General features: G+C 68.0%; 52 protein-coding genes (1 of these 52 cut by a window edge). 21 read left to right on the top strand and 31 right to left on the bottom strand.

Annotated features, from left to right (window positions below; translation table 11 throughout):
• A protein-coding gene (locus LWW96_RS05770) for a DUF2189 domain-containing protein (protein ID WP_291484918.1) crosses the window boundary here: on the bottom strand, positions 1-511 show its 5' portion. It extends 350 nt beyond the left edge of the window; the window shows 511 of its 861 coding nt (coding positions 1-511); it begins with the start codon at positions 509-511; its stop codon lies beyond the left edge, outside the window.
• Positions 512-663: 152 nt separating this feature from the next.
• Entirely contained in the window at positions 664-1,416 is a 753-nt protein-coding gene (locus tag LWW96_RS05765) for an HAD-IA family hydrolase (RefSeq protein ID WP_291484916.1), read from the bottom strand.
• Between the two features lie 142 nt (positions 1,417-1,558).
• On the opposite strand from LWW96_RS05765, the gene LWW96_RS05760 reads away from it, so the two are divergent.
• The 6 genes from LWW96_RS05760 (at position 1,559) to LWW96_RS05735 (ending at position 10,070) form a co-directional block, all read left to right on the top strand.
• Complete coding sequence (locus LWW96_RS05760) at positions 1,559-1,960, top strand: DUF2946 family protein (RefSeq protein WP_291484914.1); 402 nt, start codon at positions 1,559-1,561, stop codon at positions 1,958-1,960.
• A gap of 99 nt (positions 1,961-2,059) precedes the next feature.
• Positions 2,060-4,324, top strand: a complete 2,265-nt coding sequence (locus LWW96_RS05755; RefSeq protein WP_291484912.1) for a TonB-dependent receptor — start codon at positions 2,060-2,062, stop codon at positions 4,322-4,324.
• Between the two features lie 183 nt (positions 4,325-4,507).
• Complete coding sequence (gene hemH / locus LWW96_RS05750) at positions 4,508-5,617, top strand: ferrochelatase (protein WP_291484910.1); 1,110 nt, start codon at positions 4,508-4,510, stop codon at positions 5,615-5,617.
• Between the two features lie 363 nt (positions 5,618-5,980).
• Positions 5,981-8,467, top strand: coding sequence for an AAA family ATPase (locus LWW96_RS05745; RefSeq protein WP_291484908.1), 2,487 nt, complete (start codon positions 5,981-5,983; stop codon positions 8,465-8,467).
• A 171-nt stretch (positions 8,468-8,638) separates the two neighbouring features.
• Positions 8,639-9,250 (top strand): LysE family translocator, encoded by a 612-nt coding sequence (locus tag LWW96_RS05740; RefSeq protein ID WP_291484906.1) that lies wholly within the window; start codon positions 8,639-8,641, stop codon positions 9,248-9,250.
• Positions 9,251-9,254: 4 nt separating this feature from the next.
• Positions 9,255-10,070: an AraC family transcriptional regulator gene (locus tag LWW96_RS05735; protein WP_291484905.1), complete on the top strand. Its 816-nt coding sequence runs from the start codon at positions 9,255-9,257 to the stop codon at positions 10,068-10,070.
• Between the two features lie 58 nt (positions 10,071-10,128).
• On the opposite strand, the gene LWW96_RS05730 is transcribed toward LWW96_RS05735, so the two are convergent.
• The 7 genes from LWW96_RS05730 to LWW96_RS05700 form a co-directional block, all read right to left on the bottom strand.
• The gene (locus LWW96_RS05730) at positions 10,129-11,100 is read right to left on the bottom strand and encodes a tripartite tricarboxylate transporter substrate binding protein (protein ID WP_291484903.1); all 972 of its coding nucleotides are present in this window, start codon (positions 11,098-11,100) and stop codon (positions 10,129-10,131) included.
• Positions 11,101-11,114: 14 nt separating this feature from the next.
• Positions 11,115-12,269 carry a porin gene (locus LWW96_RS05725; RefSeq protein ID WP_291484900.1) on the bottom strand — a complete coding sequence of 385 codons (1,155 nt, stop codon included), beginning with the start codon at positions 12,267-12,269 and terminating at the stop codon, positions 11,115-11,117.
• A 119-nt stretch (positions 12,270-12,388) separates the two neighbouring features.
• Positions 12,389-14,089 (bottom strand): dihydroxy-acid dehydratase, encoded by a 1,701-nt coding sequence (gene ilvD, locus LWW96_RS05720; RefSeq protein WP_291484898.1) that lies wholly within the window; start codon positions 14,087-14,089, stop codon positions 12,389-12,391.
• On the bottom strand, positions 14,086-14,547 hold the full coding sequence (locus LWW96_RS05715; protein ID WP_291484896.1) for a DUF126 domain-containing protein: 462 nt from the start codon (positions 14,545-14,547) through the stop codon (positions 14,086-14,088). Before LWW96_RS05715 ends, ilvD begins: the two co-directional genes overlap by 4 nt.
• Positions 14,544-15,839 (bottom strand): aconitase X catalytic domain-containing protein, encoded by a 1,296-nt coding sequence (locus LWW96_RS05710; protein WP_291484894.1) that lies wholly within the window; start codon positions 15,837-15,839, stop codon positions 14,544-14,546. Before LWW96_RS05710 ends, LWW96_RS05715 begins: the two co-directional genes overlap by 4 nt.
• A gap of 54 nt (positions 15,840-15,893) precedes the next feature.
• The gene (locus tag LWW96_RS05705; protein WP_291484892.1) at positions 15,894-16,736 is read right to left on the bottom strand and encodes an IclR family transcriptional regulator; all 843 of its coding nucleotides are present in this window, start codon (positions 16,734-16,736) and stop codon (positions 15,894-15,896) included.
• An 80-nt stretch (positions 16,737-16,816) separates the two neighbouring features.
• Complete coding sequence (locus LWW96_RS05700; RefSeq protein ID WP_291484890.1) at positions 16,817-18,271, bottom strand: FAD-dependent oxidoreductase; 1,455 nt, start codon at positions 18,269-18,271, stop codon at positions 16,817-16,819.
• 152 nt (positions 18,272-18,423) lie between these two features.
• Here LWW96_RS05700 and LWW96_RS05695 point away from each other — a divergent pair, with 152 nt between their 5' ends.
• Positions 18,424-19,422: a tripartite tricarboxylate transporter substrate binding protein gene (locus LWW96_RS05695; protein WP_291484888.1), complete on the top strand. Its 999-nt coding sequence runs from the start codon at positions 18,424-18,426 to the stop codon at positions 19,420-19,422.
• A 98-nt stretch (positions 19,423-19,520) separates the two neighbouring features.
• Entirely contained in the window at positions 19,521-20,468 is a 948-nt protein-coding gene (locus LWW96_RS05690) for a tripartite tricarboxylate transporter substrate binding protein (RefSeq protein WP_291484886.1), read from the top strand.
• A 37-nt stretch (positions 20,469-20,505) separates the two neighbouring features.
• On the opposite strand, the gene LWW96_RS05685 is transcribed toward LWW96_RS05690, so the two are convergent.
• The 4 genes from LWW96_RS05685 to LWW96_RS05670 all read right to left on the bottom strand — a co-directional run bounded on the left by LWW96_RS05685 (position 20,506) and on the right by LWW96_RS05670 (position 23,269).
• Entirely contained in the window at positions 20,506-21,330 is an 825-nt protein-coding gene (locus LWW96_RS05685; protein WP_291484884.1) for an alpha/beta hydrolase, read from the bottom strand.
• Positions 21,331-21,369: 39 nt separating this feature from the next.
• Complete coding sequence (locus tag LWW96_RS05680) at positions 21,370-21,810, bottom strand: hypothetical protein (protein WP_291484883.1); 441 nt, start codon at positions 21,808-21,810, stop codon at positions 21,370-21,372.
• A 32-nt stretch (positions 21,811-21,842) separates the two neighbouring features.
• A complete protein-coding gene (locus LWW96_RS05675) occupies positions 21,843-22,427 on the bottom strand; it encodes a hypothetical protein (RefSeq protein WP_291484881.1) in 585 nt (194 codons plus the stop codon).
• 143 nt (positions 22,428-22,570) lie between these two features.
• Positions 22,571-23,269 (bottom strand): class I SAM-dependent methyltransferase, encoded by a 699-nt coding sequence (locus tag LWW96_RS05670; protein ID WP_291484879.1) that lies wholly within the window; start codon positions 23,267-23,269, stop codon positions 22,571-22,573.
• Positions 23,270-23,402: 133 nt separating this feature from the next.
• Between LWW96_RS05670 and LWW96_RS05665 the strand changes: the two genes are divergently transcribed.
• The 3 genes from LWW96_RS05665 (at position 23,403) to LWW96_RS05655 (ending at position 26,970) form a co-directional block, all read left to right on the top strand.
• Positions 23,403-24,314, top strand: a complete 912-nt coding sequence (locus LWW96_RS05665) for a LysR family transcriptional regulator (RefSeq protein WP_291484876.1) — start codon at positions 23,403-23,405, stop codon at positions 24,312-24,314.
• Positions 24,315-24,470: 156 nt separating this feature from the next.
• The gene (locus tag LWW96_RS05660) at positions 24,471-24,686 is read left to right on the top strand and encodes a hypothetical protein (RefSeq protein ID WP_291484874.1); all 216 of its coding nucleotides are present in this window, start codon (positions 24,471-24,473) and stop codon (positions 24,684-24,686) included.
• 109 nt (positions 24,687-24,795) lie between these two features.
• On the top strand, positions 24,796-26,970 hold the full coding sequence (locus LWW96_RS05655) for a CHAT domain-containing protein (RefSeq protein ID WP_291484873.1): 2,175 nt from the start codon (positions 24,796-24,798) through the stop codon (positions 26,968-26,970).
• Positions 26,971-27,145: 175 nt separating this feature from the next.
• On the opposite strand, the gene LWW96_RS05650 is transcribed toward LWW96_RS05655, so the two are convergent.
• The gene (locus tag LWW96_RS05650; protein WP_291484871.1) at positions 27,146-28,021 is read right to left on the bottom strand and encodes an alpha/beta hydrolase; all 876 of its coding nucleotides are present in this window, start codon (positions 28,019-28,021) and stop codon (positions 27,146-27,148) included.
• Between the two features lie 149 nt (positions 28,022-28,170).
• On the opposite strand from LWW96_RS05650, the gene LWW96_RS05645 reads away from it, so the two are divergent.
• A complete protein-coding gene (locus tag LWW96_RS05645; protein ID WP_291484869.1) occupies positions 28,171-28,596 on the top strand; it encodes a DUF1810 domain-containing protein in 426 nt (141 codons plus the stop codon).
• 287 nt (positions 28,597-28,883) lie between these two features.
• On the opposite strand, the gene LWW96_RS05640 is transcribed toward LWW96_RS05645, so the two are convergent.
• On the bottom strand, positions 28,884-29,651 hold the full coding sequence (locus LWW96_RS05640; protein WP_291484867.1) for a coniferyl-alcohol dehydrogenase: 768 nt from the start codon (positions 29,649-29,651) through the stop codon (positions 28,884-28,886).
• Positions 29,652-29,857: 206 nt separating this feature from the next.
• The gene (locus LWW96_RS05635) at positions 29,858-31,333 is read right to left on the bottom strand and encodes a benzaldehyde dehydrogenase (protein ID WP_291484865.1); all 1,476 of its coding nucleotides are present in this window, start codon (positions 31,331-31,333) and stop codon (positions 29,858-29,860) included.
• Between the two features lie 251 nt (positions 31,334-31,584).
• Between LWW96_RS05635 and LWW96_RS05630 the strand changes: the two genes are divergently transcribed.
• From LWW96_RS05630 to map, 6 genes are all read left to right on the top strand, one after another.
• Positions 31,585-33,480 (top strand): sigma-54-dependent Fis family transcriptional regulator, encoded by a 1,896-nt coding sequence (locus tag LWW96_RS05630; RefSeq protein ID WP_291484863.1) that lies wholly within the window; start codon positions 31,585-31,587, stop codon positions 33,478-33,480.
• A 91-nt stretch (positions 33,481-33,571) separates the two neighbouring features.
• Complete coding sequence (locus LWW96_RS05625) at positions 33,572-34,612, top strand: DMT family transporter (RefSeq protein WP_291484861.1); 1,041 nt, start codon at positions 33,572-33,574, stop codon at positions 34,610-34,612.
• Positions 34,613-34,833: 221 nt separating this feature from the next.
• Positions 34,834-35,001: a hypothetical protein gene (locus LWW96_RS05620; RefSeq protein ID WP_291484859.1), complete on the top strand. Its 168-nt coding sequence runs from the start codon at positions 34,834-34,836 to the stop codon at positions 34,999-35,001.
• 69 nt (positions 35,002-35,070) lie between these two features.
• The gene (locus tag LWW96_RS05615; RefSeq protein ID WP_291484858.1) at positions 35,071-35,403 is read left to right on the top strand and encodes a BON domain-containing protein; all 333 of its coding nucleotides are present in this window, start codon (positions 35,071-35,073) and stop codon (positions 35,401-35,403) included.
• A 153-nt stretch (positions 35,404-35,556) separates the two neighbouring features.
• A complete protein-coding gene (locus tag LWW96_RS05610) occupies positions 35,557-35,835 on the top strand; it encodes a ParD-like family protein (protein WP_291484855.1) in 279 nt (92 codons plus the stop codon).
• Positions 35,835-36,635 carry a type I methionyl aminopeptidase gene (gene map / locus LWW96_RS05605; RefSeq protein WP_291484853.1) on the top strand — a complete coding sequence of 267 codons (801 nt, stop codon included), beginning with the start codon at positions 35,835-35,837 and terminating at the stop codon, positions 36,633-36,635. The genes LWW96_RS05610 and map overlap by 1 nt, the downstream gene beginning before the upstream one ends.
• Before the next feature lie 125 nt (positions 36,636-36,760).
• On the opposite strand, the gene LWW96_RS05600 is transcribed toward map, so the two are convergent.
• Entirely contained in the window at positions 36,761-37,552 is a 792-nt protein-coding gene (locus LWW96_RS05600; RefSeq protein WP_291484851.1) for an SDR family NAD(P)-dependent oxidoreductase, read from the bottom strand.
• 204 nt (positions 37,553-37,756) lie between these two features.
• Here LWW96_RS05600 and LWW96_RS05595 point away from each other — a divergent pair, with 204 nt between their 5' ends.
• The 3 genes from LWW96_RS05595 to LWW96_RS05585 all read left to right on the top strand — a co-directional run bounded on the left by LWW96_RS05595 (position 37,757) and on the right by LWW96_RS05585 (position 39,538).
• Entirely contained in the window at positions 37,757-38,614 is an 858-nt protein-coding gene (locus tag LWW96_RS05595) for a CPBP family intramembrane glutamic endopeptidase (RefSeq protein WP_291484850.1), read from the top strand.
• A 107-nt stretch (positions 38,615-38,721) separates the two neighbouring features.
• Positions 38,722-39,240: a hypothetical protein gene (locus LWW96_RS05590; RefSeq protein WP_291484848.1), complete on the top strand. Its 519-nt coding sequence runs from the start codon at positions 38,722-38,724 to the stop codon at positions 39,238-39,240.
• A complete protein-coding gene (locus LWW96_RS05585) occupies positions 39,227-39,538 on the top strand; it encodes a hypothetical protein (RefSeq protein WP_291484846.1) in 312 nt (103 codons plus the stop codon). The genes LWW96_RS05590 and LWW96_RS05585 overlap by 14 nt, the downstream gene beginning before the upstream one ends.
• Positions 39,539-39,551: 13 nt before the next feature.
• Here the strand turns inward: LWW96_RS05585 and LWW96_RS05580 are convergent, their stop codons facing one another.
• The 14 genes from LWW96_RS05580 to LWW96_RS05515 all read right to left on the bottom strand — a co-directional run bounded on the left by LWW96_RS05580 (position 39,552) and on the right by LWW96_RS05515 (position 56,375).
• The gene (locus LWW96_RS05580; RefSeq protein WP_291484844.1) at positions 39,552-40,442 is read right to left on the bottom strand and encodes an alpha/beta hydrolase; all 891 of its coding nucleotides are present in this window, start codon (positions 40,440-40,442) and stop codon (positions 39,552-39,554) included.
• A gap of 55 nt (positions 40,443-40,497) precedes the next feature.
• Entirely contained in the window at positions 40,498-41,616 is a 1,119-nt protein-coding gene (locus LWW96_RS05575; protein WP_291484988.1) for an ABC transporter substrate-binding protein, read from the bottom strand.
• Positions 41,617-41,762: 146 nt separating this feature from the next.
• On the bottom strand, positions 41,763-43,907 hold the full coding sequence (locus LWW96_RS05570; protein ID WP_291484842.1) for a D-(-)-3-hydroxybutyrate oligomer hydrolase: 2,145 nt from the start codon (positions 43,905-43,907) through the stop codon (positions 41,763-41,765).
• Positions 43,908-44,036: 129 nt separating this feature from the next.
• The gene (locus LWW96_RS05565; RefSeq protein ID WP_291484840.1) at positions 44,037-45,110 is read right to left on the bottom strand and encodes a branched-chain amino acid ABC transporter permease; all 1,074 of its coding nucleotides are present in this window, start codon (positions 45,108-45,110) and stop codon (positions 44,037-44,039) included.
• Between the two features lie 16 nt (positions 45,111-45,126).
• Entirely contained in the window at positions 45,127-46,113 is a 987-nt protein-coding gene (locus LWW96_RS05560; RefSeq protein ID WP_291484839.1) for a branched-chain amino acid ABC transporter permease, read from the bottom strand.
• Positions 46,114-46,204: 91 nt separating this feature from the next.
• Complete coding sequence (locus LWW96_RS05555) at positions 46,205-46,954, bottom strand: ABC transporter ATP-binding protein (protein ID WP_291484837.1); 750 nt, start codon at positions 46,952-46,954, stop codon at positions 46,205-46,207.
• Positions 46,951-47,724: an ABC transporter ATP-binding protein gene (locus LWW96_RS05550; RefSeq protein WP_291484835.1), complete on the bottom strand. Its 774-nt coding sequence runs from the start codon at positions 47,722-47,724 to the stop codon at positions 46,951-46,953. Before LWW96_RS05550 ends, LWW96_RS05555 begins: the two co-directional genes overlap by 4 nt.
• A 66-nt stretch (positions 47,725-47,790) precedes the next feature.
• Positions 47,791-49,272 carry a PHB depolymerase family esterase gene (locus tag LWW96_RS05545; RefSeq protein WP_291484833.1) on the bottom strand — a complete coding sequence of 494 codons (1,482 nt, stop codon included), beginning with the start codon at positions 49,270-49,272 and terminating at the stop codon, positions 47,791-47,793.
• A gap of 174 nt (positions 49,273-49,446) precedes the next feature.
• Entirely contained in the window at positions 49,447-50,643 is a 1,197-nt protein-coding gene (locus LWW96_RS05540) for a substrate-binding domain-containing protein (RefSeq protein ID WP_291484831.1), read from the bottom strand.
• A gap of 151 nt (positions 50,644-50,794) precedes the next feature.
• Positions 50,795-52,306, bottom strand: coding sequence for a sigma 54-interacting transcriptional regulator (locus tag LWW96_RS05535; RefSeq protein ID WP_291484829.1), 1,512 nt, complete (start codon positions 52,304-52,306; stop codon positions 50,795-50,797).
• Positions 52,307-52,390: 84 nt separating this feature from the next.
• Positions 52,391-53,080: a DUF2325 domain-containing protein gene (locus LWW96_RS05530; protein WP_291484828.1), complete on the bottom strand. Its 690-nt coding sequence runs from the start codon at positions 53,078-53,080 to the stop codon at positions 52,391-52,393.
• Between the two features lie 217 nt (positions 53,081-53,297).
• Positions 53,298-54,803, bottom strand: coding sequence for a tripartite tricarboxylate transporter permease (locus LWW96_RS05525; protein ID WP_291484826.1), 1,506 nt, complete (start codon positions 54,801-54,803; stop codon positions 53,298-53,300).
• 2 nt (positions 54,804-54,805) lie between these two features.
• Positions 54,806-55,333 carry a tripartite tricarboxylate transporter TctB family protein gene (locus LWW96_RS05520; protein ID WP_291484824.1) on the bottom strand — a complete coding sequence of 176 codons (528 nt, stop codon included), beginning with the start codon at positions 55,331-55,333 and terminating at the stop codon, positions 54,806-54,808.
• An 82-nt stretch (positions 55,334-55,415) separates the two neighbouring features.
• Positions 55,416-56,375 (bottom strand): tripartite tricarboxylate transporter substrate-binding protein, encoded by a 960-nt coding sequence (locus LWW96_RS05515; protein ID WP_291484823.1) that lies wholly within the window; start codon positions 56,373-56,375, stop codon positions 55,416-55,418.
• Positions 56,376-56,405: the final 30 nt, after the last annotated feature.

Raw genomic sequence — 56,405 nt, 5'->3', positions numbered from 1 at the left:
CAAACAGCCAGCCCTCGCGGGCCATGACCACATGGCGCAGGAAATCGACCGGCGTCTCGATCGGCACCGGCGCCAGCAGCGTGATGAGCGCCGCCGACGTCAGGACCCAGCCCGTGCCGGCCAGCGCGAGCAAGAGCCCGAACCGCACCATGCACCAGGCGTCACCGCCCCCGTTGTTGCCGCGGCTGTTCTGCCACTGGGACCAGGTCCTGAGCACCACGCCCAGGTTGGCCGGCTCGCCGCGCTCCAGGGCGCGGCTGAGCGCATACAGCCCCGTGGCCAGCACCGGCGCCACCACCAGAAAGCCCGACAGCGCCCCGGCCAGCAGCCAGAAGCGGTGGTGCGCCACGCTCAGCATGGCGCCGCCCGCCAGGGTCACCACCAGCCCATGGGCAAAACTGATCCAGCCCGCGCGGGCCATGTCGCGCCACGCCAGGATCAGCCAGATCATGGGCTGCACCATGCGGATGGTGCGGACGGTGGGCAGGGGTGGGGGCGGTTTACGTGGCATGGCGGGGGCCGCGCGAGCGACGGGGGAGTGTGGCGTCAACAATTGACGGGATCAAGCGCCAAGGCGCCTGCACGAAACCAAATCTTGACCTGGAACAAGCAATGCCGCAATGCACTGGAGACACGCGACCCAGAAGCTGTTCAAGCCCGGCGCTACGACAACAGCTGGCGCAGCGCCGTGAGGCTGCCCACGGTGGCATGCGGCGGCGCCTCGTAAGGCCAGGCGTGTTCGGCGGGGTTGATCCACACGGCCTGCAATCCAGCCTCCATGGCACCGCGCGCGTCCAGCGTGGCATCGTCGCCCACATGCAGCACCTCGTGCGGCTGCACCTGCAGCGCCTGGGCCGCCGCGTGGAAGATGCGCGCGTCCGGCTTGGCCACGCCCAGCACCGCGGCGCTGAAGCTGTGCCGGAAATAGTGGCCGATGCCGACCACGTGAACATCCGCATTGCCGTTGGACACCGCGGCCACAGGGTAGCGCGACGCCAGAAAGGCCAGCGTGTCGTGCGCGTCATCGAACAGCTGGACCCGCTGGCGCTCGGCAAAGAACCGGTCGAACGCCGGCTCCGCCAGGCCCGGGTCGTCGCCCGCCTGGCTCAGCGCCGCGCGGATGGACTCGCGCCGCAGCGCGCTCAGATCGTGCTGCAGGTCGGGCCGCAGGCCGACCATCTGGTCCCGGATGGCGCGCAGCGCCGCCGTGTCGCCAAACAGCGCTGCGGTGGCGGGCGCGTGCTGCTGCAGCCACTGCAGCAGCACCTCCTCGGCCCGCGCAATGGTCGGCCAGATGGGCCAGAGTGTGTCGTCCAGGTCCAGCGTGATGGCGCGGATGCGGGAGACGTCCAGTTGCGGGGCGGGTAGCGCGGCAGGCGGCGCGGGCGGCACGAGGTCGGTGCGGGGGAGGGACATGGTGCGATGAGAATACCCCAGCCTCACGGCGCGGGCTCTTGTGGGGGCTTCGGGTTCCCAGGGTCCCGGAGGCGCGCCTGACCGCCGGCACTCTTGATGCAACTCAAGGACCGGGGCTGTCGTTGTACTGAGAATGCGCAGCGTGACCTCCCGCCCCTTCCGCTCACGCACCAGCAGGCGCCTGCCCGCTGTGGCGTTGGTGCTGCTGGCACTGTTTGCCCAGCTTTGGCTGGCGCAGGTGAGCACGGCACATCTGGGGCAGATGCTGCAGCAGCAGGCGCTGTGGCGTGACGTCTGCACCACGCAGGCCACGCCGGCATCCCAAGAACAGCCCGATGCCCCGCCAGCCCATGCCATGGGCGGCATGCACTGCCCTGTTTGCAGTGCAGTGGCGATCAGCCTGACGCCCACCCGCATGCCAGCGGCCGTGGCGCCGCCGGCCACGGACGCGTTCTACCGCGTCCGGGTCGCGTCGGCAGATCTGCCGGAGCCGCGGCATACCAACCTGCGCCCCCCGCCGCAGGCGCCTCCGGCCGCGGCCTGAGCCGCACCCTTCCCCTCTCCCCTCGTTTTTCCGGCAGTCAACGCCGCCTTCGGCCGCGCCTGCCGGATGGGCCTGCGCCCACCATTTTTGTTGCACGCCATGATCACGCATCCCCGTTTGCGCGCCGGACACTGCCGCCCCTTTCCCGCGGCCCTGCACCCCCTGTGCGCACTGCTCGCCGCCCTGCCCCTCGCGGGCTTTGCCCAACAGGAACCCTCACTCCAAACCATTACCGTCACGGGCTCGAAGGCCGCGGTGGAACCCACGGGCTCCAGCCAGGTCGACGCCAGCACCATCGAGTCCGGCCGCACGGCCAGTAGCGACACCGCTGCGCTGTTGCGCGCGGTGCCGGGCATCAGCCTGATGGGCGCGGGCGGCGTCTCCAGCCTGCCCAGCGTGCACGGCCTGGCCGATGACCGGCTGCGCATTCAGGTGGACGGCATGGACCTCATTTCCGCGTGTGGCAACCACATGAACCCGCCGCTGTCGTACATCGACCCCACGCGCGTGGGCAGCGTGCGCGTGTTCGCGGGCATCACCCCCGTCAGCGTGGGCGGCGACAGCATTGGCGCCACCATCCAGGTCGATTCGCCCGCGCCCGAATTCGCCGCGCCCGGCGAAGGCCGGCGCCTCCAGGGCCAGGCAGGCACCTTCTACCGGAGCAACGGCCACGGCACGGGCGCGAACCTCTCTGCGTCGTATGCCACCGAGCAGATGCACCTGCGCTACGACGGGTCCACGGCCCAGTCGGACAACTACCACGCGGCGCGCGCCTTCAAGCCCGCCGGCAGCGCGGCCAGCGACAAGCCCGATCAATGGCTGGGCGGCGACGAGGTGGGCTCGTCCAGCTACCAGACGCGCAACCATGCGATCGGGCTGGCCCTGCGCGGCGACGCCCATCTGGTGGAACTGAAGCTCGGCCTGCAGGACATCCCGTACCAGAACTACCCGAACCAGCGCATGGACATGACACGCAACGGCAGCCACCAGTTCAACCTGCGCTACCAGGGCCGGTACGGCTGGGGCCAGCTGCAGGCGCGCGCCTACCACGAGAAAACCCGGCACAGCATGAATTTCGGCCAGGACAAGCAGTACTGGTATGGCACGGCCAACAACGTGCCCGGCATGCCCATGGACACCGAGGGCAAGACCACCGGCGCACAGGTCCAGGGCGACATCACCCTGAGCACGCGTGACGCCCTGCGCGTGGGACTGGAGGCGCAGCGCTATGGCCTGAATGACTGGTGGGCGCCGTCGGGCGGCGGCATGGGGCCGGACACCTTCTGGAACATCCGCGACGGCCAACGCAACCGCCTGGACGCCTGGGGCGAGTGGGAGGCGCGCTGGAGCCCCCAGTGGCTCTCGCAGGTCGGCCTGCGCAGCAGCCGGGTGCACAGCAACAGCGGCGCCGTGCAGGGCTACAACAGCAGCTACGCGGCCGAGGCCAACGCCTTCAACCAGCGCGACCGCGAGCGCAACGACCACCACATCGACTTCACCGCCCTGGCGCGCTACACCCCCGGCGCCCACGCCAGCTACGAATTCGGCTTTGCACACAAGACCCGCTCGCCCAATCTGTACGAGCGCTACACCTGGTCCACCGGCGGCATGGCCATGCGCATGATCAACCTGGCCGGCGACGGCAACGGCTATGTGGGCAACCCCGACCTGAAGCCCGAAGTGGCCAACACCCTGAGCGCCACCGCCGACTGGCACGACGCCACGGGCGAACGCTGGGGCGTCAAGTTCACCCCCTACCTGAGCTACGTGAACGACTACATCGACGCCCGGCGCTGCAGCGGCGGCAGCGGTGCCATGGCCGCCTGCACCAGCGCCAACCTCACCGCCACGCAGGGCTTTGTGTACCTGCAGTTTGCCAACCAGGATGCGCGCCTGCACGGCTTTGACCTGTCGGGATTTGCCGACCTGGGCACCACCGCGAACTGGGGGCGGTTCACGCTCAGCGGCATGCTGAGCTCCGTGCAGGGCAAAAACCGCACCACGGGCGACAACCTGTACAACACCATGCCGCAGCATGCGCGCCTGGCCCTCACGCAGCGCCTGGGCCGCTGGACGGGCACCGCCGAGCTGCTGATGGTGAGCGCCAAGACCCGCGTCTCGGCCGTGCGCAACGAACTGCCCACCGCCGGCTACGGCCTCATGAACCTGCGCGCCAGCTATGAATGGAAGCAGGTGCGGCTGGACGTGGGCGTGGACAACCTGTTCGACCGCTTCTACCGCCACCCGCTGGGCGGCGCCTACGTGGGCCAGGGCCGCACGATGGCGGGCACCGCCGTGCCCTGGGGCGTGGGCGTGCCGGGCATGGGCCGCTCGCTCAGCGCGGGGCTGACCGTGAAGTTCTGATCCTTTCCCGGGCTGGGCGGCGGTGCCCGTGATCTACCGCCGCGTGATTCCATCGTTGACAGCCTCCAGCGCCCCGCCCACGGGCGCCGGAGGCTCTTTTTTGCCCTGCCGCCTGTCCCCGCGTCCCCAGGCCTTGCAGCCCCGCGACGTGCGCACGGGCCTTGCCTTGCGTGAGAATGCGGTATGCCGTTTCAAACCGAACCGCCCTACACCCACGGCCAGGCCGACCGCACCGCCGTGCTGCTGTGCAACCTGGGCACGCCCGACGAGCCCACGGCCCCGGCCGTGCGCCGCTACCTGGCGCAGTTTCTGGGCGACCCGCGCGTGGTCGAGATCCCCAAGCTCCTGTGGTGGCCCATCCTGCACGGCATCATCTTGCGCACCCGGCCGGCCAAGTCGGCCGCCAAGTACGCCAGCATCTGGACCGCCGAGGGCTCGCCGCTGGCCCACTGGTCGGCCCGGCAGGCCACACTGCTGCGCGGCTGGCTGGGCGAGGCCGGCCACAACGTGCTGGTGCGGCACGCCATGCGCTACGGCAACCCGTCCATCGCCAGCCAGCTCGATGCGCTGAAGGCCGAGGGCGCCACGCGCATCCTGATCCTGCCGCTGTACCCGCAGTACTCGGGCACCACCACCGCCAGCGTGTTCGACGCGGTGTATGCCTGGGCCGCACGCACGCGCAATGTGCCCGAGCTGCGTTTCGTCAACCGCTACCACGATGCGCCCGGCTACATCGATGCCCTGGCCCGCACCATCGAAGCCCACTGGAAGACCCACGGCCAGCCCGACCAGCTGGTGATGAGCTTTCATGGCGTGCCCGAGCGCACCCTGCACCTGGGCGACCCCTACCACTGCGAGGCCCGCAAGACCGGCCGCCTGCTGGCCGAGCGCCTGGGCCTGCGCGAAGACCGCTATCGCATCACCTTCCAGTCGCGCTTTGGCAAGGCCAAGTGGCTGGAGCCCTACACCCAGCCCACCGTCGAGGCACTGGGCCAGGCGGGCACGCGGCGCGTGGACGTGGTATGCCCCGGCTTTACCAGCGACTGCCTGGAGACGCTGGAGGAAATCAACATGGAAGTGCGCGAGGCCTTCCTGCACGCGGGCGGACAGGAGTTTCACTACATCCCCTGCCTGAACGACAACAGCCACTGGATCACCGCGCTCAGCCGCATCGCGCAGCAGCACCTGGCCGGGTGGCCCACCGAGGCGCCCACCGCGGCCGCGCTGGCCGATGCGCGCAGCTACGCGCTGGCGGGCGGCGCTCCACAAGGCGCCTGCCCCGCGGCCCGTTGACAATGGGTCGATTACTATACTTTTGATAGCTGCCCGCGCTTTATCCATAAGCGCTAGCGGCCATTTTTATCCAAAAAATTGTCCCTCTCAAACCAGGAAACCAATCCGCCCAACCACAGCGGCCTTGCGGTCTTACCCCCTCTCCCCTCGCGGGAGAGGGTTGGGGAGAGGGGGCAGCCCCCCGCATTGCGCCCCGGCCATCCCGTGCCGCCCCCCTCTCCCCGGCCCTCTCCCACAAGGGGAGAGGGAGTGAGCTCCCGCTGAGATAGACAGGCCCCTGGCCGGCCACTTTTCATTCAATTCATATTCCGCGATGGCAGCCCCTCTCTGATCTGAAGCCCTGCCGCACGCCACCACCCACCGATGCCCGCCTTTGCCCTTGCCCCCCACCAGTTGCGCCTGACCATCGACCCCGCCACCCTGGGCTTTGCCACCACCGCCGAGCTGGCGGGCGAGCCCCTGCCCTGGATCGGCCAGGAGCGCGCCCAGGCCGCCGCGCAGTTCGGCCTTGGCCTGCAGCAGCCCGACTACCACCTCTTCGTGCTGGGCGAGGTGGGCAGCGGCCGCGCGTCGCTGATGCGCCAGGCCATGCACGAGGCCGCGGTCCAGCGCCCCGTGCCGCCCGACCTGTGCTACCTGCACAACTTTGACCACCCCGAGCGCCCGCGCGCCCTGCGCCTGCCCGCAGGCCAGGGCCGCCTGCTGCGCCAGGGCATGGCCGACGTGGCGCGCACGCTGCAAGCCGACATCCCAAAGCGCCTGGCCAGCCCCGACTTCAAGGCCGAGGCGGGGCGCATCCAGCAGCAGTGGCAGGCGCAGGAATCGGCCGGCTTTGCGCAACTCGACCAGTTCGCGCAGGCGCGGCAGTTCCGCCTCTCGCGCGAGGGCGGGCAAATGGTCTTCACCCTCACCGGCCCCCGCGGCCAGCCGCTGACCGAGGCCGAGGCCCGGGCCCTGCCGCCCGAGCGCCGCGCTGAGATCGACCTGGCCGAGCAGGCCCTGCGTGCCGAGATCGGCCGCTTCCTGGACACCATGCGCCCGCTCGAACGCGCCCGCGACGAGGCCCTGGCCGCGTTGCGCCGGCGCACCGTCAAGCCCCTGGTGGAACAAGGCCTGCAGGACATCCGCCTGGGCCTGCGCAAGCAGATCAAGGACGGCGCCAAGCTCTCGCAGTGGCTCGACCGCGTGGAGCGCGCGCTGCTGGAGCACATCGACCTGTTCGAGCCCCTGCACGACGAACCCGACAGCGACGCCGAGGCCGACCGCAAGGACGCGCTGGACGACCTGATCGCCCGCTGCCAGGTGAACCTGGTGGTGGACAACGACGGCCGCACGGCCGCCCCCGTGGTGGTGGAAGACCACCCCACCGCGCGCGCCCTGTTCGGCAGCATCGAGCACGGGATGGACTCGGACGGCGTGCAGGCCGACCACACCGCCATCCTGGCCGGCAGCCTGCTCAAGGCGCACGGCGGCTTCATCCTGCTGCACCTGCAGGACCTGGCCGCGGAAGAAGGCCTGTGGCCGCGCCTGCGCCGCTTCCTGCGCTGCGGCCGCCTGCAGATCGAAGAAGCCGGCGGCGGCGCGCCTGCCGGCCACGCCCCCGGCGCGCCCGCCGCGCTGCTGCCCGAGCCGGTGGACGTGGACGTGAAAATCGTGCTGATCGGTTCGGTCGAGGAGTACTACGCCCTGCAGGAGGCCGACCCCGACGCCGCCCGCCGCTTTCGCGCCAAGGTGGATTTTGTAGAGCGCTTTGCGGCCACCGCCGGCACGCGCCAGGCCACGGCCATCTTTGTGGCGCAGACCTGCCACAAGCGCGGCCTGCCCCACTTCAGCGCCGCCGCGGTGGCGCTGCTGCTGGAGCAATCCCACCGCGAGGCCGACGACCAGGGCCGCCAGAGCGCCCTCTTCGCCCACACCGAGGCGCTGGTGATCGAAAGCGCGGCGCTGTGCCAGCAGCGCGCGGGCACCCTGGTGGAAGCCAGCGACGTGCAAGCCGCCCTGCACGCGCGCCGCCTGCGCCACAACTACCCCGAAGAGCAGCTGCACGAATCCATCACCGAAGGCGAGCGCCTGATCACGCTGAGCGGCAGCGTGGCCGGCCAGATCAACGCCATGACGCAGATCGACCTGGGCGACTACCGCTTCGGCTTCCCCGTGCGCATCACCGCACGCACCTTCGCCGGACAGGAGGGCCTGCTGAACATCGAGCGCGAGGTGGACATGTCCGGCCCCATCCACGACAAGGGCGTGCTCATCCTGCACAGCTACCTCACGGCCCTGTTCAGCCACGTGGCGCCGCTGGCGCTGAACGCCTCCATCGTGTTCGAGCAGGAGTACAGCGGCGTGGAGGGCGATTCGGCCTCGTGCGCCGAGCTGTACGCGCTGCTGTCCAGCCTGTCGGGCCTGCCCCTGCGCCAGGGCATTGCCGTCACCGGCGCATTGAACCAGCACGGCGAAGTGCTGCCCGTGGGCGGCATCAACGAGAAGATCGAGGGCTGGTTCCAGGCCTGCCAGACCGCGGGGCTGGACGGCACGCAAGGCGTGCTGATCCCCGCCCGCAACCAGCGCCACCTGATGCTCGGCCGCAGCGTGCAGGACGCCGTGGAGCGCGGGCTGTTCCACGTCTACACCATGGGGCACGTGAGCGAGGGCATTGCGCTGCTGACGGGCGAAGCGTCCGGGATGAGCCCGGCAGAGCTGCAGCAGGCACAGGCCGACGAGCTGGCCCACCGCGCGGCCGTGGCGGAAGACACCGTGCTGCAGCGCGCCGAGCAAACCCTGCGTGCCTACCGCCGGGCGTGCCAGAGCGCAGGGCACACGCGCAGGAGCCGCGGCGTGCGGGGCCGGTGAGAACACACGGGCAACGCCGCGACGGTTTTGCAGCGGCGGCCATTGCCCAGGAGGTGCCCCCGGCCCGCCCAACGCCGGCCGCAGAACGCCCCTGCCGCGCAATTCTGTTCAATACATCCGCCGGCCGGCTGCCCATACTGAACCCGTTTCGCAACGGTGTTTCAGGAAGGTATGTCCGTGTCGGCTCTTGTCTTTGGAATGGGCGTTTTCGCCGTGGTCGGGGCCATCACCCCGGGTCCCGTCAACATCCTTGCCGTGCGCCACGGCGCGCAGGGCAAGCCCGGCGTGGCCATGGCCTATGTGCTGGGTGCCAGCGTGAGCTATGCACTGGTCGTGTGGCTCATGGGCAAGGGGGGCGAGCAGTTGCTGGGCAACCAGCCGCTCATGCTGGCGATGAAATGGGCCGGGGCCGGCTACCTGATGTACCTGGCCTGGCGCATTGCCACCGCGCCCCCGGCCCCATTGCAGGCGGCGGCCACACTGGAAGGGGACACAGCTGCCCGGGCCTTTGCCGATGGCGGCATGGCGCAGTCCCTCAACCCGAAAGCGTGGATGGTCGCCTTGTCCGGCGTGGGGCTGTTCGTCCTGCCCCAGACCGATGTGCCAGCCGCGCTGGCGATGTTTTGCGGCGTGTCGCTGCTGGCCTGCAGCTTTGGCGTGGGCTGCTGGACTGTCGCCGGGCGTGTCCTGACGCGCTGGCTGGCAGTGCCGGCACGGCAGAAGTTCTTCAACCGGGCCATGGGCCTGCTGCTCGCGTACAGCGTCGTCCCGATGGTGCAATGATCTGATGCCATCCGACAGCCAGCACCGCATCCACCGCCACCCGGCTGCGCCGTGGGCGGAGCTTCGCGTCAGCGTCAACACCCGCGACTGCTACCGAGCCCACGCGCATGCCGAATTTTCCGTGGGCATCGTCGACACCGGCTGCGCGACCTTCCACCATCCCGGCGGGCCCCAGCAGGTCCAGGCCGGCTCCGTGGTGCTGATTGAGCCCGACGTGGTTCACTCCTGCAACCCCCTGCCCGGAAACATCTGGTCCTATCGCATGCTGTTCATCAACGCCGACTGGCTGCGCCATGCGGTCGCGCAGGTCCGGGGGATGGCGGCACCGCCGGACGGACTGGAATGGATCTCCCGCAGCCTCAGGGACCCGGCCATCACGCGGTGCGTGGACCTGTTGTGCCGCCCCGTGACGTCGGAGGCTGCGGCCCACGCACTGGCCGCAGACCTGCCCCGCTGGGTTGCCAGCCAGTCCCGCCCCGGCCACCCCAGGGACTGGGCCCATGTGCCCGAAGAACTGGTACCCGCCATGGCGGCAATGCAGGCGGGTTACGAGAAGCGCGTCACCGTGCAAGAACTCGCCGAAGCCTGTGGCATGAGCAGTTCCCGGTTCATCCGGCGTTTCCAGACGGCGTGCGGCATGACGCCCGGCAGCTACCTGCAGAACCTGCGCGTCAACGGCGCACGGCGGCTGCTGTCCCAAGGCATGGCGCTGGCCGATGCAGCCCAGTCCATGGGCTTTTCAGACCAGGCGCACCTCCAGCGCGCGTTCAAGGCCCACCACGCCATGACGCCTGGCAACTACCGGAGCGTGCCTTCCTGACGGGCCGCCGCCGTGGCCCTTCGGCTCGTGCGGCGGTAGCGGGGCGCCGCAAGCGCCCCTACTCGAACTTCACGTTGTGCTCGCGCACCGTGGCGCCGAACGCGTCGTACTGCGTGCGGAAGAACTCGGCGAATTTCGCGGGGCTCATGCCGTAGCCCTCAAAGCCCTGCTGCACCAGTTGCGCATGCACCTCCGGGCGCTTCAGCGTCTTCTGCAGCTCCTGCGACAGCTTGTCGGTAATGGCTTTGGGCAATCCCGGCGGCCCGAAGAAACCCGCCCAGGGCGTGATCGTGAGCTTGCCCAGCCCCAGTTCGCCGCCCGTGGGCACGTCGGGCAGCAGGGCGCTGCGCTCGGGCAACAGCGCCGCCAGTGCGCGGATGCGGCCCTCCTTCACAAAGCTGGGGGCCAGCGTGCCGGTGGTGAACATCATGTGGATCTGCCCGCCCAGCAGGTCGGTCATGGCCTGCATGTCGCCCTTGTAGCGCGCGTTGACGACCTTGCGCTGCTCGCCCAGCAGTTGCAGCATCGCCAGCTCCGAAGCACTGTTGCTGGAGGCGGAGTTATACGCGCCGGGCTTGGCAGCCACCAAGGCCAGCAGCTCGCCCACGCTCTTCGCGGGCAGGCTCGCCGGCACCACCAGGAACATCGAGAACTGCCCTGCCGAGCTGATGGGCGTGAAGGCCTGAAACGGGTCGTACGGCGGCGTCGGGCGCAGGGTGGGAGCGGCCACCATGGCCGTGTTGGTGCCCATCAGCAGCGTATAGCCGTCCGGCTTGGCGGACGACACGGCCTGCGCGGCCAGCACGCCGTCGGCGCCGGGGCGGTTTTCCACCACCACCTGCTGCCCCAGCTGCTTGGACAAGCCCTCCGCGATGATGCGCGTGAGGGCATCCGCCCCACCGCCGGGCGCAAAGCCCACGATCAGGCGCACCGGCTTGGCGGGGTAGGTCTCGGCACTCCAGGCTGCGGCGCCGGGCAGCAGGGCCAGTGCGGCACCGGCCGCCAGGGCGCCCAGGTTTCTGCGTTGCATGGTCGTCTCCCAGATCAGAAGGTGTGCCGCACACCAAGCTCCCAGCCCGACGAGCTGCGCCCGGCCGCGGGTGCCGCCCCGCCGCTCACGACATAGCGCGCCTCGCCGCGGTTCGAGATGCGTGCGTAGGTGCCGTACAGCGCGGTCCGCTTGGAAAGGTTGTGCACATAGCCCACGCCCCACTGGCGTGCATCGTCGCCACTGCGCGCCTGGCCGCCAGGCGTGCGCACGCTGGTGTCGCTGCGGTCGTCCAGGTAGGCGTAGCTCAGGCGGATGCGGCCCACCTCGAACGCGGGGATGTGGGCACCGATCTCTGCCGTGTTCTTGCGCACCGAGCCCGCCGCCAGCTGGACCGTCACGCGGTTGTACAGGGCGAAGAACTTGGCGAAGCCTGCATCCCAGGTGCCGCCCACGTTGGCATGCGTGTAGTTGCCGATGGCGGCGGTGGAACTGAACTGCGAGCGCGTGAAAGCCGCTGCCACATCGAACGCGCCAGCGGCGTAGCCCAGGCGCAGGCCGGCAAAATTGCCGTCGTCGCTGTTGGGTGCATTGGAGAGGTTCTCCCCCGTCCCGACCATGGCCATGCCGTACAGGCCGCCGAGCTTGCCCGGAAGCCAGTAGCTCAAGGTGTTGCTGCCCGCGATGGCCGTGGGCAGCGGCCCCGTGCCAGCGCCCGCGAAGGTCAAGTTGCCCGCACGGGCCACGCCGTTGGCGTTGAACGGGTCGAAGTAGATGCTGTTGTAGTGCGTGGGAATGAAGTCCCGCCCAGCCCGGACTTCGCCCCATTGCGTGTGCGACAGGCTCACGTACGACATGCGGTCAAAGGTCAGTGGCCCGGCCGTGGTGGCGCCGCTGGGCTGGTTGTTGGTGTTGGTGGCGCGGCCCGCGCCCGTGTCGGGGTTCAGGCTGCCCTCCAGCCAGAACCCCGCCCGCAGGCCGCTGCCCAGGTCTTCGGTGCCGCGAAAGCCGATGCGGCTGGTGGACAACCCTCCATTGCCCAGCGCCGTGACCTTCCCTCCGTCTCCGGAGCGCGTCTGCTGCACGCCCAGGTCCACCACACCAAACAAGGTGACGCTGGACTGCGCATGGGCGGCGCCGCACGCCAGCCCCAGGGCCGACCACATCCACAAGGCTCTTTTCTTCGTGCTCGTCTTCGTGCTCTTTTTCATGCTCTTTGTCTCCTGCTTCTTCTCGGGTTGGAAAATCAAAAAAATTCGCGCGCAGGGCTCCGCCCACCGGGGCGGATCTGCGTCCGCGCCCGGAGGTGAAAGCCAGGAAATGAAGGGGATCAGCCCGCGGGTTCGGGGCGCCGGGTGCGCACCAGCACCGCGCCCTGGGACAGCGGGCTCACGTTGCGCCGGTACTGCTGCAGCCAGCCGGTATCGAACTGCGCGGCCGGTGCCTGCCAGCTGGCGCGCCGCTCTGCCAGTTCCGCGTCGGTCAGCGCGACGTCGAGGCGCCGGGCATCCAGGTCGATGGTGATCCCGTCGCCATCGCGCACCAGGCCCAGCGGCCCGCCCAGCGCCGCCTCGGGCGACACCTCGGCCACCACCAGCCCTTTGCAGACCAGGCCCGAGAGGTGCCCGTCGGTCAGGATGGCCACCTGGTCGCCCAGCCCCGCGCCGTCCACCGCAAACACCACGCGCGAAGCGCCGCCCCCCATGGCCGGGCCGCCGCAGGCCCCGGCGCCGCGCATCACGATGACCTGCCCCGGCACGATGGCGCCGTTCTTGAGCGCGGCGATGGCCGCATCGGACGACCAGAAGCACACGGCCGGGCCGGTGAAGCGGCGGACCTTGCGCTCCACAATCCCGGTCTTGATGAGGCCGGACTCGGGCGCGAGGTTGCCACGCAGCAGCACGATGGCCGGCAGGGGTGCGACCGGGCGGTCCAGCGGACGGATCACCTCGGCATCCTGCACCTGCACATCGCGCAGGTTGTCGGCCACGGTGCCGCCCGTCACGGTGAGCGCGCCGGTATCCAGCAGCGGCGCCAGTTGCCGCATGAGCGCGCGCGCACCGCCTGCCGCTTCGAATTGCTCGATGGAATGGCTCCCGATGGGCCGCACGCCGGCCAGCACGGGCGTGGTGGGCCCCAGGCTTTCGAACAGGCCATAGACATCGACGCCTGTCTCACCCTCGGTGGCCACGGCCTGCAGGTGCTTGGCCGTGTTGAGCGAGCCACCGATGGACAGCACCGCGCGCACCGCGTTGGCAAAGGCGCCGGGCGAGAGGATGTCGCGCGGCTTGAGGTCGTCGAGCACCATCTGCACGATGCGCGCACCGGCCGCCCGCACGTCCGCCATCATCTTGGGGCTGAGTGCGGCCACCGGCGCGCTGCCCGGCAGGGCCAGGCCCAGCGCCTCGCAGACGATGTGCATGGAGTTGGCCGTGCCCAGGCCCGAGCACACACCCGGCCCGCGAATGGCCTCGCGGCTCATGCCCACCAGCTCTTCCACGGGCAGGCCGCCCGTGACCGCATGCATGGCGCCGATGAAGACGTCCTCGATGTCCGTGTGCTTGCCCCGGTATTCGCCGCTGGGCTGGTAGCCGCAGGGCACGAGCAGCGTGGGAATGTTCAGCCGCGCCGCCGCCATGAGCTGGCCGGGCACGGTCTTGTCGCACGACGTGAGGCAGACCATGCCGTCGAGCTGCGCGCCCTCCACGGCCACCTCGATGTCGTTGGTCACCAGGTCGCGCGCACCCAGCATGTAGGCGCCGCGCGCCCCCGCGCCGGTGATGAAGTCGCTGGGCGCGGCAGTGCGGATCTCGAAGGGCACGCCGCCTGCCGCGCGGATGGCGGCCTTGATCTCCGCCGCCACCTTATCCAGGTGGCTGAAGCAGGCCGCCAGTTCCGAGGAGCTGTTGACGATGGCGATCTTGGGCTTCTCGCAATCCTCTTCAGGGATGCCCAGGGCGCGCCAGTGCGCGTTGCGCACCGACCAGAGGTAGGAGCCGCGCGGGAAGTTGCTGCGCAGGGGGCGGGTCATGGGCGGTCTCCAATGTCGGTGCGCTTCTTGATGATCTCGACCACGCCACGGTCGGCGTCCACGCGCACCCAGTCGCCCGTCTCGATGCAATCGAGCGGGTCGCGGTCGAAGCCCGTCATTGCGGGCGAATGGGTAACCACGGCGCCCAGGGCCATCTTGGTCGTCATTTCGTTGAACAGGAAGGCTGCCGGCGCCACGTTCATGAGCCGTGTCATGTGGAACATGGCGGACCAGCCCGAGGAGCCCTTGGCCCCCGGAAACACCAGCACCTTGCCCGCAAAACTCTGGCCGCGCAGTTCATGCCGGGTCTCGACGACCGTGCCGGTGCGCGGGTCGATGCCGCCCCAGCCCGAGATGCGGTCGCGGGTGACCAGGGCCTCGCCTTCGGCCACGCCGCCCACCACCTTGCGGCCACGCAGCACCTGGCTGTGTTCGATCACGATGGGGCTGCTGTTCATGCCTGGCCCCCCTTCCAGCGGCCGGTGCAGGCCGCGTCGATGCATTCCGCCGTGCTGCCGAACCAGGCCTGCACGCCCAGGATGGCCGGCAGGTAATGCGCCTGCTTGGCGGAGTCGAGCGCCACGGTCTTCGTGCCCTTGGGCACGGCCCGGCTCATGGCCGAGCAGCTGTCGGTCATGAGGATGCCGCCCGCGTCCTCGATGATCCTGGTGTACCCATTGCGGTCGGCCAGCGACTTGATGGCGCGCGGCGTGAAGATCCACAGCGCACAGTCGGGGTGCACCTTGCGGCCTTCGAGGAGCTGCGCGGCTTCCCAGATCTGCTCGATGGTGTAGTGGGGGCAGCCGAGCATCACGTACTGCACCTCGGCGTCCTGGCCGGTGGCGTTGATCTTTGCGTAGGTGGCGCGGCGCTCGGCTGCGCCATAGCGCAGCACCTGCACGGGCTTGCGGCCGCCCAGGGCCTGCTCCAGCGTCAAGGCCTCGGGCGTGACGCCGGCGATGTGGTACATCTCCACGCCGCCCGAGGACGACGCCGCCGCCCCGAAGTGCTTGAGCCGCGGCAGGTTGGGCACGCGGCCGATGCCGCCCTTGCGGTGCACCACCGGCACGCGCTCCTGCACGTGCTCGCCGATGTAGTAGCCCAGCAGGCCCCAGTCCTGCACCGATTCCACTTCGACATCCAGCTCCACCACGTGCGTGGCATGGCGGTTCTCGTCCAGGTGGTAGCCCCAGTACGGAATGCGGCCCGTGAGCATGGCGGCGCCAGTGCTCTCGCGGCCTTCGGTGTTGGTGCGCGCACCCAGCACGGAATTGCAATACACCACGGCCGACGACTCCATCCATGCGCAATGCTCGCCCCGCGTCGGGATGTTGCCCACCTGGTAGGGAGTGCAGGTGTTCATGATCTGTGCGCCCAGGCCGGCCGCATGGCGCTCGCTCTGGTGGTAGAAGTTCACGATCTCCTCGGTCACGCCCATGCGCTCGGGCTGGCCGGGGTCGAAGCCCAGCTGCAAATGGCTGGTGAAGACCTTGAACTTGGGAATCTCCACCGTCTCCTGGCTGTCCAGGCTGAATTCGGAGAACACGGCATCCATGCCGCCGCCCCGCGAGAACGCGAAGTCGCGCTGGAACGGCGTGGTGGAGGTGATGCTGGCGCAGACGTTGCGCGTCTCCACCAGGCGCTCAGCCCCCAGGGCTTCGCCGTAGCGCACCAGCAGGTCCATGGCCTTGTGTACGGCCGGCCCGTCGCGGCCGTCCAGCATGGCTTTTTCTTCATCGGTCAGGTACATGGCCTGTTGTCTCCGTTCTTTCTTCCGTTTCCGGGGGTGAACCCCGCCGAGCCGCTAGCCCGGCGAGGGTGTCGGCACGTGGCCGCCAATGTCGCGCGCAATGGATCGCGCGATGTGCTGCAGGCGCGGGGCCAGTTCGTTGCGCAGGCGCTCTTCGGTAAACACGAAGGCAGCGCCGCCGCCATTCAAGGCCATCACCTCGCCATCGGGCCCGATCAGGGGCACGGACACCGAATTGATCTCGCGGTGGAATTCGCCCAGCGACAGGCAGTAGCCCAGGCGCTGGGATTCGCTGATCGCGCGCAGCATGTTGGGCGCGATGGCGTCCCACTCGGGGCCGCGCAGCAGGCGCATCGAATCAATCAGCTGGTTGCGCTGCCCCTCCGGCAGGGCCGACAGGTAGGCGCGGCCCAGGGCCGAGTTGGCCAACGGTGCGCGCGAGCCCACGTCCAGCCGTGCCGAGAGCATGGACGAGCGCGGCCGGCAGGCCTCGATCAGCACCATCTCCATGCCGTCGCGGATCGCCAGGTACACCGATGCCCCCACCTCTTCGGCCAGGGCCTGCATGCTGGGCCGCGCGGCGGCGCGCACGTCCAGGCTGCCCAGGAACACGCGCGACAGCGACACCACGCCTGGGCCGAGCATGAAGCGGTCGGCCACCTGCGCGGCCTTGAGCATGCCCAGGGAGAGCAGCGTGGCGACCAGCCGGTTCACCGTGGGCCGGGGAATGCCGGTGATGCGGGCGATGTCGGCATGGCCGAGCACCGGGCGGTCTTCGCTGAAGCAGCGCAGCACCGAGATGCCGCGCTCCAGCGCACTCACGGTATCGGACCGGTCGCCGCGCGCGTCGGCAGCATCGGCGGAAGACAGGGATGCGTCGTTTTTTTCAGTGGACATGGATGAACCCTTTGCAAGACCCTGCAATGTAGAGGCTTGCGAAAGAGTGCCGTGCATGGACATCACTCAACCGCCCGGGGTCAGGCCACGGCGTGCGCAGCGGCCGCCGGGGCGGCGGCGCTCTGCATTGCGCCGGGGCGCAGGTACACGCCCTGCGCCAGCAGTGCGGATTGCAGTGCGCCCACATCCACCGCGCGCGGCTGAATGCCGCCCTGGGATGCCAGCGCAGCCGCCACCCCCGCCGCCTGCCCGGTGATCCAGCACTGCGGAATCTCGCGCATGAAGCCGTGCGAATTGCGGTCGCACGAGATATGGCGCCCGCAGGCCAGCAGGCCGTCCAGCTGCTGGGGCACCAGCGCGCCGTAGGGGATGGAGATGTTGGGAAACTTGGGCGACACGGCGGGCGTGACGCCAATCTCGTCGGCCAGGGGCACACCGTCGGGCCACTGGCTGCGCAGCACGGCGCCCACGCCGGTCAGGCGCCGCGCATGGCGCACGCCGATCTGGGGGGCGCTGAGCATGAGGAAGGCGTCTTCGAAGCCCGGTGCGTGCGCGCGGAAGTAGTCCAGGTGCGCCGCCATGGCGCGGTGCGAACGCACCTCCACGGCAGTCAGGTCGTCCACGTCCAGCGGCGAATAGCCCGACTGGCGCGGCCCCATGAAAAGCGCCACGTCATTGCGCCAGGAGACGAAGGGGCGCTCGAACAGGCCGAGCTCCTCGCGCCCCCGCGCCATGAAGGCCGAGAACGCCTCCGGCTGGCCGGCCTTGAATTCGATCCACCGGTTCATGTCCACGCCGCCGAACAGCCAGGAGGTGTTCATGCAGTGGTGCACGTCGGCCTCCTCGATGTCGTTCACGAACGCGGCGCCGGCCCGGGCAAACAGGTCGCCGTCGCCGGTGGCGTCCACCACCACGTCGGCCATGATGGCCATGCGGCCCTCCTTGCTCTCGAAGACCACGCCCTTGACGGCGCCGTCCTGCACGATGGGAATGGCGGCCCAGGAGTGATAAATGAGCTTCACCTGGCGCTCCAGCACGATTTCCTGGCTCAGCAGCTTGAGCCGCTCCGGGTCCACCGTGGGCGACCAGGTCACCACGCCGTGGTAGGCGGCCGTGCGGTGCGACCAGTGGGCGGCCTTGGCGGTGTCTTGCGAGCCCCAGTCCTCCCGTGCCGGGCCAGCGATGGCATCGGCCGGCAGGCGGTCGAACAGCTCTTCGGCAAAACCGCGAATCACGAGCTGGCCTTGCCAATCGGTCATGCGGTCGATCCAGATCACCAGGCCGCCCGTGGAAAGCCCCCCCAGGTGGTTGTAGCGCTCCAGCAGCGCCACGTCGGCACCGGCCCGCGCCGCAGCCGCCGCCGCGGCCGTGCCGGAGGGGCCGCCCCCCACCACCAGCACACCGCAGCGGTGGTACACGGGAATGTTCTTGCCAGGCTCCGCCCAGCTGCCGTGATCGGGCCGCTTGGTGCGGCTGTCGCGGTCGAAGATGTCAGAGGTCAGGATGCGCTCGTCGGTGCGGACGACTGTTTTCATGAATCGATCTCGGGAAGTTGTTGGACTAATTATGATTTCAATGTCCATTTTGTCAACTTCAAATTCCGCAATCTCCGGGTTTTCCCGGGCCTCTATGGACTTTTAATGAATTTGATGTCCACAATAAGCCAAACAACTGCAAGGAGACAAGGATGAAACAGATTTCCGGCGTGCGCCGGGCGTTGGGCTTTGCGCTCGGGGCTGGGGCGCTTTGGGGCCTGGCGCTCCCACTGGCCCAGGCGCAGGACTTTCCCGTGCGCGGCAAGTCCATCCGCATCGTGGTGGGGTTTACCGCCGGGGGTGGCACGGATGCGCAGGCGCGCATCGTGGCGCAGAAGCTGGGCGAGGTGCTGGGCACCAGCGTGATCGTGGACAACAAGCCTGGCGCCAGCACCATGATGGCGGCCGCCGAAGTCTCGCGCGCACAGCCTGACGGGTACACCCTGCTGTACGCGCCGTCTTCCACCATGGCGCAGAACCCGCACACGTTCAGCCAGGTGCCCTACGATCCGTTCAAGGATTTCACGCCCATCTCGATGGGCGGACGCGGGCCCTTGGTCCTGTCCATCAGCACCACCGTGCCGGCCACCAACGTCAAGGAACTGGTTGCGTATGTGAAAGCCAACGCCGGCAAGGTGAGCTACGCATCGTTTGGCGCGGGCACCTCGTCGCACATCTATGGAGAGGCGTTCGTGAAGAAGACGGGAACCGATGCAGTCCACATCCCCTACAAGGGCGGCTCCGACGCGGCCAAGGACCTGATTGCGGGCCGCGTGCAGTACATGTTCGACTCGGCGTCCTCGGCCATCATCACGTCCGGTACCGGCAAGGTAAAGGTGCTGGCCGTGGCGGCCAACGCGCGCATTCCCGCCCTGCCCGACGTGCCCACGTTCGCGGAGCAGGGATTCGCCGGGCTGGACCTGCCCAGCTGGCTGGGCTTCTACGGGCCGGCAAACATGCCCCCTGCCGTGGTGGAAAAGCTCAACACCGCGCTGGGCAAGGTGCTTGCAATGCCGCAGGTGCGGGAGTTCTACCGCAACGGCGGCTACGAGGCGGCTGGCAGCTCCGCGCAGGAGTTCGCCCAGGTCACGCGCACCACCTATGAGCAGTGGGGCGCGATGGTGCAGCAAGTGGGGCTGACAAAGCAATGAGCGGCCCCACTCCTTTCATGCCAAGCCGCCGCAGGTTCAGCGCAAGGCTTGCGCTGAGCGCATGGAGCGCAGCGGGGGCACTGGGCGCACTGGGCGCATTGGGCGCGTCTCTCCGGCCATCGTCCGCCTGGGCCGCCGCGCCTTTTCCCGACAAGGGCCGCACCATCCGCATCGTGCTGGGCCTGGCGGCCGGGGGCGCATCCGACGCCCAGGCGCGGTTTGTGGCCACCAAGCTGGCCGAGGTCCTGAAGACCCCGGTGATCGTGGAAAACCGCCCGGGTGCGAGTTTCATCCTTGCCACCGAAGAGGTGATCCGCTCCGCACCCGACGGCTACACCTTCATGTATGCCCCCTCTTCCGTGGTGGCGCAGAACCCGCAGACGCTGGCCAATGTGCGCTACGACCCGTTCAAGGATCTCACCCCGCTGTCGCTGGGCGCACGCGGGCCGCTGGTGCTTACCGTACACACCAGCGTGCCTGCGCGCACCGTACAGGAACTGATCTCCTACATCAAGGCCCACCCCGGCCAGACGGGCTATGCCTCGTTTGGCACGGGTACCTCGTCGCACATCTACGGCGAAGCCTTTGTGCGCCAGGCCGGGCTGGATGCGGTGCATGTGCCCTACAAGGGCGGCGCCGACGCGGCCAAGGACTTCCTGGCGGGGCGCGTGCAGTTCTACTTTGACGCGGCGCCCAACGCCATCCAGAACACGGCCACGGGCAAGGTGCGCATGCTGGCCGTGGCGGCCCCGCAGCGAAGCCCCATGCTGCCCGACGTGCCCACCATGGGCGAACAGGGAGCGAGCGGTATCGACATGCCGAGCTGGCTGGGCTTCTACGGCCCCGCCCACATGCCCGCGCCGGTGGTGGGCACGCTCAACGCCGCCCTGGCCCAGGTGCTCGCGATGCCTGCCACCCGCGAGTTCTTCCGCCAGGGCGCCTACGAAGCCGAGTCGTCCAGCCCGGCCGAGCTGGCGGCGTTGACGCGCGCCACCTACGACCAGTGGGGCCAGACCATCCGCAAGCTGGGGCTTACCAAGCAGTAAAAAGGGCACGGCGCGGGCACCGTGGCGCCGCCATCCACTACTGCGGCTTGGGCACGCCGGTGCCGGGGGTGCGCGCCACCCGCAGCGCCTCCTGGATGGCAAGGACCACTGCCTCCGGCTTTTCCAGCGGAATGCCATGCCCGCTGTCCACCCACACCTGGGTGGACCCGGGGTAGAGGCGGGCCAGGTCGGTCCGTTTGCGGTCGGCATCGTCCGCCAGCGCAGACGGTGCCCCGGTGGCATGCCGCGCGCTCAGCACCCACACGGGCACCGAGGGGTCCACCGGCAGCCGGGACACCGCGTCGCCCGTGGCATCCAGGGCCGCCAGCTCCTGCCGGGCCGTTGCAGAGGCCGTTGCGCGGAAGACCACCTTCAGCCACACGGGCCACAGCTCGGGGTTGCCAGCCCCCTTGACCTGTTCGGGGTGCGTGGAGTCCACCAGCACCAGCGCCGCCACCTCGCCAGGGTACTGGCGTGCAAACAGCTGCATGTAGAGGCCGCCCAGGGAATGCCCCACCAGCACATACGGCGGCGGCAGTTGGCGGGCCCGCAGCAGGGCCCGAAGTTCTTCCACCACGTGCGCACCGTCGCGCGGCTCCAAGGCCGCATCGCTGCGGCCGTAGCCCGCGCGGTCGTAGGCCAGTGCACGGGTTTGCGCCACGGCGTCGGGCCAGACCTTGGCCCACCAGTCCAGCGTGGCGCCCAGCCCGTTTTCGAACACCACCACCGGTTCGCCCTGCCCGGCAAGCACGTATTCCACCTGGCGCCCGTCCACCGTGGCGGTGGCCGCGCCCGGCACCGTGGCGCAGCCGCTCAGAACGACCACCAACCACAGGCTGCCCCAGTGCCATCGCTTCGTCATGTCCGGCTTTCCGCGAAGGGTTGATGGAGGGCAGAGGTATCAGCAGCGCTGTGCCGCCCGCAGCAACGCATTGCATTCCTTGCCCGTGCCGCGGCCCCGTTGCTCGGCGCCCGGCGCAGGGGTGGTTGCGGGCGCGGCGGCGGCGCGGCCCGCGCGCTGGCTGCCCACCATGGCCGTGCAGATGGCATCGGAATGCGGGGTCTGCCCAAAGGTCATGGCCTTCTGGAAGCCCGTGACACCGTACACGTAGCAACGGTAGGTCGCGCCATCCAGCGTGTGGACGGTGTAGTTGACCCGGCCACCGGTTTCCTCCTGCCGGTCGGTGATGGTGAACTGGCCCGCGGCCCGCCCGATGGCCTGCGCAGTGCGCTGCTCCAGGCCCGAGTCGTCGAGGGTGGAGGCACAGCCGGCCACCAGCGCCAGCACCGAGACAACGCACGCCCGGGGCGCAATGAAAAGAAGGCGGGAAGGTGTTTTCATGGAGGTAAGGGATGTCATGGCGTGCGAGGAAATCAGCGGGTAAAACAGTTGTCTGCGGGGAGGGTTGCCACGCTGGAGGCCACGGCCGCCAGCGTGGGTTGAATGGTGGGAATCTCGTCGCCCAGCAGGCACAGCAGGTTGCCCGGCTGCAGCGTCCAGATGGCGCCCGCGCGCGTGCCGATGACGGTGCGCAGCTCGCCCCAGTGGGCCGCCAACGCCTGGTTGGCGTCAGACCGTGCAAAGGTCACCGTGCCGGTTTTGCTGGGCCCCACCGCCTGGTAGGCGCCGGCGCAGGCGTTGCCGCTGAAGGTCAGCACACCTTCGTAGTAGTCCAGGGTGGTCTGGCCTGTGAGGCGTGCGCGCACGGTCCGCTTGTACGACTGCGCGCCCGCATTGACGCACCCTTTTTGCACCCAGTCGCCTTCCAGCGCGGCCAGGGACGCCGCAGGCCCCGTACCGCCGGAGCCCCCTGAACCGCCATTCGGTGGTGGCTCGCTGTCACCGTCCCCTCCCCCGCCACCACACGCGCTCAGGGCCAGTGCGGCCAGGGCGATCGACGCGGCAACGGACGCGCGTGTGCTGCGCAAGCGGTGCGATGAGAGACAAGCAACAGGCATGAGAAAAAGCTCCTTGGGCTCAATGGGACAAAACAAACAGCTCGCCAAAAAACGATCAACGCAACAGGCTGCAAAACCAGCAGGCAAAACGCCCCCCTGCGGGCCCACCAGGGGCCGCATGTTTTGGGAGAAACAGGAAAAAATCAGCCCGGCTTGCGGGCGACGATGAAGGCGCGGGTGTCCTTGCCCCGCGTGCCATGCCGTTCAACGCACACGATCTGCAGGCCCTGCCGCACCATGGCCGAGCGCAGCTGGTGCTCGTCAAAGCACAGCACGGGCGGGACCAGGCGCAGGGCGCGCATCACCGGCACGGCCAGGTAGGGAATCAACAGGTTCATCTCGGCAACGCAAGCAGTCTTGGAGATCAGCCGCCCGCCCGGGCGCAGCGCCTGCACCAGCCGGCTGAGCGCCTCGTCCAGCGCGCTCGTCAGGTGCAGCACGTTGAAGGCCAGCACGGCATCAAATGCTTCCGCCCCAAAGGTCGCCGCCTCTGCATCCGCCACCGCAAACCGCAACTGCGGCGTGGGCTGCGCGGCCAGCCGCTCGTGGGCAATGGCGATCATCTGGGGCGACACGTCAGTGGCTAGCAAGCTGCGGGTAAACGGCGCCAAGCGCAGGGCCGTGCTGCCCGTGCCGCAGCCGATCTCCAGCACATCGTGCTGGGGCGACAGCAGGCCCTGCACGCGCTGCAGCGTGGCCTCGTACCCCGCCAGGTCGGCAATCGCGTCGGCGGCGTACTTGGGCGCAATGCGGTCCCAGAACCGCGCCTTGGCTGCTGCGGCCGAACGGGCTGCGACAGAGAGCGACGCGTCAGAAACCGGGGCGGTGGCAGAAGAGGTCATGAACAAAATGCGAGCCGGGTGAGTGCAAAGGCAGCAGAAGCGCAGAAGCGATCAATCAACGACACCCGGATGCTATCCATGCATGGCAGCGCAGGAAACTGCGGTAAATTGCAGCGAACATATACGTTTACGCATGGATCAACTCGACTGGAACCAGCTAAAAGCCTTTCTGCAAACCGCAGAAACCGGCTCGCTCTCGGCCGCCGCCCGCAAGCTGGGGCTGACCCAGCCCACCCTGAGCCGGCAGGTGGCCGCCATCGAGCGGCAGATGGGCGTGACGCTGTTTGAGCGCGTGGGCAAGGCCATGGTGCTCACCCCCACCGGGCTGGACCTGCTGGAGCACGCCCGCGCCATGGGCACCGCCGCAGAAGCCCTGGGCCTGGCCGCCAGCGGCCGCTCGCAGGCCGTGGGCGGCGTGGTGACGGTGTCGGCCACCGACGCCATTGCCGCCTACCTGCTGCCACCTATCCTGCAACGGCTGCACGCGCAGGAGCCCAGCATTGCGGTCGAGATAGTCGCCTCCAACGCCGTGAGCGACCTGCTGCGCCGCGAGGCCGACATCGCCATCCGCCACGTGCAGCCCGAGCAGCCCGACCTGATCGCCCGCCTGGTGCGCCAGGCCCAGGCAGGCTTCTACGCGTCCGAGGCGTGGGTCCGCACCCACGGCCACCCCCGCACGGCCGACGACGCAACGCGCGCCACCTTTGTCGGCTCCGACCGCAACGGCCAATACCTCGCCTACCTGCGCCACCGCGGGCTGAACCTGAGCGAAAGCCAGTTCAGCTGCTACGCCGACCAGACCGCCCTGCACTGGGAGCTGGTGCGCCAGGGCCTGGGCATCGGCGCCACGATGGACGAGATCGCCAACAAGACCCCCGGCGTGGTCCGCGTGCTGGACGACGTGCCGCCGCTGCGCTTTCCCATCTGGCTGGTGTCGCACCGCGAACTGCGCACAGCGCGGCGGATTCGGGTGGTGTTTGAGGCGTTGGCGGAGGGGTTGGCGGGGGGATGGGTGAAGGGGAATTTGCGTGGCCGGCGCGCTTAACGAGCCAGCACCGTTGAGCTTGGAAACACCCGTTCGGGCTGAGCTTGTCGAAGCCTCGCGCAGCGTTTGGGCAGGCTCCGTGTGGGCAGCCTCAATGAGAAGATCAAAGGCTGGTTTCAAGCATGCTAGGCCGCAGGGCTGGAAGGCACCCACGACGTGCTGATCCCCGCCCGCAACCAGCGCCACCTGATGCTGGACCGCAGCGTGCAGAACGCCGTGGAGCGCTGGCTGTTCCGTCTTGACACCATGGGGCATGTGAGCGAGGGAATTGCGCTGCTGACGGGCGAGGCACTGGGGATGAGCCCGGCGGAGTTGCTGCAGTCGCAAGCCGATGAGTTGGCCGGGGTGCTGCCACGGTGGAGGACACGGTGATTCAGCGGGCGGAGGTGACGCTGCGGGTGTATCGGTGGGCTTGTCAGGTGGCGAGGGGTGGGCGTGGGGGCCGTGGGATGCGGGGTCGGATAACAGGGAGAAGTTTCTTATGAGCACGAGCGCCATTCAACACATCATTGCCATGCCTACGGATGTTGCAGCGTCTGGCCAAACCTTCTTCCAAGGGTTTGCTTTGGCGTTGATTCCCGACTACTTGGCAATCATGGACATGCTTGTCAGATTTCCACACGACATGGTGGAGCTTGGCCTTGCGGAGGACGCATTTATTGCATCCAAGATAGCAGGCTCGGCCCTCTGCATTCGCATGCTCAGGGCAGACCTGCTCACAGAGGGCCATGCCGAGGTTGGAGGGTGGCCTACCGTCATATGGAGCACAGACAAGTCGGCAGCTGATGTGGAGGCGAGGCTGCACTGCTTCGCGGTTAGGCCATTGCATATCACGCTCAACCGCTTTGCGGGAGCAGTCTCATTGGCCGATCTCAGCGCCGACGCGATTTATGGTCATCTACTGGCGCTGGCGGAACGAACTGCGGCCCACGACAGCAGTTTTCAAATTCTCGTCGAGTTAATGAAGACATGCCCTCCTGCCAATAGGGAGCAAGGGCGGCTCCCATTCGTCCCGAAGCTGCACAACTGCACGAAACCGTCGGCTGCAGTGCTACGACTGTACGGCTACAACTTGGACAACAGTGAGGTTATAGAGCCGACGCTTGGCCTTGGCATCGAGGCACATATTGATGCAATCGTAGAGTTTTCCGAAATGATCGATCAGTTGCGGCAAGGCCTGGAGGTGTACGCCCTGCGGAAAAACGACGCGATCATCTTCTGCGCGTCTATCTATGCCTTGCTGTACAAGATCGACAACAAGATTTGGAACCCGATTCTTCGCAACCTGGATCGTGACAAGCGGAATTTCGTCAAGGCGCTGCTGGTCCGCAGCAGGGGGTACGGCAATGGCCACATCACATTCGCCGGAACAAAGGTAGAGGGCTTCAATCCATACACGGACCCTGTCGTGGGGCCGCTCTTGAAACACAGGCAATTCGAGCAGCGTTTTTTTTCAACTGTCATCGCAGTACTGGCTGCAAATCAATTCGTACCGGCCCTTCGGATGCCCGATGCCGTAATGCTCCACCACGACAGGCTGAGTGAGATCTACTCGCTAGTTAGCTCGAATAAGCCGACCCGGCTAGCAGAGCTAAATCGACATTTGGCCGAGTACAGCGGCGAGATCCGCAGCGAGGTGGGAGAGAAGTTGTGGAAGGCAATGTTCGACGGCCGCGAACGACTGCTGACCATTTGTGATTTTCCGATCGAGTGGCTATCCATCGACGGATTACCGGCAATGTTCCGCTACGAGATGTCGCGCATCCCATCCACGCCAGGGAATGTGGCAGTCCAGGTGGCCTTAGCCCATCCGAGGATTACGGTGCCGAAGATGGCGTTAGATCACATCCTTGTGATCCGGTCGTTCGCACCGGACGACCCGATTCGTAGCGACCTTGAGCTAGCCGTCGCCAAATACGACTTGGGCGAGATGAAAGTCGAGATTGTCGACGTGTCCACGAGAGATGAGCTGATCGACGCAATGAACGCGCATCAAGGGGTCATGGTCATTTTCGACTGTCATGGCAACCATGGCGGGAAGACGCAACCAGCATGGCTGCAGATCGGCAAAGAAAAAGTCGACGTTTGGGATCTCAAACATGTAGCACGCATGACTCACATCGTGGTGCTGGCAGCATGCAGCACCCATCCCGTGGACGGATCGCACGCCTCCGTGGCCAACGGGTTTCTCGCCAACGGCGTTCAGTCGGTGTTAGGGACTTATGCGCCCGTGGACTCGCGCCACACAGCGATCTTCGTCGGGCGGCTTTTGTATCGGGTTGCGGCATACTTGCCGCTAATTTCGAAGAATAGGCCCGTGAGCTGGCGCGAGATTGTCGGCTCATTCTTCCGAATGTCATACGTCACGGATGTCCTGCAAGACCTCCTGGAAGTGCGCAAGGTGATCAACGAAACCCAGTATCGCAAGCTCCACTATGAGGCAAACATGGCGATAAATGGCCGAGCCCCCGATTGGCTGGAAAAGCTGCAGCAAGGCGTCGCTGATTTCGCTGCGATGGAACCAAGCGACGTCAGCAAAATCTGGGCTGCGTGTTATCAGTTTGTTGAAACGATGCTGTTTGCGCAGTTTGGGCAGCCGGAAAACATTTTCATCGTAAGTAACGATTCGTACAGCGAAGTCGAAAGTGATGAATAGCTATTCCAGCACCAAGGGGCTTTGCGATAAGTTGAGCCATAGACGTTCATCGTCATCATCTAGCGAACTGCGGCAACAAATAGCACGACAGAGCTCATGCGTTAACGCGTGCCTCTACCCTGGAGGTAGTCAGCGCGCAGGTCGCCATCGCAGTATTTAGCACCGACTCCGCCACCTACACACGCTCCCGCAGCCACCCCACAACATCCCCCGTCACGTCCTCCCGGTTCGTCTCATTCAAGATTTCATGCCGTGCCCCCGGGTACAGCTGGACCGTCACATCGGCCAGACCGGCATCCCGATACCGCTGCCCCAGCTGCTCCAGCAAGATGCCGCCTGCGGCCAGCGGGTCTGCGTCGCCGGATGCGATGAGGATGGGCAGATCGCTGCGGATGCGCGCGAGTTGTGCGGGGTCGGCCAGCTTGGGCGCTGGCGCGAAGAGCGAAGGGATCAAATCCTCCGGCACATCCCAGCCGCACCACGGGTCTGCCACGTAGGCATCGACCTCCGCAGCGTCGCGCGACAGCCATTCGTAGCCGGTGCGGTGTTCAAAGCCTGCGTTGAAAGCCGCGAGCCCGGCGGGCGCGTCGGCGGGGGCGTTGGCCATGCCGGCGGCGAACAGGTCGAGGGCGGTGGAGCCTGAGAGGATGAGGCCTGACCAGGTGGTGGAGTGGTCCAGGACGGCGGCCTGCGCTGCGAACGAGCCCATGGAGTGGCCGAACAGGAAGAGCGGCAGGCCGGGGTGCTGCGCACGCAGCAGCGCGCCGAACTGGGCCACATCGGCAATCAGCCCGTCAAAACCGGGGCGGCCAAAGTCGCCCAGCTTGCCTCCGGCCGTGCGGCCGTGCCCGCGGTGGTCCACGGCGTGGACGATGAAGCCAGCGGCGTTCAAGGCGCGCGCAAAGCGGTCGTAGCGCTCGCCGTGCTCGGCCAGACCGTGGGCAATTTGCACAACGCCCACCGGTTGGCCCGGGGTTTTGGCCCAGGTGTAGGTGGTGATGCGGGTGCCGTCGGCGGCGGACTGGAAGGAGGAGGTGGTGGTAGCGCTCATCGGGCCATTCTGGCACGGGGTGTGGGGTTTGCGCATCGCGGCCGCAGGGCCTTGCAGCGCCTTGCGCTGGTGCGCTCATTCAATGCTTGCCGCGCCACGGATTCACCGTCACCATCTGTTCAACCGGCCCGCTCCACCCACACCCCAGCATGCCCCTGCCCCCTGTCCTCGACCGTTTTCTGCAAGCCCAGGAGCCCGTATGGCCCCGCGTGCTGGCGGAGCTGCGGGCGGGCAAAAAGCGCACGCACTGGATGTGGTTTGTGTTCCCGCAGATCAACGGGCTGGGGCACAGCGACATGGCGCAGCGCTATGCGGTCCAGTCGCTGGCTGAGGCGCGGGCCTACCTGGCCCACCCCGTGCTGGCGGCGCGGCTGCGCGAGTGCTGCCAGATTCTGCTGGCGCTGGAATCGCCCTCGTCTGCGCTGCAGGTGTTTGGCACGCCAGACGACCTGAAGCTGCGCTCTTGCATGACGCTGTTTGCCGAAGCATCTGCGCCGGGCAGCGTGTTTGATGCGGTGCTGCAGAAGTACTTTGGCGGGCAGAAGGATGAGCGCACGCTGGAGCTGCTGAAGTAGGCTGGAAACGGTCAGCCCCTCACACGGGGCAAAAAATAAATAAAAAAAAGGGCTCCAGCGCTTTACCAATAAGCGCTAGCAGCTATTGTTTTTATAGCATATCTAGCGCTTTGGCCACGCATGGTTGCCAGTTGCCCCCGCGCAGAGCACCCGTCGGCAGCTGCGAAATAACGACCCGGGCGACAGCCGGCTGGCTATGCCGCCGCGCCGGGCGGCACGTTGCGCGGGCGCTGGCGCTGGGCGACAAAGCACTCCGCCAGCCGCCAGCAACGCACCGGGTTGTTTTCTCAGAGGTAGGTGGACGCCAGCCCGCCGTCCACCGGCAGATTGACGCCGCTGACCCAGCGCGCTGCATCGCTGCACAGGAAGGCGATCACGGGCGCCACCTCGTCGCTAAACGCCGGGCGCTTCATGCGGTGGGCGTCTTTCTCTACCCGCTCTTGCCCCAGCATCTGCACAAAGTCGCCCAGGATGGGCGTGAACACCGGGCCGGGGGCCACGCAGTTCATGCGCACGCCGCGCTCCATGAAGATCTTTTGCGACTGGGTGTAGGTCCACACGATCAGCGCCTCTTTGAAGTACTGGTAGCAGGTGTCTTGCGGCACAGGGTGGGCAGCCAGCCACTGCGCGCCTTCTTCAAAGCTGGCGGTGGCGCCCAGGGCGCGGTGCGGCTCCAGGCGCTGGGGCCATTCGGCCCCGAGGATGGATGCAATGTTGACGATGGAGCCGCCCTCGCCCATGCGCTCCAGCACCCGGTGGGTGAAGTAGCGCAGGCCCAGGTAGTTGACGCGACCTACCAGCTCCGCCGGCGCCGTGCCCGGCACACCCGCGATGTTGGCCAGCGCATCGACCTTGGCGGGCAGCTGCGCCACGGCGTCGTTGATGGCAGCCGGGTCGCCCAGGTCCACCTGCACAAAGCCGTCGAGCGTGAGCGTGGGGGCGTTGCGGTCCACCCCGATCACGCGGGCACCCTGCAGGCGGGCGAGTTTGGCAAAGTCCGCGCCAATGCCGGAGCAGCAGCCGGTGACGACGATGGTTTTGTTGTGAAGGGTCATGGTGGTTGTCTCCAAAAATGTTGTGGGGTCTTGGGGTGGTGGGGTGGCGTTCGTGCGGCGCCTCGACAGGCTCAGCGTGAACGGACAGGGGGCGCGCGCAGCGTCCTCCCGCCTACCTACAAACCGTTCGGGCCGAGCCTGTCGAAGCCAGAGCACAAGGGATGTGCAGCCCTTCGACAGGCTAAGGGCGAACGGTTGGGGGCGGGCTAGAACGGGAACGCGGGCACGGCGTCTTTGACGGTGATCCACTGCCACTGCGTGTATTCGTCAATATCCGCAGGCCCGCCCACGCGGCTGCCATTGCCGCCCAGGCCCGGCCCGCCAAAGGGGTTGGTGCATTCGTCGTTCACCGTTTGGTCGTTGATGTGCACCATGCCTGCGCGCAGCCGCTGCACGAGGGCCATGGCGCGGCCCACGTTGGGGCTGATGACGGCGGCGGCCAGGCCGCCCTGGCTGGTGTTGGCCAGTTGCACAGCCTCGTCATCGGTGCGGAAGGTGACAAGGTTGGCCACGGGGCCGAAGGGCTCTTCGTCAAACGAGCGCACGCCGGGCTTCACGCCCGTCAGCACCGTGGGCTGGTAGCAAAGGCCTTCAAACGTGCCACCCGCCTCCAGCTTGGCGCCCTGGGCCACGCTGTCCTTGATGACGCTGTCAAAGCGCTGCAGCTGCTTGGCGTCGATCATCGGCCCCAGGGCCACTTGGCCGCTGGCGCCGTCGCCCACGGGCAGGTGCGTGGCCTTGCCCACCAGGCGCTGCACGATCGCAGGGGCAATCGACTCGTGCACCAGGATGCGGTTGGAGGCCATGCAGATCTGCCCCTGGTGGAACCACGCGCCAAACGCAGCGGCGCTGGCGGCGGCGTCCGGGTCGGCGTCTTCCAGGATGATGAGGTTGTTGGCCCCGCCCAGCTCCAGCGACACCTTTTTCAGGTGCTGGCCCGCCAGCGCGCCAATGCGCCGGCCCACCGCGGGCGAGCCGGTGAAGGCGATCATGGGCACGCGCGCGTCCACCACCAGCGCCTCGCCCGCCTCGGCGTCGCCAGGCACCACCTGCAGCAGGCCCCGGGGCAGGCCCGCTTCTTCAAACACCCGGGCCATGATGAAGCCGCCGCTCACCGGCGTGCGCGTGTCGGGCTTGAGCACCACGGCGTTGCCCAGTGCGAGCGCCGGCGCCACCGAGCGCAGGCCCAGGATGAGCGGAAAGTTGAACGGTGAGATCACGCCCACCACGCCATGCGGCACGCGACGCGCAATGGACAGGCGCCCCGGCGTGCTGGGCAGCACCTGCCCCTGCGCCTGCAGGGGCAGGCCGGCCGCCAAGTGGCACAGGGTGATGGCCTCGCGCACCTCGTGCTGGCCCTTGGGCAGGATGCCGCCCGTCTCACGCGCAATGGCCAGGGCCAGCTCGTCAAAGTGCTGCTCAAAGAGGGCGGCGGCGCGGTGGAACACCGCCGCCCGCTCGCGCGGGCCCTGCGCGGCCCACGCGGCTTGTGCGCTGGCCGCGCGGCCAATGGCGGCCTGCATGTCAGCCGCGCTGGCAATGCCCACGGTGCCCAGCACCTTGCCGGTGGCCGGCTCGGTCACGGCGCGTTGGCCGCTCAGCGTGGTGGCCCACGCACCATCAAAGGCCTTGCCCGCCCAGAGGCGGTTGTCCAGCAGGCCCGGTTTTTCTGACATTCCCATTGCGTTGCTCCTTGGTTGGTCTTAGGTGACCAGCCTTTTTGCAACGCGCGTACCAGCCGGGCTGGCCCAAGCCCGCCCAAGAGGGCAAACGCAGGGGCTTTTCAGAGGAGGCGCTACGGACTTTCCCTAGTCACTCCCCGCGCTGGACTGGGCGACTTTCGGCGGCCAAATAGTTACCATTCATCATCAAATGCACGCCCTGCAATTGATCAAATGATCATTTTTTGATGAATTTTTGGTGAAGCCCGCCCATGCCCAAACGCCGCATTTCCCTGGCCGACCTGAACCGCACGGCCGTCGGCCTGGGCCAGACCCTGCTGGGCGCCACGCCCAGCCCACCCCCGCAGGCGCTGGGCGGGTTTGACACCCAGGGCATCAGCCAGCACGCCCACCCCACGGTGGCGGACATCAGCGAATGCCTGTTCTTCTCGCCCGGCGACGGGCGCATCTGGCTGCAGGACCAGCGCATGATCCTGCTGCATTCCGAGGCCTTGGGCTCGCTGCGCCGCGAGCTGATCGACAGCATCGGCCTGGACAAGGCACGCGGCCTGCTGACCCGCGCGGGCTACGTGAGCGGCGCGCGCGACGCCCGCCTGGTGCGCCAGCAGTGGCCCGACGCCGAGCCCCAGGCCGCTGCCATTGCCGGCACCCGCCTGCATGCGCTCGAGGGCGTCGTGCAGGTGGAGGTGGTGCACGCCCGCTACGACGCCGAGCGGGGCGACTACGACGGCGAATTCATCTGGCACAACTCCAGCGAGGACGACGAACACATTGCCGCCTACGGCGTGGGCGGCTCGCCCGCGTGCTGGATGCAGGTGGGCTACGCCACGGGCTACGTGAGCACCCTGTTCGGCCGCATGGTGGTGTTCCGCGAGGTGGAGTGCCGGTCTTCCGGCGCCGCGCACTGCCGCGTGGTGGGCAAATCCGCCGAGCGCTGGGACGACCCCGAGCAAGACCTGTTCTACCTGAACGCGCAGGACTTTGTGGGCACCCCGCCCGCCGCGCTGGCCGACAAACTGCTGGGCAAGGCCCGCCGCACCACTTACCTGGGCGTGCCGCAGCACAAGCCAGCGGGCACGCCCCCTGCCCCGGCGGCCTCTGCCACCATGGTCGGCGCCTCATCCGCCTTCAACGCCGCCTGCCACATGCTGCAGCGCGTGGCCCCCACCGCCGCCACCGTGCTGTTCACCGGCGAATCGGGCGTGGGCAAGGAGATGTTTGCCAGCATGCTCCACCGGATCAGCCCGCGCAGCAGCCAGCCCTTTGTGGCCATCAACTGCGCGGCCATCCCCGAGACGCTGGTGGAGAGCGAACTCTTCGGCGTGGAGCGCGGCGCCTACACCGGCGCCGGTACATCACGCCCCGGCCGGTTTGAGCGCGCCCACGGCGGCACCCTCTTCCTCGACGAGATCGGCACGCTGAGCCTGGTGGCCCAGGGCAAGCTGCTGCGCGCCCTGCAAGAAGGCGAGGTCGAGCGCGTGGGCGGCACCCGCACCGTGCGCGTGGACGTGCGCCTGGTGGCCGCCACCAACGTGGACCTGCGCCAGGCCGTGCGCGAAGGCAGCTTCCGCGAGGACTTGTTCTACCGCCTCAACGTCTTCCCCATCCACCTGCCCCCGCTGCGCGAGCGGCGCGACGACATCCCGCTGCTGATGAGCCACTTTCTGGCCCACTACCAGCGCAAGCACCAGCGGCAGGTGCCCGGCTTCAGCCAAGCGGCCGTGAAGGCGATGTTTCACTACCCCTTCCCCGGCAACATCCGCGAGCTGCAGAACCTGATTGAGCGGGCGGTGATTTTGGCCACGGATGGCGAGCCGATCGAGCCGCACCATTTGTTTGCGGGCGGTGAGCAAAGTGGCGGCGGGGTGATGTCGCTGCACTTGCAGGGCAACAGCGGGGGCACGCTGCATGCGCAAGCGACAACGGGTGCGGGAATGCAGATACCGCAGACACCGGCGATGGCCAAGACGGGTGTAACGCCCGCGCCAACCGCTGCGCCGGTGGTGGCGCCGTTGCACCAGGCGGAAGCGCAAATGCTGCGGCAGGCGCTGCAGAGTGCGGGAGGAAATGTGGCGCTGGCGGCGCGGCTGTTGGGGATCAGCCGGGCTACGATGGCTTACCGGGTCAGGAAGCACGGGATCAATTGAATGAACGAATGATTGATTGGGACAGATGATCCGTGCACGTCACCGTGGCATTCATGCTGCCGGGGCGCAGCCAGCCCCCCTGGAAAGTCCTATGAACCAGAGCATTCTTTTCGCCCTCGTTGCGGCCACCTTGTTTGGCGCCAGCACGCCGCTGGCCAAGCTGCTGGTCGGCGACGTACCGCCCGTGTTGCTAGGAGGGCTGCTCTACCTCGGCAGTGGCGTGGGTCTCGGCCTGTTCCGGGCAATTCGCGACGGGGGCTGGACGCCATCGGGGCTGCAGCCGGGAGAGTGGCCCTGGCTCCTGGGGGCCATCCTGTTTGGCGGCGTTCTGGGGCCGGTGGCCTTGCTGTACGGCTTGACGACGGCCTCGGGCTCAGCCGCATCGCTGATGCTGAACCTGGAATCGGTATTGACCGCCGTGCTGGCCTGGATGGTTTTCAAGGAGAACGCTGACCGGCGCATCGTCCTGGGCATGTTGGCCATCGTGACGGGCGGGGCCGTTCTGTCTTGGCAGTCCAGCGGCACCGGCGCAGCGTCTTTGACAGGGCTGGCGGCCATTGCGCTGGCGTGCCTGTGCTGGGCCATCGACAACAACCTCACCCGCAACGTGGCTGCCGCGGATTCGGTCTTCATTGCCGGCGCCAAGGGGCTGCTGGCGGGCATCGTGAACTGCGCCATCGCGCTGCTGCTGGGTGCACGCCTGCCCGGCGCGCAGACCACCTTGATGGCCATGGCCGTGGGATTGACGGGCTACGGCATCAGCCTCGTCCTCTTTGTGCTGGCCCTGCGAGGGCTCGGCGCCGCGCGGACCGGGGCCTACTTCTCGACGGCGCCCTTCATTGGGGCAGCCGTGTCGCTGCTGCTGCTCGGAGAAGCCGCCAGTCCCGCATTCTGGATGGCCTGCGCGCTCATGGGGTGGGGCGTATGGCTGCACCTGACCGAGGACCACGCACACGAGCACACCCATGAGCCGCTGGAGCACACACATGCCCACGCGCATGACGAGCACCACCAGCATGCGCACGACCCCGGGGTGGACACCACGGCCCCCCACGTGCATTGGCACCGGCACACGGCCCTGCGCCACAAGCACCCCCACTACCCCGACATACACCACCAGCACTCGCATTGAGTGCCCGCGCCCTCAGCCCCAGCGGCGCACCTGGCTGCTGACGCAATCCCCCGCACGCGCTGCGCCGAAGCGCGTGCGAGCACCTTGCACAACGGCGCTCATCCACCGCGGCAACGGCTGTTCAGCCTGTGTTCAGTCTCACCCCGGCAACATGGCATCCCAAGGCAGGAAAACGGCTGGCCGGCCTTGCCATTCAACCCTCAGCCGTTACAGGAGCCCTCATGAATTCCGACCTCAAGAGCTTTCTCGTACCGATTGCACGGACCGTTGCTGCCACCCTGTTTGTCGTCTTCACCGTGGCCTTTCTGACCGTGCCCTACGCACTGGAACAACACCCAGGCGATCCGCAGCTGTCAGCCGCCCAGACAGTGCCGCGCCACATGACCTGACCGCCCCTCCCTCCAGAAGACCACAGCCCGGCGGCGTCGCAGCCCTTCGCCCGCCCTCGAAAGCACTCCATGAAAAACCTCTACTCCATCCTCCTGTGGTCCACCTGCTGTGCTGCTGCACTGACCGCCTGCAGCCCACCCGAGCCTTCGGCAACCGCGCTCGCACAGGCGTCCGACACCACCGCCCATGTCTCGGACGCCGACACCACCACCCATGTCAAAACGGCACTGGGCAAAGTCCCCGACCTGGGGGATGGCGACATCACAGTCGTCACCACCAAGGGAGACGTTCGGCTTGCGGGCACCGTGGCAAGTCGCGCACAAATGGAAGCCGTCATCACTGCGGCGCGAGCCGCGCAAGGCGCTCATTCCATCCACAATGAATTGACCGTCCGGCCTTGAGCGCAGGGGCATTGCGCCCCTGCACTCGACAGCTCCGGACAGCGGCCGCGCTCGGACGAGCGGGCCGGGCGGCCAGGCCGCAGCGGCAGACAGTGCCACCCCGGCGCGACGAAACGCATACAATACATATACGTTTCATATAAATTGAGAGCCATGGGCATTGTCAAGATTTCCGACCAGATGCACGAGAACCTGCGTCTGGCCAGCACGGCATTGAGCCGTTCCATCAACGCGCAGGCCGAGCACTGGATGCGTGTCGGCATGCTGGCCGAGCTGTACCCCGACCTGGACCACCGCGAGATTTGCCAGATGCTGGTGCGGGCCGAGCTGGCGGGTGGGCTGGATGTGGCGCTGGCGGCGCAGGGCGGGCTCGGCAGCAAGGCTGCGGCTGACGCACCCGCCGCATCACGCGCCGGAAGGCGGCAGCACTGATGGCCCGCGCGGAACGTGGCGTGCCGATCCGCTCGGCCGAAGAACTGGTGATGGCGCGGCGGGCCGCGCAACTGGCCGCCGAGGTGCTGGCGATGATCGAGCCGCATGTGGTGCCGGGCGTGACCACCGACGCGCTGGACCGCCTGTGCCACGACCACATCGTGAACGTGCAGGGCGCGCGGCCGGCCAATGTGGGCTACCTGGGCTACCCCAAGACGGTGCTGACGTCGGTGAACCATGTGGTGTGCCACGGCATTCCCTCGCCCCAGCAGGTGCTGAAAAAGGGCGACATCGTGAACATCGATGTGGCCGTGGAAAAAGACGGCTGGTATGGCGACACCAGCCGCATGTTCTGCGTGGGCACGCCCAGCGTGCTGGCCCAGCGGCTGGTGCGCACCACGTACGAGGCGCTGTGCGCGGGCATTCGCACAGTGAAGCCGGGGGCCACGCTGGGCGATGTGGGCCATGCCATTGCCGCGGTGGCGCAGCGCGAGAACTTCAGCGTGGTGCGCGAATACTGCGGCCACGGCATTGGCACCGTGTACCACGACGAGCCGCAGGTGCTGCACTACGGGCGGCGCGGCCAGGGGCTGCGGCTGGAGCCGGGCATGGTTTTCACCATCGAGCCCATGCTGAACGCGGGCCAGCGCGAGACCAAGGAGCTGGCCGATGGCTGGACGGTGGTGACGAAAGACCGATCACTCTCCGCCCAGTGGGAGCACATGGTGGCGGTCACCCCGGATGGCTTCGAGGTGCTGACGGCATGGCCCGGGGGCACCGGCGCTTACCCCGCGATTTGACGGGCGGGGCCCACTGCTCTTCCATGCCAAATCGGCCGCTAGCGCTTTCTGGGCAAGCGCAGGCAGTATCAAAACCATAGCATCTGTGCGGTGAGCCGGCGGGCCGCACCGGTGTACCGCCAGCATCAATCGTTGGCCGACCCGGGTTCCGCCATCTTGCGGTGTTGCTCGGCCAGCACCTGCGACGGAGTGACCTTGGCCAAGGCCACCTGCAGCTTGTTCTTCAGGCCGGCCACCACGTCGGCCTCGCCGTCCATCATGGCGTCGAACCCGGCCTGGGCCACCTGGGCCGGGTCGGCCTTGTGGTCGTCCGCGCCGACCTGGGTGTCGAGCATCTGGGCGCGGGCAAAGAACTCGGTATCCGTGGGGCCGGGCATGAGGCAGGTGACGGTGACGCCGGTGTCCTTGAGTTCGTTGCGCAGCGCCGCGGCAAACGAGTCGATGAAGGCCTTGGTGCCGTTGTACACGGCCTGGAAGCTGCCAGGCATGAAGCCGGCGATGGAGCCGGTGATGAGCACACGCCCCGCGCCGCGGCTGCGCATGCCGGGCACCACGCGGTGCAGCAGGTACAGGGTGCCGGTGACATTGGTGTCGATGACGTGGCGCACGTCATTGAAGTCCTGCTCCAGAAAGCCCTTGCCCAGGCCGTGCCCGGCATTGGCCAGCAGCGCGTCCACCGGGCGGTTGCCGATGGCTTGGCACAGCTCGTCCACGCCCGAGGGGCTGGCCAGGTCCGCGGGGACGGCCGTGACCTGCGCCCCCTGGATGCGAAAGTCGTCGGCCACGTCGTCCAGCGGGCGGTCTGCGGCCACGACCAGGTCGAAGCCTTGCGCGGCGCAGCGCAGAGCGAGGTAGTAGCCGATGCCTGAGGAGGCGCCGGTGACCACGGCAAGGGGGCGGGGAGAGGTCGGTTGCATGACAAGGCTCCTTGCAAAATGCGCATGCTCATTCGCCCGAACCGCCCTGCAAGTGGGCCGGTACCGCATGCCGGTGCCAAGCCAGTCCTACACCGCATTGGACCCGGCAGGGCACCCCAGCGCCAACGCCACACTGCCGCCCGTCCGTCGCCCGCCGCTGGCATGATCTGGTCTCTGGCCACGCCGCACCATCCCTGCCCTGCCATGCGCCCTTCCATTGCGAGCCCAGCAGCCCCCCGCCCTCTGGCGCTGTGGGTCCAGCGGCACGCGCTGCTGCTCTACTGCGTGCTGGCGTTCGCGTTCTCGTGGGGGTATTGGCTGGCCTTGCTGGCCCGGGGCGAACGGGTTGGCCCGGGCTCCAGCGCCACGCACCTGCCCGGCCTGTGCGGGCCGTTTCTGGCCGCGCTGGTGGTCACGGCGCTGGCCGAGGGCAGGCCGGGGCTCGGGCGTCTGCTGCGCAGCTGCGTGCGCCTGCCGGTGCCGCGCTGGCGCTCGGCCCTGCTGGCGCTCTCACCACTGCTGCTGGGGGCACTGATCTTCGGGGTCCTGGCCGCCTTCGGCCGGCCGTTGCCGGCGCTGCAGGACTTCAACAGCTACCCCGGCATTCCCCAAGCCCCTTCGCTGGGCGTGGCCGCCGTGGTGGCGCTGCTGCTCAACGGCCTGGGCGAGGAAGGCGGGTGGCGCGGCTTTGCGCTGCCGCGGCTGGCGCAGGGCCGCTCGCGGCTGCGGGCAGCGCTCATGGTGGCGGGTGTCTGGCTGCTGTGGCATGCGCCGCTGTTTGTGCTGAACACCAGCATGGCAGCGCTGCTAGGGCCGGCCCTCATCGGCTGGGCGCTGGGGCTGACGGCCGGGTCGCTGGTGCTGGCCTGGCTGTACTTTCAGGGCCGCAGCGTGCTGGTGGTGGCGGTGTGGCACACGGCCTTCAACTTTCTGGTGGCCACGGCGCCGGGCCGGGGGCTGGTGGCGGCGGTGGGCAGCACCGTGGTGATGGTGCTGGCAGTGGCGGTGGCGGCCGCCTGGCGGCGTGCGTCCGGCCCCACCGAAGACCTGGATCGCCCGTAAGGGTTTGTTTTGTCGCTGGCGTCCTACCCGGGCAGGCGGGGGCGCATTCCACCATGGGTTCTCCGGGGCGGCCATCGCCCTTGCTTCTTTTCGCAAAGGAAACCTTCATGAACACACTGACCCGCTCCCCCTTCGCAGCCCCCACCGCTTCCCCGGCCCGCCCGGCGACCTTGCGGCACTGGGTGGCGGTTCCGCTGATCGCTGTGGCCGCACTGGCCCTGGCCGCCTGCGACCGCAAGGCCGACAAGACGCCGCCCATTTCGTCCCCGTCAGGTGCCAGCGCGCCCGGGGCTGGCACCGGCGCGCCAGGGACGCCGACCATGGGCAACAGCACGGGCAGCGGCGGTGCCGAGGCATCCGGCACGTCCAGCTCAGTGGGAGGCATGGGGGCCACAGCGCCCACATCACCGACATCGCCCAGTCCGTCGCCTGGCGCCGCCGGGGGCACCGGCAGTGGGGAGAGCGGTGCCTCCGGTTCCGGAGGCACCACCGGCACGGGGTCCTCGGGTACCGACGCTGGCGCTGGTGCCCCAGGAGCTTCGTCCTCTACACCGGGCAGCGCCGGCGCCAACGCCGGCTCGACCAACAGCACCCCCAACAGCAGCACCGGCAATGCCACGCGCTGACGAGGGGGCCTCTTTGGCTGCCACGGAGAACAGCGGGGTCGCAGAGCAGTTCACGGCCCGAAATGCGCAAGGCCAGCCGTTTGTGATCACCAAGGCGCCGGCACAACTTCGTGAAGATGCGGTGGGCGGACTGCACTGGAACGGCGGGAGCACCGGTTTTGCGCTGCCGGACGGCTCCCCGGTGGAGCGGCTGGACGAGTCCACCTTTCGGATCGTCCGCACCGGGGAAACCGTGCGGCGGGAAGAAGGGCCGCACGGCGGGGGCACCAGCGTGCCATCAAGCGACCACCTGGGATAACCAGCCCAGCCGCTCAGCCCAGCACGGTGCCGGCCCGCACCTGCGCGCCGTGCAGCGCGGCATCCACCAGCGCATAGTGCTCGGGCACGTTCAGCGCGGGCGCGTGGCCGCAGCCCGGCACTTCCACCACGCGCGTCAGGCCGCGCAGGCCGGGGCCGCGCGTGAGCATCTCGGCCGTCGTTTCCCGCAGCACCAGGTCGGACTGCTCGCCGCGCAGGCACAGCACGGGAATGTCCAGCGCGTCGTAGTGGTCCCAGATGAGGTAGTCGTTGGCGTGCATGGTGAATTGCTGCACCATGGCCGGGTCGTAATGGGGCGTCACGCGGCCGTCGGCCAGGCGGCGGGTGGAGGTTTCCGTCAGGCGCCGCCACTGGGCGTCGCTGAGCCACCCGTAGGGCTGGTACACCTGCCGGAAGAAGGCCTCCAGCTCCAGCACGGTGTCGAACGCGGGCGGCGCGCCAGCGTAGGAACGGATGCGCTGCAAGGCCGCTTCGGCCAGGCAGGGCGCGTTGTCGTTGAGCACCAGGCTGGTGATGCGCTCCTTGAGCTGCGGCTGGAACAGGCCCGAGGCGCACACCGTGCCGATGGCTCCGCCCATGGACGTGCCCACCCAGTGCGCCCGTTCGATGCCCAGCCGGTCAAACAGCTCTGCAGCGATGCGGGCATAGAACGCCAGCTGGTATTCCGCGGCCGGGTCCCGCGCCCACTGGCTCAGCCCGCGGCCCAGGGTGTCGGGGCAGATCACGCGGTAGCGTGGCGCCAGGTGCGCGGCCAGTTCGTCCATGTCCCGCCCGGTGCGCGCCAGGCCATGCCAGGCAATCACCACCGGAGCATCGGGCGCACCCCACTCCATGTAGTGGATCTCATAACCAGCGCAAGTGGCGTAGCGCGATGTGGGTACCATGTGAGCAACCTTTTGGGAACAACAACAGACAAGAGAAAACCAAGGGCCGGGGCCGCTACTTCATCAGGCGGCCATTGCTGCCAATGACCGTCACCTCGACAAAGCGCGACCCCACGCGGTTGGTGGGCGAATACCCGAGCGCGATGCCGCCCAGGTCGTAGTTCTGCAAAGACTCCAGCGCCTTGACCACCTTGGCCCGCGACGGCGCGGGGCCCGCGCGGCGCAGCGCTTCCACCAGCACCTTGGCACCCAGGAACTGCTCGAAGCTCGTGTAGCTGACCTCTGCACCGGGCGCGTATTGCTTGAGCAGCGCGTGGTACTCGCGCACGGCGGGCAACTGCGGCCGATAGGGATAGGGCACCACCTGGCTGATGCCCAGGCCGTGGGCGTTCTTGAGGCCGGCGATCTTCACGATCTCTGCGGGATCGGCGACCGAGATGTTGTAGAGCTGCGCCCCACCGCCCCACTCGCGGTAGCGCCGGATGAAGGCCGCAGCCGGCTTGTTCACGGCAATCATGATCACCGCCTGCACGTCCGCGCCCTGGATGGCCTTCACGGCCTCGTCCACCTGGTCGGTGTTGCGCTCATAGCCTGCGGCCACCACGAGCGAAAGGTTGCGCTTGGCGAGGGCCGCCTGCACGCCGGCCAGGCCGGCCTTGCCAAAGCCGTCGTCCTGGTACATCACGGCGACGCGGGCCATGCCCAGCGTGGTGAGCTGCTGCACCATGTGCTCGGCCTCGTCGGCGTAGCCCGCGCGCACGTGGAAGATCCAGGGGTTGAACGGGCTGCGCAGGGATTCACCGCCGGTGTAGGGCGCCACCAGCGCGGCGCCGCCCTGCTCCAGCACGCCATCGGCCAGCAGCTGCGTGATGTTGGCCGTGCCGGCAAAGCCGTAGAGCGCCACCACTTCAGGCCGCGCCAGCAGCGCACGGGTGAGCTTGACGGTGTCGGCCACCTGGTAGGCGTCGTCCAGCACCTCCTGGCGCACCGTGGCGCCGTGGATGCCCCCCTGGGCGTTGACCCAGTCGAAGTAGATCTTGCCGCCCAGCACCATCTGCGCGCCGGTGCTGGCCAGCACGCCCGACAGCGGCGCCACCTGGCCGACCACGATCTCGGCCGCAGCCAGCGGCAGCGCCAGCGCAGCGCCCCACGCCAGCACCATTGCGGTCGCCATGTGGCGGCTCCATGCCTTGAAGTTGTCCATGCCGTTGGGTCCCTTGTCGTGTGGTCCGCGGCCCCGGGGCGGCCCGCGGGCCGCAAGCCCGCGTGCATGCCTGAAGCCGGAGGGGACGGGGTTCCGTGCTGCGAAGCTCCCTGGGGTCAGTCCGGAATGGCAATCGCACCGGCCGTGACGGCGATGGCATTGCCCGGCGCCGGGGTGCTGGCCAGCGGCGGCACGTTGCCCGCCGTGATGGCGGGCGCGCTGCCCGGCACGCCGCCGCGGGGCACGGTGCGCACCACCTGGCTTGCGGGCAACGCCTTGCCGTTGGCCAGGTGCTCGTACACGGCGTCGAGCGCGCGGTTCAGGTACACATGCAGCGGCACGTAGCGCGTGTCGTAGCCCGGCAGCACGGCGGGCAGGCCGATGAAGCTGTCGAAGTGCTGGGCGTTGGTGACCTCCACGTAGCTGAGCTTGCTGGCCGGACCCTCCACCTTGCGGTTCAGCGCGGCATAGGGGCGGGAGGTGTGGCTCACGGGCAGCAGCGCATCGGCCCGGCCGTGCACGATCACCGTGGGCTTGCCGCGCAGGTTGCCCGTGCGGCGGGTTTCGTCCACGCCAGCCTGCAGCTGCCGGGCCGCGGTGTCCGTCCCCGTGACCAGGCGGCGCAGGCACAGCGCCCCGGCCGTGTTCCAGTCGGGCAGGCCGGACTCGGACACCGACAGAAAGTCGCGGACCGGCCCCAGCTTGCCCCGGTTGTTGACGAGCTGCACGCCGCCCGTGGGCGGCACGCCGTTGCCCGTGGCAAACAGGCCCGCCAGCGCCGCCGGGGCCAGAGGCTCCACCGCGCCGTTGGCGGCTGTGGCCGCATAGCTGTAGCCGCACAGGTGATCCTTCACGCTGCTGCGCGACAGGCTGTTGGCAAAGGTCACGGCCACCGCGGGCGCCACCTCGAAGGCGGCCAGCGACGCATGCAGGTCGTTGGACTCGGGCTCCCAGCCATAGGCCTGCAGCTTCTGCAGCGCTTCCTCGGCCTGCCCCGCCGTCGTGCCTGCCGTGAGCAGGCCGGCGCCCCGCAGCGCCGCGCAGCGGTTGGGGGCAATGGGCAGCGCCGCGCTGGCAAAGCCAGTGGCGAAGCCGGCGGCGTAGGGGCTGGCGCTCACCGAAGGGGCCAGCGCCGCGCACGCCTGGAACAGGTTGGCGTAGGTGGTGAAGTCCACCAGCGTCTTGCCCACGACCGGCACCTCGGCGGTGCCGCGGCGCACGGTGACGCCCGGGTTGGCGGGCAGTTCCAGTGCGGGCTCGGACACGGCCACGCCACTGATGAGCCCGCGCGTGTCCTGCTCCGCCGCGGCGATGGCCGCGCCGCCGCCGTTGGAGATGCTGGAGGCAATGACGATGGTGTTGGCCGGCGTGAGGGTCTTCAAGCGCTCGCCCGCGGCGTTGGTGTCGCCATAGCGCTGGTTGAGCACGTAGTAGCCGAACTCCACGGCCTGCAGCGTAGTGGTGCCCCAGTCTTTCTCGGAATTCTGGCCCGAGTGCGCATGCTTGAACGCGAAGCGATTCGGCGTGGCGGTGTTGAAGGCCGCCAGCTCGGCCGACGTGAGGCCGGCGTTGAAAGCGGCACGCCGGCCGGCGGCCGTGGCGGTGGTGCGCGTACCGTCCATCAGCGGCACGGTGTCGTTTTGCAGATCGTGCGGCGCCCCGCCCGTGCCCTTGTCGGAATAGGCCACGGCACAGCCGCGCTTGAGGCCCCATTCGCCCGTGGAGATGCCGCCGTACACGCCGCGCGAGCCCGAAGCCGTGGCGGTGATCATGCACGGCTTCTGAGGGTTGAAGCTGGCAGGCACCTGCACCATCAGCGTCACGTTCTTGCGGCCCGAGCCATCGTCCGCGAAGGCGATGTATTCGGTGCCCGCCACCTTGCCCTCCCCTGCCACGGGCTTGCCCTGAGCGTCCACGTTGGGGCCATAGAGCAGGCCGTAGCCACCGGCCGCGGTCATGTCGAGCATGGCGCGGTAATTGGCATGGATGGCCGCACGGCGCAGTTCCGCGGCCGTGGGCTTGAGGGGGTCGGCATACGGCGGCGGCACGGCGGCCGCCAGGCCGGAGGCACCGAGGCCCGCGGTGAGCAGGTCATCGGTGGCGCCGTCATAGCTCGTCTCGGTGATGGGCCCCAGGTAGCCGGGCTTGGCGTTGATGGGGCCTTCGCTGTCGCTGCCCCCGCAGGCCGCCAGCGCAGCGGCCGCCAGGGCGGCGGGAAGCAGCGGGCGCAGGCCCGCAGGGGGGGTCATCCATAGCTTCATGTGCTTTGTCTCCAGTTGTCGTTTGACGTGTGTGTGCACAGCGACCGTGGCGGCCCGTTCCTCTGGCGTGAATGGTGCGCACCGGCTCCCTCTTCCTTCCTTCTTGTCCTGCGGGTTCTCGCGCGCCCCTCAGGCCGCTCTGCGCGCCGCTGCCGCGCGCAGGCGCCCCACCACACCGGTGGGGAAGTAATACACCGACAGAACAAACAGCACGCCCAGCCACAGCAGCCAGCGGTCGGGGGACAGCACGGCGGACAGCCAGGGCAACCCGGCCGCGGCCTCGCTGCCCAGGCGCAGCAGGTCCTGCAGGTAGCTTTGCGCCACCAGGAACAGCACGGCGCCGATGGCCGAGCCGTAGATCGTGCCCATGCCGCCAATCACCACGATGAGCAGGCAGTCCATCATGATTTCGAAGCTGAGCGAGGTGTCCGGCCCGTTGTAGCGCAGCCAGAGCGCGAGCATCGCGCCCGCCAGCGTGGCGAACAACGCCGACAGCACGCTGGACGTGGTGCGGTACACCACCACGCGGTAGCCGATGGCCTCGGCGCGGAACTCGTTCTCGCGGATGGCCTGCAGCACGCGGCCGAAGGGCGAGTTCACGATGCGCAGCAAGGCCAGCACCAGCGCGACGGCGGCGACGAACAGCAGGTAGTAGCAGATCAGGCGCCCGTCGAGGGTGACGCCCAGGAACGGGTCGTCAAACGGCTCGAAGCTGGGCGAGAGGATCTCGGGCACCTTGAAGGTCAGGCCGTCCTCGCCGCCCGTGATGTCCGACAGCTGCGAGGCCAGCGTCTGGAACGCGGCCGCCACGGCCAGCGTGATCATGGCGAAGAAGATGGCCCGCACGCGCAGCGAGAACAGCCCCACGGCCAGCGACAGCAGCAGTGACAGCACCAGCGCGCCGGCCAGGCCCACCGCCAGCGCCGACCACGTGGGCCCCATGCGCGTGGTGGCCACCGCAATGCCATACGCCCCGATGCCGAAGAACATGGTGTGCGCAAAGCTCACGATGCCCGTGTAGCCCAGCAGCAGGTCAAAGCTGGCCACCAGCACCACGAAGATCAGCACCTTGGCCGCCACGGACAGCGCCTTGACGCCCGGAAACACGAACGGCGCGAAAGCCAGGCCCAGGAAGATGGCCACCAGGATCACCGCCAGCACCTTGCTGCGCGGGTAGTCGCCAGAGAGAAGTCGGTTCAGCATGTCAGTCGGCTCCTCATCAGCGATTGGCGACCGGGTATACGCCTTGGGGGCGCCACAAAAGAATGGCCACCATCAGCGCGATGTTGGAGAACAGCGCCACCTTGGGCGCCAGGAAGCCGGTGTAGTTGGCCATCAGCCCCACCAGCAGCGCACCGATGAGCGCGCCGCCCGTGCTGCCCAGGCCGCCGATGATGATGACGATGAAGATCAGCACGTTGACCTGCGCGCCCATCTGCGGCACCACGTTCTGCTGGTACAGCCCCCACATCACGCCGCCCAGGCCGGCCAGGGCCGAGCCCACCACGAACACGCCCACGAACAGGCGGCGGATGCGGTAGCCCAGGCTCTCGACCATCTCGCGGTCCTGCACGCCGGCGCGGATGAGCAGGCCGACCTTAGTGCGCGACAGCGTCCAGGCCAGCACGCCGAACACCACCAGGCCCACCACCACGGCGATGAGGCGGTACTTCTCGATGGCGGCGTCGCCCACCAGCAGCGAGCCGCGCATGCCCTCGGGCAGCGGCAGCGGGATCTGCGCGGGGCCCCAGATGACCTTGATGAACTCCTCGCCAATGATCATGCCGCCCATGGTGATGAGGATCTGCTTCAAGTGCTGGCCGTACACCGGCCGCACGATGAAGCGCTCGAACGCCAGGCCCACGGCCCCCGCCACGGCCATGGCCACCACCATGGCGGGCAGCACGGCCAGCAGGTTGCGCCACAGCTCGGTGCTTTGCGTGTAGTCGCCCATGGCGCCCAGCACGCTGGTGGCCACGAAGGCGCCCAGTGCGATGAACACGCCGTGGCCGAAGTTCAGCACGTCCATGAGGCCGAACACCAGCGTCAGGCCCGAGGCAATGATGAAGATGATCATGCCCATGGCCAGCCCCGCCACCGTGAGCGTGAGCCAGGTGCTGGGCGAGCCCACGAAGGGCAGCACCAGCAGCGCCAGCGCCGGCACCAGGGCCAGCGGCTTCCAGTCGAAATCACGGGCGGCGCTCATGCTGCGAATCCTTCCACTCTGTTTTTGATAGCTGCTTGCGCTTGTCCACCAAGGGCCAGAGGCCAAAAAGCCTTGAAATTGGATGAACGACTCATAGCGCCAACCCCAGCAGCGAGCGCTGCAATGCTTCGTCTTCGGCCAGCGCGGCCATGCTGCCCGCGTGCACCACCTGCCCGTTGTCCATCACGGCCACGGTGTCGCCCAGTCGCTTGGCGAAGTTGATGTTCTGCTCGACAAGCAGGATGGTCACGCCGCTCTTCTTGAGCTGGTCGAACGCCTCGATCATGTTGTTGATGATGGCGGGCGCCAGGCCCTTGCTGGGCTCGTCCACGATGAGCAGATCGCGCGGCTCCACGATGGCGCGGCTGACGGCCACCATCTGCTTCTGGCCGCCGCTGAGCTTGCCGGCCGGGTGGTTCCAGAACTTCTCCACGGCCGGGAAGAGCTTGAAGATCCACTGCAGCCGCGCCTCGTCCATCTGCGCGGCATGGCTGGCCCGGCGGGCGGCCAGCAGCATGTTTTCCTTCACCGTCAGGTCGGCAAAGATGCCCATGTTCTCGGGCACGTAGGCGATGTTCAGGCCGGCGATGGCCGGGGTGTTCAGCGCGGTGATGTCTTTGCCACCGAAGTGGATGCTGCCCTGCGAGGCATGCCACAGGCCCATGATGGTGCGCAGCGTGGTCGTCTTGCCCGCGCCGTTGCGGCCTAGCAGCATGGTGAGCTGGCCCCTGGGCACGGCCAGATCGACGCCGTGCAGGATGTGGTAGGCGCCAATGTGGGTGTGCACGCCCTTGAGTTCGAGCAGGTTGGCGGTGTTGTTGTGGGTGGTGGTGGTGCTCATGCTGCGGCCTCCTTGCTCACGCCCAGGTAGGCCTCTTGCACCACGGGCGATGCGATCACCTCGGCGGGCACGCCGTCGGCCACCAGGGTGCCGTTGGTCAGCACGATGATGCGGTCGGCCAGCTCGCGCACCACGTCCATCTTGTGCTCCACCAGCAGGATGATCTTGGTCTTGTCCTTCTTCAGCTCGCGGATCAGGTTCAGGATCACGGGCGCCTCGTCGTGGCTCATGCCGGCAGTGGGCTCGTCAAACATGTACACCTGCGGCTCCAGCGCCATGAGCAGCGCTACTTCGAGCTTGCGCTGGTCGCCGTGCGGCAGGCTGGCCACGGGGGTGTCGCGCCGCTCGAACATGGCCACGCTGCGCAGGATGGATTCGGCCCGCTCCGTCAGCGCGCGGTGGTCGCTCCAGATGCTCCACAGGTTCAGGCCGCGGCGGTGCTTGCCACCCTGCGTAGCCTGCACGGCCAGGCGCACGTTTTCCAGCACCGACAGGTTGGGAAACAGGTTGGTGAGCTGAAACGCCCGGCCCAGGCCCGCGCGCGTGCGGGCCGAAGGCGGCTGCCCCGTGAGGTCCTGCCCGCCCAGCGTGACGCTGCCGCTGGTGGCCCTGAGCTGGCCCGAGATGAGATTGAAGTACGTGGTCTTGCCCGCACCGTTGGGGCCCACGATGGCGGTCAGCGTGCCCGGCTCAAAGGAGCAGGTCACGCCATTGACCGCCACGTGGCCGCCGAAGCGGATGGTCAAGTCCTTGGTGGCCAAGGTGCTCATGGGTGGTGTTTCACTTTCACGGTCTTGGTGGATGGGCCGCCGCGCCTTTGCCAGCGGCCCGGGAGGTCAGGGACAGGTGCCCACAACGTAGTAATTCGGGCCGGTCTGCTTCAGGGTGGTGGTGGTGAACACATTCCACCAGCCCATGCCTTCATTGGACCCCAGCGCATACGCAAAGCCCAGGTACGCATACGCCCGCCCGGCCAGGGTGTGCGCGTAGTTGCTGGCGGTGGTGCAGGTGCCGGTGCCGCCGCCCGACGCCGCCAGCGTGGTGCCCGAGGCGGGGGCGGATGCGGTGCCTTCCGTGCCATTGGCGTCGGCCGCGCGCACCGTCCAGCTGAAGGTGGTGGAGGCGGCCAGGCCCGTGTCGGTGAAGCTGGTGGCCGTGACCGGCAGCGCATTGGTCTTGTTGCCGTTGCGGTACACGTTGTAGCTGGCCGCGCCGGCCACGGCGTTCCAGCCGATGGTCATGCTGCTGGCCGTGGCGCCCGAGGTGCTCACGCCCGTGGGGGCAGGCAGCACCGGGTCGGGCGGGTTGGTCGTGCCGCCGCCGGACGAAATCTGGTCCACCATGGCCTTGATGGCCGCCATCTGCGGGCCGGACTTCTTGGCGTAGTTGGCGCTGTCGTAGCCCCACCAGTCAAAGCAGCTGTTGGTGGCCGCCGTGCTGGTCTGCGGGTACAGCATCACGATGTTGTTGGTCTCGGCCCAGCGGTTGTAGCCAGTGTTGCGCACGTACTGCTGCTGCACGTCGCTGATGTTCTGCTTGCAGCCGTGCAGCACCACGTGCAGCTTGCAGGTGGCGCTGCCGCCCGCCTGGCAGGCCTGCGGGATGTAGGCCCAGCCCGTGGTGGCCATGCCGTGGTTGGTGATGAACGGGCCCTGGTTGAACTCCACAAAGTTGCCGGCCGGCAGCGTGGCGCTGGTGCGCGCGTTGAGCGGGCCGTACAGGTGCTGCAGCATGGCGCCGGCCAGGTCGAAGTTGCAGTTGCTGATGTAGGGCGCGCCCTTGGTGGAGCAGGCGTTGCCGTAGTCGTCCGTCACCATGGCGTGCTCGGCCGCAATGTCCTTCTTGTAGACCACGTTGGCCGCTGGCACGAAGCTGCCGTAGTAGGTGCGCAGCGCATCCATCACGCCGGTCTTGACCACGCTGTCGAGCGTGCCGGAGAACAGGTAGACCCGGGAGTTCTGCAGGTTGGCCACCGGGTCGATGGCGCCCTGGCTGGCCCAGGTGTTGGTGGTACTCACCAGCGTGCTGGTGGGGATGCCTGCGGGACTGGCCATGCAGCGCCCGGTGGCGTTGACGATGGAGCCCTCAGCGCAATAGAACGGCCCGCCCGCCACCACGCCCACGCCCTTGGCAAAGGTGGCCGAGTACGCCACGTGCAGCTGCACGGCCATGAAGCCGCCGGCCGACAGGCCGGACACGGTGGTCTGCGTCTTGTCGATCTTGAGCGCAGGAAGGTTGACGGCGGCGTGCGCGCCGCCCGCGGCGCACAGGGCAAAAGCGGCCCCTGTGGCTGCGGCCCGGATGAAATGGAAAGCCATGTTGTCTTGTCTCCAAATAATTTTGAGAAAAACCGACCCAGCCTCCGTGTCATCCGGAAGTTCGTCCTTCAACGTGCTGAAAAAAAGGGGCGGCCGCCCCCGCGGGATGTTCCCCGGCGTGGGCAGGGCGCTCACACGCCCTGCCCGCCAGGCCTCGCAAAACCGACGTGCCGATTACCGCTTGTTGCGGATGGGCACGTTCATCTCTTCGGGCTTGATCTCGCGCACCAGCTCGGGCACGCCCCAGGCAAACGCCGGGTCCACCTTGATCTTGAAGTGGTACATGCTCTGCAGGGCCTGGTGGTCTTCCTTGCGGAAGGTCATCTTGCCCTTGGGCGTGTCAAAGCTCATGCCCTCCATGGTCTTGATGAGCTTGTTGGTGTTGGTGTCGCCGTTGGTCGCCTTGAGGGCCGTGACCAGCGCCATGGCCGAGCTGAAGCCGCCGGCGGTGAAGAAGTCCGGCGGTGCCTTGAACTCCTTGTAGTGCGCGGCCACCATGGCTTCGTTCACCGGGTTCTTGGGAATGCCGAAGTAGTAGTAGGTGGCGCCTTCCATGCCGGGGAAGTTCTTGTAGGCCGACATGGCGGGCAGGATGTTGCCGCCCGTGGCGATCTCGATGCCATAGCGCTTGAGGTCCAGGTCGGCGATCTTGAACGGGTTGCCCGCGCCAGCCCAGATGATGAAGATGATCTTGCGGCCGGGCTGGTCCTTGAGCTTGTCGATCAGGCGCTGGGCACCGGCGGTGAAGTCGGTGGTGGTGGTGGGCAGGTACTCCTCATGGACGAGCTTGGCGCTCTTGAGCGCGTCCTTGAAGGCCTTCACGCCGTCGCGGCCGAAAGCATAGTCCTGTGCCAGCGTGGCCACCGTGACGCCGGGCTTGTCGATGGCCACGGCATTGGAGATCGCATCCTGACTGCTGTTGCGGCCCGTGCGGAAGATGTACTTGTTCCACTTGTCGCCCGTGATCGCGTCGGCCACGGCGGGTTCCACCAGCAGGATCTTCTTGTACTCCTCGGCCACCGGCAGCAGCGCCAGCGCCACGCCGCTGGAGGTGGGGCCGACGGCGATGTCGGCCTTGTCGTCCGAGTAGGCCGAGGCCAGCAGGCTCTTGCCCAGGTCGGGCTTGCCTTGGTCGTCCTTCTCGATCACGACGATCTTCTTGCCGCCCACGGCCATGGTGCCGCCGGTGGCGTAGTTCAGGCCCATCAGCAGGCCCGTTTGCGTCTGCTTGCCATAGGCTTCCAGCGGGCCGGTCTTGCTGTAGATGTGGGCGATGCGGATCTCGCCGGACGCCTGTGCAAATGCCGGGGCGGAAATCGTGGCGGCGGTAACGGCAGCGGTGGCCAGGGCAACCAGGGTGCGACGGTGCATGCGGAGTCTCCTTGTAGTGGTGCCTGGACATCGCACGGTTTGTGCCAGCCGCTAAGTGCTTGATTTGCCTGGCAGCCGTGGGCTGCAGCGGAAACAATTGTCCAAATTTCAAACAACCATATTGCCAAAAATTCAGACAAGTGTCTGAAATTTAATCAGGGTTTTCCAGACGTCCATACAGCGTCGCCCGCGAGATGCCCAGTTGCCGGGCGGTGGCCAATTTGTTGCCGCCGTGCGCTTTCATGGCCGCGGCAATGGCCTTGCGTTCCAGCTCGGCCACCTGTTCGGCCAGGGGGCGCAGGTAGCGGCTTTCGTCCTCGGCCTCGGTGGCGGGGCCGGGGTCCTGCACGGGCGCCGGGGCGGCGGGCTCCACGCCGGCCTCGCGCAGGATGCGCTCGAGCTGCGCGGCGTCGATGGATTGCGAGTCGCTGCGCATCACGGCCTGCTCCAGCACGTTGCGCAGCTCGCGGATGTTGCCGCGCCAGGGCTGGCCGGCCAGCAGGGCCATGGCGTCGGGCAGCAGCTCGGCCGGGGGCGTGCCATTGCGCAGGGCCAGGTCCTCGCCCAGCGCCTCCACCAGCGCGGGGATGTCGCTGCGCCGCGCGCGCAGCGGCGGCACGCGCACGGGCAGCACGTGCAGGCGGTAGAACAGGTCTTCGCGGAAGCGGCCATCGCGCACCAGCGCCGAGAGGTCGCGCGAAGTGGCCGCCAGGATGCGCACGTTGAAGGGCACGAGCTTGTTGCTGCCCAGCGGCTCGATCTCGCCCTCCTGCAGCGCGCGCAGCAGCTTGGCCTGCAGGCTCTGCGGCATGTCGCCGATTTCGTCGAGGAACAGCGTGCCGCCGTCCGCCAGCTTGAACTTGCCGTCGCGGCCCTTGCGGTCGGCGCCGGTGTAGGCGCCCGGGGCCACGCCAAAGAACTCGGCCTCCAGCAGCGTGTCGGGCACGGCGGCGATGTTCACGCTGACGAACGGGCCGCTCGCGCGGCTGGACGCGGCGTGGATCGCATGGGCCAGCAGCTCTTTGCCGGTGCCGGTCTCGCCCAGCAGCAGCACCGGGCTTTGCGACTGTGCGGCGCGGCGCGCCTGGCGCTTGACCTCGGCGGCCGCCGGGCTGGAGCCGATGAAGCTGGCAAACGTGTATTTGGCGCGCCGCTCGCCCTCGGCCGCTGCGGCCAGGGTGCGGTTGCGCTGGCGGGCCAGCTCGCGGCGCGCGTCGTCCAGGTCGCGCTGCAGGAGCGCAAACTTGCTGATCAGCGGCTGCAGCGTGGTCTCCGGGTGGTCGAACAGCACGATGCCGATGGCGCCGATCACGCGGTCGGCATCGTCGCGCAGCGGGATGCGGCTGACCACGAACGTGCCGGCCTTGTTGGTGAGCAGGTCGATCAGCACGGGCTGGCCGGTGTCGAGCACCCGGCGCATCTGGGTGTTGGGAATGACCTCCTCCACCATGCGGCCCACGAACTGGTCCACCGACGAAAAGCCCAGGTCGGGCAGAAAGCGCTGGTACCCCTCGTTCACCCACACGATGCGCCCGCTGCGGTCCACCAGGAACATGCCCTGGCTGACGCTGGAGAACAGCTGGAACATGGAGCGTGCCGCCAGCTCCAGAATGCCCTGGGCATCCAGCGGCAGGGCGGGGGCGTCGTCGGCAAGCATGGGCATGGGGCGATGGTAGCGCGGCGCGGGCGGCGGTCGGGGCGGGCGCGCACCCACACTAGCAGCTATGTTTTTGATAGCTGCTTGCGCTTATCCATCCAGCGCTGCACCCTGTTTTTGCTCCAAATCTTTCCCACCCGCCACGCGGGGCGCGAGTGCAGGGGCCCAGCTGACCAGCACGTCGGCCTGCCGCGCCGCCAGGCTCTGGTCCACCAGCAGGCAGGCCTTGCCGGTGCGCCGGCAGTGGTCCTGCACGCGCCAGTAGTCGTCGTGGCCGATGCAGCCGGTCTGGCAGATGACCAGGTCCGCGGCGGCCAGGTCCATGTCCAAGGCGGTTTCCGTGTTGCTGTGGAGCGGCGCGCGCCCCGCCCCGCTGGGCGCGGCCAGCGCGTCGGCCCCGCCGGGTGCGCGTGAAAGCTCCGGCGCCAGATCGCTCGTCTGCGCTGCACGCGCGTCCGCGCTGTGGTCCGCCTGCGCAGCCAGCCGCCAACGCAGGCATTCGCGCGACAGGCTGGCAATGCGCTCGGCCAGCGCCGTGATGTGGCGGGCCATGGCCTGGCGGCGTGGCAGGCCGGGGTGGGCTTGGCGCAGCTGCACTATTTCGTCCTGCACCATGGCCAGGCGCGTGTCCCGCAACACCACTTGGGCACGCAAGCGCAGCACCTGGGCCTGCAAGGCCTCAATCTGCGCGGCCTGCGCGGCGACGGTGGCACTGCAGCGCTTTTGCACATCGCCCAATTGGCGGCACAGCACCAGAAACTCCTGCGGAAGTGATTGCATGCGCCACCTCTCAAATAAGAACGATTCGCATTCTATGATACGATGCGCGGCGTTGCGAGAATGCAAGCCACCTTGGTGGGGAGGGCGCCGGAGGCATGAAGCCTCCGGTGTCTGGCTTGCAACCGCGCCCGCCCCTTTCTGCCGGCAGAGCTGTGCCAAAAGTAAAAAACCGCGCCGTGGCAGCGCGGTTTTTCAGGGACTCCCTGCGGAGCTGCGGTCAGGTCTGCGCCAGCGCGAGCTTTCGTGCCGCCCAGTGGCGCAGCAGGCGCGGAACGACCAGCACGGCCAGGATGATGACGATGAGCGTCACCGAGCCCGGGCGCTGCAGGAAGATGCCCCAGCTGCCCTCGCCGATCGCCACCGCGTTGCGCATCTGCGCTTCGGCCAGCGGCCCCAGGATCATGCCCACCACGACGGGTGCGGACGGGAAGTCAAAGCGCCGCATCACCACGCCCAGCAGGCCGATCCCGTACAGCAGCACCAGGTCGAACGCGCTCTGGCGCATGCCATACACGCCCAGCGTAGAGAACACCAGGATGCCCGCGTACAGGTACGACTTGGGAATGTTCAGCAGCTTCACCCACAGCCCGATCATGGGCAGGTTCAGGATCAGCAGCATCACGTTGCCGATGTACATCGACGCGATGAGCGCCCACACCAGCGCGCCGTTGGTGTCGAACAACTGCGGGCCGGGCTGGATGCCGTAGTTCTGGAAGGCCCCCAGCAGAATGGCCGTGGTGTTGGACGTGGGGATGCCCAGCGTGAGCAGCGGAATCAGCGTGGCCGTGATGGCCGCGTTGTTGGCGGCTTCGGGGCCGGCCACGCCTTCGATGGCGCCGGTGGTGCCGAACTCTTCCTTGTGCTTGCTCAGCTTCTTTTCGGCGGCGTAGCTCAGGAAGGTCGGGATCTCGCTGCCACCGGCGGGCACGGTGCCAAAGGGGAATCCGATGGCCGTGGCGCGCAGCCATGCGGGCCAGGAGCGCTTCCACTCTTCCTTGGTCATGTGGGTGCTGGTCAGGCGATTCTGCGTTTCGTCCACGCGGCCTTCGTACATCACGTTGTACAGCGCCTCGCCCACGGCAAACAGGCCCACGGCAATCAGCACCACCTCGATGCCGTCCATCAGCTCGGGCACGCCGCCGGTGTAGCGGGCCTGGCCGGTGATCTGGTCGATGCCGACCAGGCCCATGGCCAGCCCCACGAACAGCGCCACCATGCCGCGCAGCGTGCTCTTGCCCAGCACCGCGCTCACGGTGGTGAAGGCCAGCACCATCAGCAGGAAGTACTCGGGCGGCCCCAGGCGCACCGCGTATTCGGCCACCAGCGGCGCAAAGAAGGTGACGAGCACGGTGGCGATGGTTCCCGCCACGAACGAGCCGATGGCGGCCGTCGCCAGCGCCGCGCCCGCGCGGCCGTTCTTGGCCATCTTGTTGCCCTCCATGGCCGTGACCATGGAGCCGGCCTCACCCGGCGTGTTCAGCAGGATGGAGGTGGTGGAGCCGCCATACATGGCGCCGTAGTAGATGCCGCCGAAGAAGATCATCGACGCGGTGGCTTCCACCTTCACGGTGATGGGCAGCAGCATGGCCACCGCCACGGCCGGGCCAATGCCCGGCAGCACGCCCACGGCGGTGCCGATCATGCAGCCCACGAAGGCCCACAGCAGGTTGATGGGGGTTGCAGCGGTAATGAAACCCTGCATCAGGAGGTTCAAAGTTTCCATGGTTACAGCCACCCCGTGTTGGTCAGGCCCGGCAGATTGATGGCCAGCAGTTGCGTGAACATCCAGTACACCGGCGCGGCCACCGCGATGCCGATGGCGGAGTCCTTGATCCAGGCCTGCAGGCGCAGGTCCAGCTCTCCTTCGGAGCTCTTGAAGCCGCGCACCGCCAGCACGAAGCACAGCGCACAGCTCAGGATGAAGCCAAGGGTGGTGATGAGCAGCGCATTGAGCAGCAGCCCGGCAGACACCCAGACAAAGCCCTTCCAGTGGGCACGCGGGTCACCCGAGCCCTCTTCCAGGTCGCGGAATCCGCCGGTCTGGGCCTGCACCACGCAGAGCACGCCGCAGACGAGCACGGCAATGCTGATCACCCAGGGAAAGAAGTTCGGGCCCACGCCGCCATAGCCCGCCTCGGAGCTGACCGAGCTGGCGCCCCAGGCCAGCAGCAGCGAAAGCACTACCAGCCCCAGCCCGACCAGTGTCTGCAGCGGCTTGGAGCGTGAAGAGTGTTGTGGTTGTTGTTGTGTCATGGTTTTTCCCTTCGCGCGCACCGGCGCGCGGCAGGCCGGCCCTTCCTGCGAAGAGCCTGCCGCCTGCCGCCTGCCGCGGCGGTCAGATCATTCCGGACTTGGCCATCGTGGCGCGCATGCTGGCGAATTCGGCGTCCACGAAGTTGGCAAACTCGTCCCCGGCCATCCAGGCGGGCGTCCAGCCGTTCTTTTCCATGGCGTCCTGCCAGGCCTTGTGCTTGAAGGTCTTGGCCAGCGCGTCGATGAGCACCTTGCGCTGCTCGCCAGAGATGCCGGGCGCGCCATACACGCCGCGCCAGTTGCCGATCTCCACGTTGATGCCCTGCTCCTTGAGCGTAGGCACGTTCACCCCCTTGAGGCGGGTGCCCGACGTCACGCCCACGGGGCGCATCTTGCCGGCGGAGATGTACTCGGCAAACTCGCTGTAGCCGCTGCCGCCCACGGTGACATTGCCGCCCAGGATGGCCGCGGTGGCCTCGCCGCCCCCACGGAACGCCACGTAGTTGATCTTGGCCGGGTCCACGCCGACCTCGCGGGCAATCATCGCGGCCGCGATGTGCTCGGTGGAGCCGCGCGAGCCGCCGCCCCACTTCACGCTGCCGGGGTCCTTCTTGAGCTGGTCGATCACGTCCTTCATGGTCTTGAAAGGCGAATTGGCGGGCAGCACGAACACGTTGTATTCGCTGGTCAGGCGCGCCAGGGGCGTGACCTTGTCCAGGCCCACGGGCGGCTTGCCGGTGATGATGCCGCCCAGCATGACCGCGCCCATCACCATCAATGCGTTGGGATCGCCCTTGCTGGCGTTCACGAACTGGGCCAGCCCGATGGCGCCGGCCGCGCCCCCTTTGTTGTCATAGGACACCGACGAGGCGACGCCTGCGTCCTGCATGGCCTTGCCCAGCGCGCGGCCCGTGGTGTCCCAGCCGCCGCCCGGATTGGCGGGAATCATCATCTTGAGAGCGTGGGCCGTCTGGGCCGACACCGGCAGCACGCCGGCGGCAGCCATGGCGGCCAGGGATTTCAGAAACATGTCGCGACGCATAGTGTCTCCTTCGGTTGGCGAACCTGTCGA

Origin of the sequence: Acidovorax sp., from assembly GCF_021287135.1 — a bacterium.
GTDB lineage: Bacteria > Pseudomonadota > Gammaproteobacteria > Burkholderiales > Burkholderiaceae_C > Acidovorax.
Note: the sequence above shows the minus strand (reverse complement) of the source record. Positions and strands in the feature narration are given on the sequence as shown.

Coding starts and splice junctions, on each gene's coding strand:
- LWW96_RS05765 (WP_291484916.1), bottom strand. CDS start 1,416: ATGTCCCTCCCCCGCACCGACCTCGTGCCGCCCGCGCCGCCTGCCGCG.
- LWW96_RS05755 (WP_291484912.1), top strand. CDS start 2,060: ATGATCACGCATCCCCGTTTGCGCGCCGGACACTGCCGCCCCTTTCCC.
- hemH (WP_291484910.1), top strand. CDS start 4,508: ATGCCGTTTCAAACCGAACCGCCCTACACCCACGGCCAGGCCGACCGC.
- LWW96_RS05745 (WP_291484908.1), top strand. CDS start 5,981: ATGCCCGCCTTTGCCCTTGCCCCCCACCAGTTGCGCCTGACCATCGAC.
- LWW96_RS05740 (WP_291484906.1), top strand. CDS start 8,639: ATGTCCGTGTCGGCTCTTGTCTTTGGAATGGGCGTTTTCGCCGTGGTC.
- LWW96_RS05735 (WP_291484905.1), top strand. CDS start 9,255: ATGCCATCCGACAGCCAGCACCGCATCCACCGCCACCCGGCTGCGCCG.
- LWW96_RS05730 (WP_291484903.1), bottom strand. CDS start 11,100: ATGCAACGCAGAAACCTGGGCGCCCTGGCGGCCGGTGCCGCACTGGCC.
- LWW96_RS05725 (WP_291484900.1), bottom strand. CDS start 12,269: ATGAAAAAGAGCACGAAGACGAGCACGAAGAAAAGAGCCTTGTGGATG.
- ilvD (WP_291484898.1), bottom strand. CDS start 14,089: ATGACCCGCCCCCTGCGCAGCAACTTCCCGCGCGGCTCCTACCTCTGG.
- LWW96_RS05715 (WP_291484896.1), bottom strand. CDS start 14,547: ATGAACAGCAGCCCCATCGTGATCGAACACAGCCAGGTGCTGCGTGGC.
- LWW96_RS05710 (WP_291484894.1), bottom strand. CDS start 15,839: ATGTACCTGACCGATGAAGAAAAAGCCATGCTGGACGGCCGCGACGGG.
- LWW96_RS05705 (WP_291484892.1), bottom strand. CDS start 16,736: ATGTCCACTGAAAAAAACGACGCATCCCTGTCTTCCGCCGATGCTGCC.
- LWW96_RS05700 (WP_291484890.1), bottom strand. CDS start 18,271: ATGAAAACAGTCGTCCGCACCGACGAGCGCATCCTGACCTCTGACATC.
- LWW96_RS05695 (WP_291484888.1), top strand. CDS start 18,424: ATGAAACAGATTTCCGGCGTGCGCCGGGCGTTGGGCTTTGCGCTCGGG.
- LWW96_RS05685 (WP_291484884.1), bottom strand. CDS start 21,330: ATGACGAAGCGATGGCACTGGGGCAGCCTGTGGTTGGTGGTCGTTCTG.
- LWW96_RS05680 (WP_291484883.1), bottom strand. CDS start 21,810: ATGAAAACACCTTCCCGCCTTCTTTTCATTGCGCCCCGGGCGTGCGTT.
- LWW96_RS05675 (WP_291484881.1), bottom strand. CDS start 22,427: ATGCCTGTTGCTTGTCTCTCATCGCACCGCTTGCGCAGCACACGCGCG.
- LWW96_RS05670 (WP_291484879.1), bottom strand. CDS start 23,269: ATGACCTCTTCTGCCACCGCCCCGGTTTCTGACGCGTCGCTCTCTGTC.
- LWW96_RS05665 (WP_291484876.1), top strand. CDS start 23,403: ATGGATCAACTCGACTGGAACCAGCTAAAAGCCTTTCTGCAAACCGCA.
- LWW96_RS05655 (WP_291484873.1), top strand. CDS start 24,796: ATGAGCACGAGCGCCATTCAACACATCATTGCCATGCCTACGGATGTT.
- LWW96_RS05650 (WP_291484871.1), bottom strand. CDS start 28,021: ATGAGCGCTACCACCACCTCCTCCTTCCAGTCCGCCGCCGACGGCACC.
- LWW96_RS05645 (WP_291484869.1), top strand. CDS start 28,171: ATGCCCCTGCCCCCTGTCCTCGACCGTTTTCTGCAAGCCCAGGAGCCC.
- LWW96_RS05640 (WP_291484867.1), bottom strand. CDS start 29,651: ATGACCCTTCACAACAAAACCATCGTCGTCACCGGCTGCTGCTCCGGC.
- LWW96_RS05635 (WP_291484865.1), bottom strand. CDS start 31,333: ATGGGAATGTCAGAAAAACCGGGCCTGCTGGACAACCGCCTCTGGGCG.
- LWW96_RS05630 (WP_291484863.1), top strand. CDS start 31,585: ATGCCCAAACGCCGCATTTCCCTGGCCGACCTGAACCGCACGGCCGTC.
- LWW96_RS05625 (WP_291484861.1), top strand. CDS start 33,572: ATGAACCAGAGCATTCTTTTCGCCCTCGTTGCGGCCACCTTGTTTGGC.
- LWW96_RS05620 (WP_291484859.1), top strand. CDS start 34,834: ATGAATTCCGACCTCAAGAGCTTTCTCGTACCGATTGCACGGACCGTT.
- LWW96_RS05615 (WP_291484858.1), top strand. CDS start 35,071: ATGAAAAACCTCTACTCCATCCTCCTGTGGTCCACCTGCTGTGCTGCT.
- LWW96_RS05610 (WP_291484855.1), top strand. CDS start 35,557: ATGGGCATTGTCAAGATTTCCGACCAGATGCACGAGAACCTGCGTCTG.
- map (WP_291484853.1), top strand. CDS start 35,835: ATGGCCCGCGCGGAACGTGGCGTGCCGATCCGCTCGGCCGAAGAACTG.
- LWW96_RS05600 (WP_291484851.1), bottom strand. CDS start 37,552: ATGCAACCGACCTCTCCCCGCCCCCTTGCCGTGGTCACCGGCGCCTCC.
- LWW96_RS05595 (WP_291484850.1), top strand. CDS start 37,757: ATGCGCCCTTCCATTGCGAGCCCAGCAGCCCCCCGCCCTCTGGCGCTG.
- LWW96_RS05590 (WP_291484848.1), top strand. CDS start 38,722: ATGAACACACTGACCCGCTCCCCCTTCGCAGCCCCCACCGCTTCCCCG.
- LWW96_RS05585 (WP_291484846.1), top strand. CDS start 39,227: ATGCCACGCGCTGACGAGGGGGCCTCTTTGGCTGCCACGGAGAACAGC.
- LWW96_RS05580 (WP_291484844.1), bottom strand. CDS start 40,442: ATGGTACCCACATCGCGCTACGCCACTTGCGCTGGTTATGAGATCCAC.
- LWW96_RS05575 (WP_291484988.1), bottom strand. CDS start 41,616: ATGGCGACCGCAATGGTGCTGGCGTGGGGCGCTGCGCTGGCGCTGCCG.
- LWW96_RS05570 (WP_291484842.1), bottom strand. CDS start 43,907: ATGAAGCTATGGATGACCCCCCCTGCGGGCCTGCGCCCGCTGCTTCCC.
- LWW96_RS05565 (WP_291484840.1), bottom strand. CDS start 45,110: ATGCTGAACCGACTTCTCTCTGGCGACTACCCGCGCAGCAAGGTGCTG.
- LWW96_RS05560 (WP_291484839.1), bottom strand. CDS start 46,113: ATGAGCGCCGCCCGTGATTTCGACTGGAAGCCGCTGGCCCTGGTGCCG.
- LWW96_RS05555 (WP_291484837.1), bottom strand. CDS start 46,954: ATGAGCACCACCACCACCCACAACAACACCGCCAACCTGCTCGAACTC.
- LWW96_RS05550 (WP_291484835.1), bottom strand. CDS start 47,724: ATGAGCACCTTGGCCACCAAGGACTTGACCATCCGCTTCGGCGGCCAC.
- LWW96_RS05545 (WP_291484833.1), bottom strand. CDS start 49,272: ATGGCTTTCCATTTCATCCGGGCCGCAGCCACAGGGGCCGCTTTTGCC.
- LWW96_RS05540 (WP_291484831.1), bottom strand. CDS start 50,643: ATGCACCGTCGCACCCTGGTTGCCCTGGCCACCGCTGCCGTTACCGCC.
- LWW96_RS05535 (WP_291484829.1), bottom strand. CDS start 52,306: ATGCCCATGCTTGCCGACGACGCCCCCGCCCTGCCGCTGGATGCCCAG.
- LWW96_RS05530 (WP_291484828.1), bottom strand. CDS start 53,080: ATGCAATCACTTCCGCAGGAGTTTCTGGTGCTGTGCCGCCAATTGGGC.
- LWW96_RS05525 (WP_291484826.1), bottom strand. CDS start 54,803: ATGGAAACTTTGAACCTCCTGATGCAGGGTTTCATTACCGCTGCAACC.
- LWW96_RS05520 (WP_291484824.1), bottom strand. CDS start 55,333: ATGACACAACAACAACCACAACACTCTTCACGCTCCAAGCCGCTGCAG.
- LWW96_RS05515 (WP_291484823.1), bottom strand. CDS start 56,375: ATGCGTCGCGACATGTTTCTGAAATCCCTGGCCGCCATGGCTGCCGCC.